The sequence below is a fragment of the Delftia sp. WSY_7 genome, assembly GCF_043104845.1.
GTDB classification, from domain to species: Bacteria; Pseudomonadota; Gammaproteobacteria; order Burkholderiales; family Burkholderiaceae_C; genus Comamonas; species Comamonas tsuruhatensis.
Window position 1 is genome coordinate 55,123 of record NZ_JBICLB010000047.1, and the last position, 55,541, is coordinate 110,663.

The window sequence follows — 55,541 nt, forward strand, 5'->3', positions numbered from 1 at the left end:
GCGCACGCCGCCTTCCACGCGCACCACCCAGTGCTCTTCCCCGCGGTCCAGCCGGCCTGCGCCGTCGTTGCGGTTGTTGGCCTCCAGCGCCTGGCGCAGCTGGTCCAGCGTCACGCCGCGCGCCCGCAGCCGGGCGGGGTCGGGGATCACCTCGTAGCCGCGCACCATGCCGCCCAGGGCATTCACGTCGGCCACCCCGGCCACGGTGCGCAGCGCAGGGCGAATCACCCAGTCCAGCACATGGCGGCGCTCGGCCAGAGACCATTGCTCACCGTCGATGGTGAACATGAACATCTCGCCCAGCGGCGTGGTGATGGGGGCAAGCCCCCCTTCGGCCGTGGCGGGCAGCTCGCGCTGCAGGCCGGCCAGCCGCTCGGACACCTGCTGGCGCGCCCAGTACACGTCCGTGCCTTCGCTGAAATCAACGGTCACGTCGCTGATGCCGTACTTGGACACCGAGCGAACCATGGTCTTGTGCGGCAGGCCCAGCAATTCCTGCTCGACAGGCGTGGAGACGCGCTGCTCCACCTCCTCGGGCGTCATGCCGGGCACCTTCAGGATCACCTTGACCTGGGTGGGCGAGATGTCGGGGAAGGCATCGATGGGCAGGTGCACATAGGCCCAGGCACCGGCCAGGGCCAGCGCGCAGGCGGCCATCAGCACCAGCGCGCGCTGGCGCAGCGAAAAATCGATGAGGCGCGCCAGCATCACTCACCCCCGCCCAGCAGGCCCTTGAGCGCGGCAATGCCCGTCACGGCAATGCGCGCCTTGGGCGGCAGCGTGCCGCGCACCACGGCCGTGGCCTCGTCGCTGGCCTCCACGGACAGCGGCATGAAGCGCGCCCCCTGCCCGGTGGCGACAAAGACGCCGGTGCGGTTGTTCCAATGCGCCAGCGCCGCAGCGGGTACGCGCAGGCGTGCACCGCCAGAGCCACCAGCAGATCCGCCGGAAGGCCCGGCGTCCGCACCGGCCAGGGCCAGCGACGCGGTCACGCTTTCGCCCACGCGCAGGTCGCCAGCGCGTTCCAGCGCAACGCGCACCCGCATGCCGGCCGATCCATCACCGACCGGGGCCATGCCAGCCACCTTGCCCTGCGCACCGCGCGCCGCCACCTGAACGCGGTCGCCCACGCCGGGCAGCGGCACCTCGCGGCCCAGCAGCAGGTCCAGTTCCAGCGCCTTGGGGTCGGCCACGCGCAGCAGCGGCGCCGAGGCCTCCACACGCGCGCCCGGCACCGCCAGCACCTCGGTCACCAAGCCTGCGCGGGGCGCCACCAGGTGCACCTCGTTGCCCACGAACTGCAGGCCGCTGGCGGCCAGTTCGGCGCGCCGCGCCTGGGCCATGGCCGCGGCCTCGGCGGCGCGGGCCTGCGTGGCCTGCCAGCGGCTGGCGGCGATGATGCCGTCCTCATGCAGCGCCTGGTCGCGCGCCAGGGCCTGGCGTGCCAGGCGCGACTGGGACTCGGCCTCCAGCAGCGCGCGCCGCGCCTCATACAGCTGCGGGCTGGTGAACACCGCCACCGGCTGGCCGGTGCGCACCGTCTGGCCCAGGGCCACGAGCACGCGCGGCACCGCGCCCGCATAGGGGGCGGCCACCACAGCCTGGGCATCGGGCCGCAGCACGACGCGGGCGTGGGCCGAGACCTCGATGCGCTGTGCCGCCTGAATGGGTTCGAAACGCACGCCCAGCGCCTGTGCCTGTTCGGCGGACAAGGCAACGGATGTGGGCGTGGATGCAGATCCGGATGTGGGTGCGGATGCGGATGCGGACGGGGGGTTGGCCGGGCTTGCGGGTGCGGCCTGGGCCTGGGTGGCCATGCCGACGGCTGGCAGCGCAAGTGCGCCGGCCAGCAGCCATGGGGAAAACATCATTCCTGACTCCGGGAAAAAAGACGAACGCCGTCCACGCGCAGGCGGTTCGCTGCGCGCGGGCGAAGAAGGACTGAGGCGGGCCTGTGGACCAGGCCGGGGAGGTCAGGAAGCCAGGGGCGGTGCCTGGGCGGGGGAAGGCCGTATCACGCGCCCGCGCCAGCGCGGACTCAGGCGCATGGGCTGCAGCGGCAGGGCGGGCCGGGGCGCAATGCAGCGCATGCGCGCGGCACGCAGGCCCAGGGTGAGCAAGACCAGGCCGACCACGGCCAGCAAAGGCATGGGCAGCAGGTCCAGCGGCTGTATGGCGTCCTGCACATCGACCTCGAAAGGCTCGACATGGTCTTCATCCACATCGGTGAAGGAGCCGTGGGCCACGAACAGGTGGAAATGCGAGTCGGCCACGCGCGACGGCGCCGCGTGGATGTGCAGGCCGGCCTGGTTCGGAGTGCCGAAATGGCTGTGCAGCAGCGGTATCAGCAGCTGCGCCACCATGATGAGCAGCAGCAAGGCGCTCCGCATGGATAGGCTCCGGATGGCATGCAACATGGCCGGGGATTGTAGTGCCGGTGCCTGCGCAATCGGTTCAATCCCGCAGTTCGGCAAGGGCACATTCACCTGTCACATACCAAAGCAAGCCCCCGCCATCGCGGCAGGCCCGCAAGCCGCACCAGGCCTCGGTTCAAGCTGGAGTGACGGATTTCATTGTATTTTTTCGGATATAACGAAGCCATTCATGGAGCACTTCGCCCCCTCGGAGCCCGCCGGAGTCCGCCGGGCTGTGCTGGAGAACCGACTTGACGCAAAAATACATCCCCCATCTGCTGGCCCTGGACCGCGAGCGTGACTGGGCGCGCGCAGCGCAGGCCTGCGGCATCTCCGACAACGCGCTGGCCCAGGCCATACGCTCGGCCGAGGCGGAGTTCGGCCACGCGCTGGTGCGCGCGGGCCGGCCCTTCCAGGGGTTCACGCCGGAGGGCGAACAGGTGCTGGCCTGGGCCCGGCAGTTCGTCCAGGCGGTGGATGCACTCAAGCACTGCTTTGCCGACACGCGCAAGCGGGCAGGCCTGGCGCCCCTGCTGGCGCGGCGCTCCGTCTCGCCCAGGCGGCTGGCCATGCCGGGCCCGGACAGCGGGGACATGGACCTGATGATCGAGGCGGCGCTATGCGCTCCGGACCACGGTGCCTTGCACCCCTGGCGGGTTCTGGAGTTTCCCGCCCACCAGCGCGAGGCCTTGGCCAGCCTGTTCGAGCAGGAAAAACTGCGCCGCGACCCGCTTGCCCCGGCGGACGATATCCGCCGTGCGCGCGAGCATGCAACGCGCGCTCCGGCGCTGATCGCCTTCATCATCTCGCCCCGGCCGCGCTCGCGCGTGCCGGTGCGTGAGCAATGGCTGGCTGCGGGTGCGGCCCTGGGCAACTTCCTCAATGCCGCCCACCATTTGGGCTTTGGTGCCATCGTGCTCAGTGGCGAGCGCTGTTTTGACCCGGCCCTGCATTCAGCGCTGGGTTTGCGCGAGGGCGAGTACCTGGCCGGCTTCATCAGCCTGGGCACCATCACCAGCCAGCCATCCCCGCGCGCAACGGTGTCGCCCTCTTGCATGCGCACGGCATGGCAGGCGGAGCAGGCAGCAGCGGTCACGGCACATGCCCTTCTCCAGCCAGACGGCAACCACGACAGCCACAGCAGCGATCTTTGAAGCCGCAGCCGGCGCTTGCAGGGTGGCGCACAAGTGGCGATCAGGTGGCGCGCAGGTGGCGCACTGACTGCGCGGGGCGGTTAGAGTTGCGGGGCTGCTGCGCCCTCTTGCCCCCTCTTGCGCCCTCTTTTCCATCACGGAACAAGCTTTCATGATCATCCGGCCCCGCCCCCACTGGCTGCGCATGCTCTTCGTGCTGCGCGGCTCGGTGCTGCCCGACATCCTGCCCCAGCTGATGGCCGCCACCCTGTTCGCCGTGCTGGTCACGGCGCTGCACGGCCAGCTGTTCGCCTGGAAGGTGCCGCTGAACTTCGTGCCGTTTTCGCTGATCGGGCTGACGCTGGCCATCTTCCTGGGCTTTCGCAACAGCACCAGCTATGCGCGCTATTGGGAGGCGCGCACGCTGTGGGGCACCCTGCTCAACGAGACACGCACCCTGGTGCGCCAGGCCCGGACCTTGACGGACGCGCCGCAGCACGCCCCGGCCCTGGCCATGGTTCTGGCGGCCTTCGTGCACGCGCTGCGCCACCAGTTGCGCGGCACTGATGCCGCGGCCGACATGCGCCGCCTGCTGCCCGCCGCCGACGGCGAGCGCCTGGCCACGGCGCGCTTCAAGCCTGCCGTGCTGCTGCTCATGGCCGGCGAATGGCTGCAGGCGCGCCGCCACGATGGCAGCCTGCAGCCGGTGCTGGTGCCCGCCATGGAGGCGCCGCTGTGCAAGCTGGGCGAGGCACTGGGCGGCTGCGAGCGCATTGCGGGCACGCCGATTCCCTTCACCTACGCGGTGATCATCCACCGCACCATCTACCTGTACTGCCTGCTGCTGCCCTTCGGCCTGGTGGATTCCATCGGCTTCATGACGCCGGTGATCGTGGCCTTCATCGCCTACACCTTCTTCGCGCTGGAGGCGCTGGGCGCCGAGCTGGAGGAGCCCTTCGGCACGGCACCCAACGACCTGGCGCTGGACGCCATGTCGCAGATGATCGAGGCCACGCTGCGCGAGCTGACCGGCGAGGTGCTGCCCCCTGCGCCGCAGCACAAGGACGTGCTGTTTCTGACCTGACCCTGCCTGCCGGCCCGGACAGCGCCAGCGGCACAATCTGCCACCCGCATCACAGAAAAAGGACAAGCGCCATGACGGAGACAAGCAAGGTCAAGGGGCCGGCCTCGTATTTCCCTTCCATAGAGAAGACCTACGGCCAGCCGATTGCGCACTGGATGGATCTGCTGCAGCAGCAGGACACCCGCAAGCACATGGAACTGGTGGGCTGGCTCAAGGCCCAGCACCAGATGGGGCACGGCCATGCGAATGCGCTGGTGGCCGTGTTTCTGGCACAGACCTGACCTGCACCCAGCAACCCTCAGCCGATGGCCGTGCCGAAAGCCTGGCGCACGGCGGCACCCGCTTCGTCAAACAGGCGGCGTGATGCCGGCGCCAGCCCCAGCATGTGCATGCAGGCGTGCACCATGCCGGGCAGGCGCACGGCCTGCACCGCCACACCGGCCTGCGCCAGCCGCTGCGCATAGGCTTCGGCCTCGTCGCGCAGCGGATCGTATTCGCAGCTGATCACCGTGGCTTGGGGCAGGCCTGCCAGGTGGTCCGCGCGCAGCGGAGAGACGAGTTCTTGCCGCCCCGATGCAGCATCGCCCAGGTACGCGCCATAGCAGTACTCCATGGCCGCACGCGTGAGGTAGTGGCCCTCGCCGAACTGCTGGAACGACGGCGAGTCCATTGCTGCGTCCAGTGCCGGGTACAGCAGCAGCTGGTGGGCGATGGCCGGTGCGCCCGCCGCTCCCCAGCCTTCTTGCTGCCGTGCCAGCAGGCAGGCAGCGGCCGCGAGGTTGCCGCCCGCGCTGTCTCCGGCCACGCCGATGCGCCTGTTGTCCAGGCCCAGCGCATCGGCCTGTTCAAAGGTCCAGGCAATGGCATCGCAGAAGTCATGCAGCGGCCCGGGAAAGCGGTGCTCGGGCGCCAACCGGTAGTCCACCGAGACCACGACGGCGCCCGTTGCCATGGCCAGTGCGCGGCAGGGGTTGTCGTAGACCTCCAGCGAACCCAGGCACCAGCCGCCGCCGTGGGCGAAGACCAGGGCGGGCTGGGGCGTGGGTGTGTCCGAGGCCAGCGGCCGGTAGATACGCACCCGCAGCGGCGCACCGTCGCGCGCGGGCAGCGTGAAGTCTTCGGTGCGGGCCATGGCCTCGGCCGGGCCGTGCAGGGCGCGCAGCCCGGCGTCGGTGGCCTCGCGCAGCGCCGCCAGCGTGGGCGGGGCCACGGCCTGGGTTGCCTGCGCCAGCTCGGCGAGATAGCGCGCAATGTCAGCGTCCAGGCCCATGGTCACAGCGTCCTTTGCAGGAAGGGCAGCAGCTCGGCGATGAAGGGCTCGGCAGCCTCCTCCATGATGAAGTGGCCGCAGCCCGGCACGATCACGCCCGACAGGTCATCGGCATGGCCGCGCAGCGTGGCCAGCGGCGCATCGGCCGTGGCGTGCTCGGCGCCAATGGCCAGCACGGGCATGGCCAGCGGGCGCAGCGCACGCTCGCGGTTCTGGCGGATGGTTTCGGGAATGGCGCGGTAGTAGGCAAAGCCGCCGCGCAGGCCACCGGGCGCCGCATAGGCATCGACATAGACGTCGACGGCCACGCGGTCGCGCCGCAGCGACCAGCGGTTGAACATGAATTCCAGGTAGGCACGCTCGCGCCCCGCGATCAGGGTCTCGGGCAGGTCGGCCAGCTGGTTGAACATGAAGTGCCACAGGAAGATGTTCTGCTCTGGCGGCGCAAAGATGCTGGGCTCGGGCGCCAGGCCGGGGATCACGGCCTCGGTCAGCGCCAGGGACTGCACGGCCTGCGGCTGGTCGCTGGCCAGCGCATAGGCCACCCACATGCCCACGTCGTGGCCGGCGACCTGGTAGCGCTCATGGCCCAGCGCCAGCATGGTGCGGTGCAGGGTCAGCGCAATGGAGCCCGTGTCGTAGCCGGTGTCGGGCCGGTCCGAAAAGCCCGTGCCCGGCGGATCGACGGCAATGGCCTGGAAGCCCTGCGCCGCCAGCGCCTGCATGACGTGGCGCCAGGCATACCAGGTCTGGGGCCAGCCCGGGATCAGCAGCACGGGCGCGCCCTGCCCGGCCGTGATGCAGTGGATGCGGCGGCCGTCGATGCGCACGTAGTCGTGCGAGAACTCGCAGGCCTGGTCTTCCTGCTTGCGCAGGGCGTTCGATGTGAAAGCGTTCATTGTCGGATTCTTTTTGAGGTTCTTTGGCTGCGGGCGTGCTCAGGCGATGCCGAGCATGGCGTTGATCTGGCGCTGGTCCACGGGGGCGCCGGCGAAGTCGTCAAAGATCTTGTCGGTGACGCGGATGATGTGGCGGTTGATGAAGTCCACGCCCTCACGCGCACCGTCTTCCTGGTCCTTGAGGCAGCACTCCCATTCCAGCGAGGCCCAGCCCTGGTAGTCGTACTGGGCGAACTTGGAGAAGATGGCCTTGAAGTCCACCTGCCCGTCGCCCAGCGAACGGAAGCGCCCTGCCCGCTCCAGCCACGAGGAATAGCCGCCGTAGATGCCCTGGCGCCCGCTGGGCAGGAACTCCGCATCCTTCACATGGAACATGCGGATGTGCTCGCGGTAGATGTCGATGTAGTCGAGGTAGTTGAGCTGCTGCAGCACGAAGTGGCTGGGATCGAACAGGATCTTGCAGCGCGCGTGCTGGCCCACCAGTTCATGGAAGCGCTCGAAGCTGGTGCCGTCGTGCAGGTCTTCGCTGGGGTGGATTTCGTAGCACAGGTTCACGCCCTGCTCGTCGCAGGCGTCGAGGATGGGGCGCCAGCGGCGCGCCAGCTCCTCGAAGGCGGTTTCGATCAGGCCGGCCGGGCGCTGCGGAAACGGGAAGAGATAGGGCCAGACGAACGAGCCCGAGAACGTGCCCATGTCGCTCAGCCCCATGCGGCGCGATGCACTGGCCGACAGCTTGAGCTGCTCCAGCGCCCAGGCGGTGCGTGCGGCCGGATTGCCGCGCAGCGCCTCGGGCGCAAAGCTGTCGCACATGGCGTCGTAGGCCGGATGCACGGCCACGAGCTGGCCAAAGATGTGCGTGGTCAGCTCGCTGGCCACCAGGCCGTGCGAGGCCAGCATGCCGTTGACGTCGTCGCAATAGGTCTGGCTGCTGGCGGCCGTGGCCACGTCGAACAGGCGCTGGTCCCAGGCGGGAATCTGCAGGCCCTTGAAGCCCACGCCGGCCGCCCAGCGTGCGATGTCTTCCAGGGAATTGAACGGCGCCTTGTTGTCGGCGAACTGCGCCAGATGAAGGCTGGGGCCCTTGATGGTCTGCATGTGATTTCCTTGAGTTGAGCTATTGTTTGTTGATCAACAAATAATAGTATCACGCTAACACGGCTGCTTTTGCGAAGCCGATGCAAGACAGCATCACGGCGCCGCTAAGATGCCGCCCTGACTGTTGACAAGGATGAGGAAGATGGCCGGAAGACCCAGGGAATTTGACCGAGACCAGGCGCTGGAGCGCGCCATGCTGGCGTTCTGGCGGCGCGGCTACGAGGGCACGTCCATGGCCGACCTGGTGCAGGCGCTGGGCATTGCGTCAGCGCGCATCTATGCGGCCTTCGGCAGCAAGCAGGACCTGTTCCGCGAGGCCGTGCAGCGCTACGAGGCCGGTGATGGCGGGTTTGCCGACCGCGCCATGGCCCAGGAGCGGCGCGTGCGCGACGCCCTGGCCCGCGTGCTGCGCGATGCCGTGGCCACCTATACCGACGATGCCCATCCGCTGGGCTGCATGGTGGTCACCGCCGCCACCAATTGCGCCGAGGAAAACGAGGCAGTCGCCGCCTGGCTGGCCGAACACCGCCGCCAGCGCACGCAGTCCCTGATCGACCGCCTTCAGCGCGCGCTGGATGAAGGCGAGCTGCGCGCCGGCACCGACGTGCAGGCGCTGGGGGATTTCTATGCCACGCAACTGCATGGCATCTCCGTGCAGGCCCGCGATGGCGTGCCGCGCCAGCGGCTGCTGGCTGCAGTGCAAACCGCCTTGCTGCTGCTGGACACGGCGCTGGAGCCGGCGCTGCAGCCCGCGGCCAAGGCGGGCTGAGCCGTCAGGCGCCGAGCTTTTGCAGTTTTTGCAGCTCGGCGCGCAACTGGATCACGCTGGGCGTGACGATGGGGATGAAGGCCGATTCACGCCAGCGGCGGGCAAAGCCATCGTCCGCATCCAGGCTGTAGGCACGGCCGCCGGCCGTCTGCAGCTCCAGCTGCATGGCCTGCTGCACGCAGTCGTGCAGGGCCAGGCGCAGCGCGAAAAGCCGCTCGGGCGCCTCCACGAAATCGCCGGCCTCTACACCGGCCTTGAGTGCGGCCACCGCCTGCTCCAGATGGCTGCGGGTATCGTCCAGCGGCTGCTGCAGCACATGCCCGCCCTGCCCCATGCGCGAGGCGGCCTGCGCACAGGCCGCGCGCGCCAGGCCGATGGACAGGCCGCATTGCATGCCCAGGAAGGCCGGCCGCACACGCGGCAGGAATCCGCCGGCGCGCTCGGCCAGCAGATCGTCTTCGGTGATGGCCACGTCCTTGAGTTGCAAGGCGGCGGTGTTGGTGCCGCGCAGGGCGATCAACTCCAGATCCGGCGAGCGCTCCAGGCCCGGCCGGTCGGACGGCAGGGCCACGATCATGGGCGGCGCGCCGTCGTCACGCGCCACGGCAATGGCGGCCAGAAAGCGCGGCCCGCGCAGGTTGGTGCACCAGGGCACGCTGCCGTTGAGCAGCCAGCCGCCCCCTTCCCGGGCCGTGGCGCGGATGTTGAGTGCCTCCAGCCCGCTGAGGAATTTCATGATGTTGGACAGCCCCGAGGCACCGGCCGCCTCGCCCGCCAGCAGCGCGGGCAGCCAGCGCTCGCGCAGGGCCGCATTGCCGGTGTTCGCCAGCATCTCGATCAGCACACGCTGGCCCCAGAAGGCAAAGGCGGCGGACATGGAGTGCGTGGCCACCTGGGCAATCGCCTCGATGGCATCGCCGGCGCTGCCGCCCTGCCCGCCCAAGGCATCCGCCAAGCCGTGGCCCAGCAGCCCGGCTTCGGCCAGGTAGGGCACGACGGCGGCCGTGGCCTCGCCGTTGCCGGCATCCAGGGCCTGGGCACGTGCATCCAGCCATTGGCGGTTGGCGTCGGTCAGCAGGGGGAAATTGGGCATGGGCTCAGGCATGGGGTCGGGCATGGGGCTTGTCATCTTGCGGGTCACCATAAAAAAAGGGACCGCTGTGGGCACAGCGGTCCCTTGCCATCCTAGCGCAGCGCACAGGCTGCGCAGATGACGCAGCGCAGGCTCAGTGCGCCGCCACCTTGCCGGGGCGTGTTTCCTCGCGCAGGGCCTTGACCTTGTCGCTCAGGCCGGGCCATGGCTGCAGGCCGTACTGGCTGCGCATGGTGTTCAGCAGCGTGGCGATCTGATCGTCGCTGAGGTTGTGGCGGAAGGCGGGCATGGTGCCCAGCTGCGGGCGCGCCGGTTGCGTGATGCCGTTGAGCACCACATGGATGGCGTTGGTCGGCGAGTCGCTGTACAGGTTGGTGTTCAGCGACAGCTGGGGACGCACCCCGAAGCTGCTGCCGGCCAGCACGCCGCTGGGGTCGGCGCGGTGGCAGGCCATGCAGGCACCCTGGTACAGGCGATAGCCCTGGGCGTCGACCGGCAGCTTGGCAACCTCGGTCTTTTCCTTCACCAGCGCCTGGGCGTCCCCTGCGCCAGCGGCGTCTGCCACGGGCTTGCGGTACGACATCAGGTAGGTGGCCATGGCGTTGATGTCCTCGGCCGACTGGTGGGACAGGCCTTCGATCACGGGCGCCATGGGGCCGGCGGCTACGCCGTGGCGCTGCGAGAAACCGGTCTGCATGTAGCGGACCAGGTCTTCTCGCGTCCAGGGCAGCGGAGCCACGGCCTTGTCGTTGAGCGCGGGCGCATCCCAGCCGTCGATGAAGGCGCCAGCCAGGTGGTCGGCACCCTTTTTCTCGGCGCCGAACTGGTTGCGCGGCGAGTGGCAGGCGGCGCAGTGGCCCAGGCCTTCGACCAGGTAGGCGCCGCGAATCCACTCGCCCGACTGGTTGGCGGGCGCGGGCTGCTCGCCCGGCTCCAGGTACAGCGCATTCCACAGGGCCAGGCCACGGCGCACGTTGAACGGGAAGTTCAGCGCGGTCTTGGGTGCCTCGTTGGAGACAGCCGGCTCGGTCATCAGGAAGGCGTACAGCGCCTTCATGTCCTCATCGGTCACGCGGGTGAATGCCGTGTACGGGAAGGCCGGGTACAGGTAGTTGCCCTCGCGGTCCACGCCATGGCGCATGGCGCGCTCGAAGGCCTCGTACGACCAGCGGCCGATGCCGGTTTCGGCATCGGGCGTGATGTTGGTCGAGTAGATGGTGCCGAAGGGACTGGGCATGGCCAGGCCGCCTGCGTTGCGCTGGCCGCCCGGTGCCGTGTGGCAGACCGCGCAGTCGCCCATGTGCGCCAGGCGGCGCCCCTGGTCGATCTGCTGCTGGCTGAATTCCTGCACCGGGATCTGCTGCAGGGGCGCGATCTCGCTGCGGCCCGTGGCCAGCCAGAAGGCGGCGCCGGCCACGGCGGCCAGGCCGACCACGCCGAGGGTGATTTTCTTGAGTGTGTGCATGTTCCGGTCCTCCGCTCTCAGTTCTGTGCCTTGTCGGCCGGGGCTGCATCGGCAGCCTTTGCCTTGAGTGCGGCCAGCACGCGTGCCGGGGTGAACGGCACTTCGCGCAGGCGCACGCCGGTGGCATCGAACACGGCGTTGGAGACAGCGGCGGCGCTGGGCACGGAGGCCGATTCGCCCGCGCCCATGGGGTCTTCGCCGGGGCGCTCGACCAGTTGCACGTCGATCTCGGGCAGTTCGTCAAAGCGCAGGATGGGGTAGCCACCCCAGTCCAGCGAGGTCACGCCCTTGCTGTCGAAGGTCACGTACTCCTTGAGCACGCGGCTGGTGGACTGGATGATGTTGCCGTGCACCTGGTGGCGCACGCCGGCCGGGTTGACCATCTCGCCGCAGTCATGGGCCACGAAGACCTTGTCCACCTTGATCACGCCGGTCTCGCGGTCCACGGTCACGTCGCAGATCCAGGTGGCCCAGGCCGCGCCGTAGCCAGGGAACTTGCTGTGGTAGTAGCGGGCGTAGGCAAAGCCGCGGCCCTTGACCAGGCGCTGGTCGGCCGGCGCGGGGTTGCGGTGGGCCGGGCCATCCTGCCAGCCGGCCTGCTTGTGCGCAGCGTGCGTCAGCGCCACGGCGCGCGGGTCCTTCAGGTAGCGCAGGCGGTAGGCCAGCGGGTCTTCACCGGCCAGGTAGGCGCATTCGTCGATCCAGCATTCATGGGCAAAGACGTTGGGCAGGGCCGAGACGCCGCGCATCCACGAAGCGCGCACGATGGGCGCCGCATCCTGCGAGACCACGCGCATCTTGGGGTACTCGTACTGCGGGATGGCCGTACGGTCACCCATCTGCAGCACCTTGGGCTTGTTGGGCACCTTGCCCGTCAGGATCAGGGCCAGGGCCGCCGCGTCGTTGGACGGGTAGCAGGTCTTGAGCTCGTAGCCCAGCACTGCATGGTTCTCGTCCAGGCCGCCGCGCACGCGGATCAATTGGCCCGTGCCCTTGGGCTCCCAGGCGGCTTCCTGCTCGCGCATCAGCTGCACGCGCACCGGGCGGCCCACGGCCTGCGACAGCAGCACGGCGTCGGATGCCACGTCGTCCGCGCAATTGCGGCCGTAGCAGCCCGAGGCTTCCAGGCGCGTCACATTGATCTGGTCGGCCGCCATGCCGGTCAGCGTGGCGATGTCCTTGCGCACGTCGTGCGGGTTCTGCGATCCGGTCCAGACCTGGATCTGGCTGGCGGACACCTCGGCCACGGCGCAGGACGGGCCGATGGAGGCATGCAGGTGGTAGGGCCAGACGTAGTCGGCCTCGATCACCTTCTTGGCGCCCGAGAAGGCCTCGTCAATGCCCGCGTCCTCGCGCAGCATGCGGTCGGTCTTCTCGTGCTTGACCAGGGTGTCGTGCATGGCGTTCAGCGACAGGTCGGGCACGCCGGCCCAGTCCTTCCACTTCACCTCCAGCTGGCGCATGGCGGCAATGGCCTGCTCTTCGCGCTCGGCCACGATGCCCACGAAATCGCCCTGCACCACTACCTTGACGATGCCCGGCAGATGCGCCACGGACTGTTCGTTCACCGAAATCAGGCTGCTGCCCAGCGGCGCCGACGCATCGGCACCGCCATAGGGCGGGCGCACCACGCGGCCGTGCAGCATGCCCGGCACGCGCACATCGTGCACATAGGCCAGCGCGCCCAGCACCTTGGCCGGAATGTCCACGCGCTGCACGGACTTGCCGATGTAGTTGAAACCGCCGGTGCGCAGCGGCACTTCCTTGTCCAGCGCAATGTTCAGGTCCTGGCCCTGGGCCAGTTCGCCGTAGCCGATGCGTCGCCCGCCCTTGGCCACCACCGCGCCCTTGGACGTGGTCAGTGCGGACACGGGCTGCTGCAGCTTCTCGGCAGCCAGGCCCAGCAGCAGCTGGCGCACCTGCGCGGCGGCCTTGCGCATGGGGATGGCGTCCACCTGGATGGTGTTGCTGGCAATGGTCGGGCCCTGGTTGGGCGTGCGGCCCGTGTGGCCCAGCACCATGGTGATGCGCTCGAACTCCACATCGAGCTCATCGGCCACCAGCTGCGCCAGCGAGGTACGGATGCCCGTGCCCAGGTCTACGTGGCCGTGGTAGGCCGTGACGCTGCCGTCCGCGCCAATGGCGATGAAGCTGCTCACCCGGTCGATGGGGGGAATGGGGAAGGCGCCGGCCACGGCGGGCGCCGTACCCGTGCTTTCAGCCACCAGGCCAGCGGCCGCCACCGAGCTGACCATGACCATGCCGCCCAGCTTGAGCAGGTTGCGGCGCGTCAGTTGAAGGGGGTTGGATGCACTCATGCTGCACCTCCCTGGGCGATCAGCACGCGGGCGCGTGCAGCCGCACGCATGATTTCCACATGCGTGCCGCAGCGGCACAGGTGGCCGGACAGGGCCTGGGTGACTTCCTCGTCGGTGGCCGTGGGCTTGTGGTCGAACAAGGCCACCAGGGCCATGACCATGCCGTTGGTGCAGTAGCCGCACTGGGCGGCCTGCTCGTCGATGAACGCCTGCTGCACGGGGTGCAGTGTGTGGACGGTCTTGCCATGCGTGTCAGCCGACGGCTTGCCGGCAGGCATTCCCGGCACGGCGGCCGGATGGGCAGCTTCCCAGTCACGCGCCACGCGGGCGTGCTCGGCCTGGGTCGCATCCTGGGACAGGCCTTCCAGCGTCGTGACCTTCATGCCCTGGACCACGCTCACGGGAACGGAGCAGGAGCGGGCCACCTTGCCGTCGATCAGCACGGCGCATGCGCCGCATTCGCCCAGGCCGCAGCCGAACTTGGGACCGTTGAGCTGCATGTCGTTGCGCAGCACATAAAGCAGCGGCGTCTCCGGGCTGACGCCCTGGATCTCGACCTCTTGTTGGTTGAGAGTGAATTTCATCGTATGCAAACCTTGTGGTTGACAACAGGTGCAAACCATAGGTGCGCACTGAAAAATCAGGCGTCAGGCACGCCGCAGCAGGGCCCGAAAAAGAAAGCCCACCGCCGGCGGGGTGGGCTATTTCACGTGGTTTTTAGAGGCAAGTCGGATGGCTGGCTGCCTGTTGTATGCAAACGATTCTATGCCTCGCACTTGCTCGCCGCTGCCAGCGTGCCGCCATCCCGGCACCCGCACAGACTGCAGATTTCCGTGGCTTTTTATGCACAAGACCAAACTCATCCATCGGAAATATCCACTAAAGCACAGCGCAGCAGGCTGATCAGTGAGCCTGCACCAAGAGCGAAAAGGAGTGCACCACCGCAGTGCACAGGAGGGCAGGACACGCTGCAGCAATTCCCGTCCGGATCTTTCAGCCATGCACGGCCGGGCATAGAGATCGCAGCCCGTCCAGGCGTTCAACGCGTCGGCTCGAAAATCACACCAACCCAGCAAAACACTCGGCTTTTACCTGCATCAAATTCCAGTGAGAACGCTTGAAATTCACGAATGCATCATGCGCAGCGCCTGCAAAACACCTGCTCGTCTGCAGGATCGGCACCACGCAAGGCTGCTGGCTGCCACCCCAAGCATCAGCGGGTGCCCGGTGTGATCTGGATCGTGCCAAGGCCCGAATCCATGGCCACACGCCGCCGGGGAGTCAGCCAATGCACCCACAGCCCCCAAAGCCACCCCAGCGCAAACACGCAGGCCAAGGCCAACATGCCCCAGCGCCCGGCAGACAGCGCGCTGTAAATCCAATACGGCATGCCCCCCAGGCCGAAGAGGCAGGCCCATCGCCGAAGCGCGGCGGAACGGGATTGGGACAGCCAGACGGCAAGGGCTGCGGGGAGTGCGAAGGCGATCTGATCGATGCTCATGACTGCATCATACTGTACAAATAAACAGCATTGCACAGAAAAATCCAGACGCTTGCACAAGGCACGTCGACGGGACGGCCACACCCTCTGATTTGTTCGCATCTCATCTGGCAAGCAGCGTACAGACTGGACTTGAAGGATTCCGAATCCGCACCGGAGTTTGGGTAAATCGCGGCCCTTGCATCGCTTAATACCAGCACCGCCGGCCAAGAACCCGGAGTCACGGCTTATCCAGTTCCGCCCAGCCCGAAAGCGAGGGTACACAGGATTTTGAAAACCCGCAGAACATACAGCGCCATACTGCGCAACGGCTCTTTACCCAAGGTTTACCTGGCAGTTTGAACGCATTCGGGACGGGCAATGGTGGTCATAGGGGGAAATAATCGAAAGCATGCAAACCGGTTCTTAAAAAACAGTTAATATTCGCGCTTCAATCCATGAAAGGCAAACTACCGTGAGCAACACATACAAAGAACTTCTGGCGCAGCGCGAAGCACTTGAGGCCCAGATCCAGACAGCACGCAAGCAAGAAGTCAGTGATGTGATCGCCAAGATTCGCGGTCTGGTTCAGGATTACGGCCTGACAGCCGACGACATTTTCACGGCACGCCGCGCCTCCTCCACCGTGGCCCCCAAGTTCCGCAATCCAGAGACAGGTGACACCTGGACCGGACGCGGCAAGCCGCCCGCCTGGATCAAGGACAAGGATCGCGCCCAGTTCGCCATCTGAAGCCCTGGATAAACGCCTCCATGAAAACAGCCTGCAGTCACTTGCAGGCTTTTTTCATTCTGGCCCCACCTGGAGCGTGCACCTGAATTGGCGTGCCTGGGCATTGCCCAGGCCTGGCCCCGTGCAATCGCGGCAAGCACGCGCACATGCCCTTAGACATGCACTGTGGATGGATGCCGTGGTTCAATCAGTCGGCCTGATCTGCATCTTAAAATTTCTCGCTGTAGAGACCGGCCCCCGACGTTCGGCCTTCCATGACAAAACAGATCTCCGCCCCGGACAGTGCCCCCACCGCACGCCGTCCTGACAAGCTACCGACCGCCTTTGGAACGACACCTGTCGCAGATGCACTCTTGCGGCCCCATCTGCCATTTTCAGGACAGCAGATTCTGTTCATCTCGTCATGCGACGATCAGCACACCCATCTGCTCCCTTTGCTCAAGGAGTGGGGTTTGGTGACCACGGCATGCCGCCATCCCACCGCGATTCGCCAGGATCGGCTACAGAAGTTCCACGTTGTCGTGCTGTGCGGGCCGAAGACTTCATGGAATGCCAAGGACGAAAACCGCCTGGTGGCAGGAGCGGCACGCATCATCGAATGTGAAGCCAGCCATCCCATGCAGCCCAGAGTGATCAATGCCCGCATCATCGCGGTATCCTGGCATTCACCGCAGGGGATTTTTGATGCGCTGACGATGGCGATCCATTCAACGCATGCCAACCTCGACAGCCTCCTGCCGACTGACCAAGCCGTCCATTTCGAGAAAATTGCGCCGCCCATCAGAAATGCCTTCCTGGAATCTGCGCGCTCTTCTCTGGCAACCATCAAATCCAGCCCAAACTGCAAAGATGTGCAAAGAGAGCTTCACAACCTGTCTGGCTCACTGAGATTCTTTGATCTGGTCGAGTTGTCAATACGGTGCGCCGACCTGGAAAGCCGCATGGGCCATGATGGGCTGGCATATCACAGACATTCGCTCTCGCTGCTGGAGCTCCAGCTTGAAGCAGTCATCCAGGACATACAGGCACTGAAGGTGGAATGAACATGCATCATTGAGATCTCGATGATGTCACCCACCCACATTCCAAGGCATATTTCATAAGGTCTATGTCTCGCTCTATGCCGAGCTTTTGCATGGCCTTGACTTTTTGCGTGCTGATGGTCTTCTTGCTCCTGTTGAGCTTGGCTGCAATTTCATCAATGCGCAGGCCAGCAGCGTACAACCGGACTACCTCGGACTCCTTGGGGCTCAGCTCGGCAGGCACTCTTCTCTCCCCCTGCACTCCGCCCAACCCGCCTGCACCACCTCTTTCCAGCCGCTCGGCGATGGCTGGCGAAAAATAAACTCCGCCAGTGAATGCCGCGTGGATCGCGGGAACAAGATGCAGCACCGGATCGGCCTTGCTGACAATACTGATGTTCGAGACACGACCCAGAGCCTGCAGTATTGCCGAGTTATCCAGCATGGTCAGGACCACCAGACCCAATTTTGGGAATCTTCTCGATATATATCCGAATAGATGCAGTCCATCTCCATATTGCCCGGTCGGCATGGAGTAATCGGATACAAGCACATCAAAACCTCCCTCTTCCAGCTTTTGAATCAGATCGGTTGAATTTGAAACACTCCCATTCAATGCAATTTCTGACTCACCAGACAATTCATGCCTGACACCTGATATTATCCCAGGATGATCGTCCGCCAACAATACGGATATTTTCAGGTATTTTTTATAGTCCATGGTGCGTAAATATGAATAACCTGACACCAGCCGGCTTTCAACCTTTCTCACAAATCTTTCAGAACGTCCATGAAATTCACGAGCTCCCCATCGACCGCTCGAAAATCTCGCGCATTGACAAGAGAAGAAATCCTATCAAGCGCCTGGACTATGTCATTGAACCCTGCCACTGCAAATGCCCCCTTCATGGCATGAATTTCCCTATGCACAGCCACGAGATCTCTTTTTTCCAAGGATTTCTTCAAGGAGATCAAGGATGCTTGTGTTGTTGAGACAAGAATGTCACGGTAGCCAGAAATCTTGCTTGTTCTTGCCGGCAATGCATCCACTTGGCAAACCCCGGACTTGCCGATATTTCTATCAATGAATTCCTTGATGCTTTTCAGGGAGGCTGGTTTGACGATGATGTCGGATATGCCGAATTTGGCACATTTATCCCTTTCATGCTTGCCTGCGTTTGCCGTTATTGCCCCCACTCTAATCCCGGGGTAATCCTTACGGATGTGCTGTGCAAGCACATAACCGTTCATGCCGGGCATCTGCAGGTCGGTTAGAACCAGGTCATAGGCCAGCTGTGCCAGCATGCTCAAGGCAGATTCCCCTCCTTCTGCAGAATCGGCCTCATACCCAATGATCCTCAGCTGATCCAGCAACAGCATTCTGTTAACAGGGTGGTCATCCACCACCAGAATCCTTGCCGAGAAATCCTCTCGTTCGTCCTCCGAAAGCAGGACATCGCCATCCTCCCAAGCGACAGCGGATGATGCGGGCTGCGCATGGTATGCGGGCAGCACCAGCTCGAAAATGCTGCCTTTTCCAAGGACACTTGAAAACCGGATCTCCCCTCCCATGAGGTGGGCCATCCGCTGGCACAGCGTCAGCCCAAGTCCGGTTCCTCCAAACTTCGTGGCGATTTCCGAGCCGGCCTGCTTGAACGCATCGAAGATGAACGCATGCTGCGAATGATGAATACCTATTCCAGTATCGGATACCTTGATGTTCAGCTCGCCGGATCTGTCGGATGCATATACCTCTATTTTTCCACTCTTGGTGAACTTCAAGGCATTGCTGAGTAGATTGTTGAGTATTTGCTTGATGCGCTCAGCATCGCCAAGATATCCAGACTTCAGCGAATCATCGATGGTCAGGGAAAATTCAATTTTTGCCTCTGTCACCAAGGGTTTATAGATGGATGCCACCTGCCTGATCACAGACTTGAGATCGAATCCGGCCATCTCGACACTCATCTGACCAGACTCAACCTTCGAGAAATCGAGGACATCATTCAACAGAGACAAAAGAGAATGTGAGGAATTCGAAATGATGTCCAGCCGTGTTTTCTGCTCCATGGACAGAATGCTTCTTCCCAGTATTTCCAGATTCCCCAGTATCGCATTGAGTGGAGTGCGTATCTCGTGGCTCATTACGGCGAGAAAAGATGATTTTTCATGGTTTGCCTCTTCCGCAGCCTTCTTTGCATCCTCCAGGCTTCTTTGGACCTGCTTGTGAGCCGTGATATCGGCAAACCCGCACAACAGCACGTTCCGACCTTGGTATTTTGCCTTCACCATGATCATGGACAGCTCTGCAATGGTTCCATCGTTGGAAATCACCACCTCGCTGGACACGGGCACATAGTCACTTTTCCCGCCACCAAGATATTTCTCCACATAAACTCTGTGAAAATAGCCGATCAATAGCTCTCCAGGGACCGGGCCACGCAGTACTGCACTCTCCTTGTATTTGAACATCATGCTGTTCTCCAACAGCATCTTTTTCTCCTTGAAATCAAGAAGACCCAGTCCGTAAGGAGCCATGGCAATGATGGTTCGACTCAGCTGCTCGGTATCGAAAACATTCTTTGCCTTTTCATAGATTGGAATAAATACCTTTTCGTAGAAATATATCAAAAAGCACCAGAACAAGACAATGAATATCAACGAAAGAATCAAATATACGAACGATTTTCCCTTTAGAAAAACCGCATCCTTCCACGAAAACACGTGGAGCAGAACCATATTTGTATTCGATATCCTCGAGTAGTAATGAAAAAAACCATCCTTGTATACGGCACCATACTTGAACAGAAGATAGCGACTCACCAGGTTGCCTTGGAATTTCGATGATTCAATATCAAAGAAATCCGCTTTGCTGTAGCCCTCTGGTTCAACACCCAGGGCAACGCTTCCCTGGGAGTCCATGATCAGAAAGGAACTTCTATCCTCACCTTGCTGCATCAGATTCTCAATATGCTGGGTAGGCATGTCACTCACCACGGTGAGAAATGGCTTACCCCTATGGAATGCAGAAACAACAACCTGGAACGACATTTCACCCGTCAGAATACTTTTGGTCGGGGGAAGCCAAATGGGGTGGCGCACTTGTCCGGAATGAAGTGGAACGCCTTTGTCTTTCGGCAGCCCGGCAATCTGTTGCTGAAGCTCCAAGAGCATCCGTTCCCGCTCAGGCTCATCTGGAATCTGAGGCAGGAGAGCACCGATGAACCCGCCATCCGGACTGAAGGCATATACAGATATGGCTCTTCCATCCTGAAGAAAACTCGAGTTTGCCAGGTATGCAAGCTCCTCCAGCATGTCCCTGTATCGCCTGCATGCAGGCTTGTCGCCCTTATCCTCGAGCAAAACCACCGGACTCACACCCGTGATCATAGCGCCCGGCCTGCCAACTCCCGCCGGTTGCGATATATGCGCTTGCCCCCAAAGCAATTCTGATGCGATTATTCCACGCATCATGATGACCTGCTTTGTTTCTATCTCCACCAGAATTCTAGTTCTCTTGTTCTGAAAAATTGACCTTCTTTCCTCCATGAAATCATTGAACTCGAACGATGCCGCAAATAACGCGACAATGATCACAAGGAAAGAAAAGATCAGCCCCCCACCAAAAAGCAGTCTCTTGTTATATCTAGCCAGAAGCAGAAGATCTTCCTTCTCTGCAATTTCTTTTTTATGGATTTCCATCTGGACGTCGATATACAGCCATTGCTCAGGCCAATGATCGCCTCATGTAGTCGATAAAATCTTTGCAGGAAAGTGCTCTGGAATACAAGAATCCCTGGGCGACATCGGCATCCATCCTCCTGATCATTCCCAGATCATCAACGTCCTCCACTCCCTCAACAACCACCTGTGCCCGAACATCTTTCGCAAGCGACACCGCTTTGCTCAGCACTCTCTTTGCATGGGCCTGGTTTCTTGCAGCATGCAGCAAAGCCTTGTCAATCTTGATCTGGTTGAAAGGAACGCTAAGCAGGCGCCCTATGGTTGAGCCGCCCACGCCAAAGTCATCCATTGCGCACTGAAAGCCACTCATTCGTAAATTCGCAATGACACCGCCCAGGGACTTGTCGAGATCATCCGCCCCATCTTCCGTCACCTCAAAACCGATATTTTCAGGGGAGACACCTGCATCCCTGATCACGCGCAATGCCGAATCCATCCACTCCCAGGATGCCGCCAGGGAGGCGGATACATTGATGCTGCAGATGAACTGCCCTGAAGGTGCTGCCGATTTGATGAAAGAGATGGACTGCAGGAGCATTTGGAGAGTGAGCTCATGCATCAATCCATGGTCTCCGATGGCCTTCATGAACGCAGCAGGTGGCAACAGTTCCGTGGCCGAAATAGGCCACCGGGCCAAGGCTTCCGCCCCGATGATCCTGCCCGAGCCTGCATGATGCAAGGGTTGAAAATGGGCAACGATTTCGCCGCTGTGCAAAGCGTTCGTCAACCTTGCTCTCGGGATCGGCAAGATCGTCCTGGGCTGGCCCTCCGTCTTGGTCCGCCCCAGGATACGCAGCAGGAAATCCCCGTTGACCGGCACCTCTCTTGCCATTCTGGAGCGAGATATTGCACAGACGATGTTGAGTGCCAGGCTCCGGGCATAGTCAGCGACCGCATGGAATATTCTTGGTTCGCAGCTGCTGACAAGGATGATGGGAACATCCACTTTCGACAGTGCCAGATCATTAAGCAACTTCATCAGCTTTTCGCCGATGAAATCCATATCCACAAAGGCCGCATCCGCATTGAATTTCTTCAGTTCCGCCAGAAGCTCATCCGTATTGCTGATCCATTGAATGCCGTGAAAAATTCCTTGCTGTTTGCAACATTGCTGTATCCAATATAGGGCCATCGGATCATTTGTGGCAACGAGCATTCTTTTGCCATGACCGGGACTATTTTCTGGCATCAATCCATCCCATCTCTATTCCATAGCGAATGAGGTCAATGTCCTTGCGGATGCCCAGTTTATTCATGACCGCCACCTTGTGCGTACTGACCGTCTTGATGCTGCGATAGAGTTTTTTCGCTATTTCAGACACTGTCATTCCAGAAATGAAAAGCAGCAGAACTTCCTCTTCACGCTTTGACAGTTCTATCGATGTTCGTACCGCCCCGAGCCATTCGCCGCCAAGCAGTTTGCTTGCGCTCGGCGAAATGAATTGACCATCTGTGTATGCCGCATAGATCGCCGGCACCAGGCTCCCCAAAGAATCTGTTTTATGGACTATCCTATAGATCCCCTGATTGGCAAGCGACTTGATGATCCCAATATTCTCAATCATTGTCAGCATCACGATCTTGACGCCGGGAAATCGTCGCCGGATGACATTCAGCATGACTAGGCCGTCGCCATAGGTTCCGCCGGGCATTGAATAATCAGTCACCAGCACATCGCATTCGTTCTGCCTGAGAAAATTGATGATTTCCGTGGAGTTTTTCGCTCGACCCACAATCTCTATCTCATTTTTTTCCTCCAAAACACTTTCTATGCCTGCCAGAACTGCCGGATGGTCATCGGCAATCAGTATCCGCAAGACGAAATTTTTCATGACTCAAAAAATTAGCAAGAAGAACATTCCTATTCTAGGCAGTGGCGCACTAGGATTTAATTGGATTAATCTGATTTTTCCACTTCAAAATCTAAGATTTGTCTGATTTTTTGGCCCAATTGCTGCGAATTCGGGCGTCAGTCCTAGGGAGCACTCCTAGAATTCAACAGATAGTTGAATCGGTGGTTGAATGCGTTGCACGCCAAGCATCCGGACCAGACGGGAGTCTGTGGATGAGATGCACGCGCCCGGGCAGGAGCCCGCGACCGATGCCGGGGTGGGGCTGAAGCGACCTCACCCCATGGCCGAGCGCGTGAAGAGACCGCCAAATCCCGGCACAATCCGTGGATGCGAATCCTTCACACCATGCTGCGCGTTGGCAATTTCCAGCGTTCCATCGATTTCTACACACAGGTTCTTGGCATGCAGCTGCTGCGAACCTCAGAGAACCCCGAGTACAAGTACTCGCTGGCCTTCCTGGGCTTCGAGGGCGGCAACCCTGGCCAGGCCGAGATCGAGCTGACCTACAACTGGGGTACGGAGTCCTACGACATGGGCACGGCCTACGGCCATATCGCCATTGGCGTGCCTGATGCCTATGCCGCCTGCGAGAAGATCAAGGCGTCCGGCGGCAACGTGACGCGCGAGGCCGGCCCCGTCAAGGGCGGCACCACGGTGATTGCCTTTGTGACGGATCCGGACGGCTACAAGATAGAACTCATACAGGAGAACTCACGCGCCCATGCCGGCGTGCAGCCAGCTGGCGGCGAGAAGTTCGATCCCCTGCGCAATTCCTGATCCACGCAGCCCCAAAAACAAAGGCCCGGAGCGTTCATCGCTCCGGGCCTTTGTTTTTAGCTGCGGCTGCTGCCAGCCGCGCTGCTGATCCGGTTCAATCCACCAGGATCACTTCCACCCGGCGGGCCTGGGCATTGCTGCCATCGGCCTGCAGTTGTTCGGGCTTCTTGAGTTCGACCTTTTCCTCGGCCACGCCCAGTGCCGACAGGGCAGCCTGGACTGCCAGGGCGCGCTTCTTGGCCAGTTCGGCGTTGAGTTCGGCGCTGCCGGTGGCGTCGTGGTATCCAGAGATCACGGCGCGCTTGCCGCCCTGCACACCAGCCACCACATCGGCCAGCGCTTCATTGGCGCCAGCCGCCAGCTCGGCCTTGGCCGATGCGAAGTAGAACTTGACCACGCCGTTTTCGACAACGACACGCGCCACGTCTTCCTCCAGGACCACAGGCGCCATCGCCGGCACAGGTGTGGCGCCGGTTGTCGTCTTTGCAGGACCATGCGCAATGCCGCGCTGGTAGACCACGACACCCACGACCGTGGAGACGACGAGCGCAATCAGCGCAAACAAAAAGCCCAGGGCAAAACGTTGTTGGCTGTCGTCGTCGGATTGACTGAAGGACATGAAGCACTCTCCGTGAATGAACTGTTGAAGGAAACCAGAAAGACTGCGAAAAACCGGCCGATTGTAGAGGGCCGCCGCCAACGGCCCTGCGCACCGCCCAAGCCCCGTGATGCCACCCGGCACGAACTGTGGCGCCGCAGAGACAAAAGACCGGCCGTGCAAGTGCAACGCAGGCGCTTGTGCACCGTTTGGGCCGACAGGCGTTAAAACGTCATTGTTCCTTCACGCCACAGCGCCCATGTCCGCCCTGCCAGAATTCTCATTTGCCCGCCGAGAGTCCCAGCCCATGCTGGACGAGGCGCTGCACCGATGGGGCGGAAGCGATGACCTCTGGATCTTTGGCTACGGCTCGCTGATCTGGCGGCCGGATTTCGATTTCTGCGAACGCCGCACGGCCCGTGTCTTTGGCTGGCACCGGGCATTGAAGATGTGGAGCACCATCAACCGCGGCACGCCCCAGAATCCTGGATTGGTCTTTGGCATGCTGTCCGGCGGCAGCTGCCAGGGCATGGTGTTCCGCATTCCCCGGCACCACGGCCATGACGTCATGAGAAAGCTGTGGCAGCGCGAGATGGCCAATGCCGTCTATGACCCCCGCTGGCTGCCCTGCCGCACCGGCCAGGGCACGGTGCAGGCGCTGGCGTTCACGCTGTCCCGTCAAAGCCCCAATCACACGGGCGAGCTGGCGCCCGAAGACTATCGCCGCATCTTCAGCGAGGCCAAGGGCATCTATGGCAGCACGCATGACTATGCGCGCGCAACCTTCGATGAGCTCAAGCGCCTCGGCATCCGGGACCGTGCCTTGCAGCGCCTGCTCAGCTACGCGGGCCAGCCTGAAGCGGGTGCGCAAGCCGCGCGCTGACGCTTTGATGCGATTGATACGCTGATGCGCGCAGGCGCATAACGCTGCCCTCTCCGACATATCCACCGTATTGCACGCTGCAAGATGGCGGCTGCGCGCAATGCGCCTCACAACTTTTCCAGCACGGATATCAACCAGGAGATTGCCACCATGCGTTTGAACGCTTCCCCCTCCACCCCGTCCACCGCCGTGAAGCTGCTGATGGCAGCCGGCATGGTGCTGGCCCTTGGGGCCTGCGGCAGCCAGTCCAAGCCTCCTGCCGCAGCCGCGGCGTCCACCCCGGCAGCCGTCACCGCAGCCCCTGCCGCCCGCAACGTGGCCATGGCCCAGCTGCAGCCCACGCAAGGCAGCAAGGTCAGCGGCAGCCTGCAGTTCACTGCCCAGGCCGATGGCAGCGTGCGCGTTCAGGGCTCGGTTCAGGGGCTGGCGCCCAACAGCGAGCATGGCTTTCATGTCCATGAGAAAGGCGATTGCTCCAGCCCTGATGGCCTGAGCGCGGGCGGCCATTTCAACCCCACCGGCCACGCCCATGGCCGCTTCGATTCCGCTGTCCACCACGCAGGGGATCTGCCCAGCCTGCGGTCCGACGCGCAAGGCATGGCCAGCATAGATTTCGTTTCGCGCGGCCTGGCACTGGATCAGAGTCCCAACAGCGTGGTGGGCCGCGGCCTGATCGTGCACAAGGACCCTGACGACTACACCACGCAGCCTACCGGCAATTCGGGGGCGCGCCTGGCCTGTGCGGTGATCACGCGCGGATGATGTGCTCGGCCGGGTCTGCGTTCAGCGCAGGCAGTCGCGCAGCCACGCCGCGCACCGCTCGGCGCGCGCGCCCGGCCATTGGACGCTGACCGTGGTATCGCCACGGCGCAGCTCGACATGAATGGTGTCGGCAGCGCCCGCGCTGCCCTCACCGCTCAAGCTGCCGATTAGCCGTCCCCACCAGCCACGGCCCCGCAGGTCTTGGGCCGTGGAGGAGAGCTCCGAAGCTGGCGCTGGTTCTGGCGAATTCCGGGCTTGCGCCACCGTTTCCCCGGCTGGCTCGGAGGCCGGCGCGGGCGCGACAGGTGCAGGCGCCTGCACGGTCGCCTTGCCCGCAGCGGGCTCCCCTCCCCCGCCTTCGAGCCGCGCGGCCAGATTGTTACCGAACTCCTCCCATATTCGGTCGGCCTTGGTCTTCATCACGCTCAGGCCGAATGCGCCCAGACGGCCCAGCAGGTCCACGTCGATCTTGATGCGCAGGTCGGTGCCTCCATCCGGCGTGGCGCTCAGGAAGATTTCACTGCGCTGCTTGAGCGAGCTGGCCACCGAGGTGTCTTCTCCCGTCCCTTCCACGCGCAGATACTCGGGAGCGCGTTGCTCGACGATGCGTGTGCGCAGCTTGAATCTGGCGCTGATGAAGGAGATCTTCTGGTGCATCACCGCCACGTATTCGGTGGGGCTGACCACTTCGATGGACTGCATGCCCGGCACGGCACCTCCCATGACCTGGGGATCGAGCAACAAGGCCCACACCCGCTCTCGCGAGGCCGAAACAGTCAGGGTTTTCTCAATTTCCATGCATTTTCTCCGCGGCCACAAGGACCGATTCCACGATCTGGGTGTAGCCCGTGCAACGGCACAGGTTGCCGTTGAGGCCATGGCGAACTTCGTCCGCGCCGGGAAGGGGGTTGCGCCCCAGCAGATCGCAGGCGGCCATGATGAAGCCTGGTGTGCAGTAGCCGCACTGCAGGCCGCCGCATTGCATGAAGCTTTGCTGCAGCGGGTGCAGCCGTTGTGACGGGTCTGCGCCCGCACCCCCAGCAATACGGTCGGCCAGGCCTTCGATGGTGGTGAGCGCGCGGCCCTGGACCTGCACGGCCAGCAGCAGGCAGGACTTCACCACTTCGCCATCCAACAGCACCGAGCAGGCGCCGCACACGCCCGTCTCGCAGCCGCGCTTGGTGCCCGTCAGGTGCAGGTCATCACGCAGAAAATCCGACAGCAGCCGGCGCGCAGGCACGTCCACGCTGCAGGGCTCGCCGTTGACGGTGCATTCGATGCGATGTCGGCTCATGCCAGCTCTCCTTGTTCCAGTGCCAGGTCCAGGCCAAACAGTTCGGCCACGGTGCGCCGCACGTTGACGCGCACCATTTCTCGGCGGAAATCCGCCGAGCCGCGCAGGTCCGAAACCGGTGTGATGTCGGCCGCGACGATGTCACCCGCCTCGGCCGCCAAGGCCCAGGTGAGGGCACGGCCTTCAAGAAAGCCCTCGGCGCGCCGCTGGCGCACGGGTATGGGGGTAGAGGCGCCCACGACGAGACGCGCGTCGCGGCAGATGCCCCCGGCGGTGTGCGCCACCAGGGCCACGCTGGCCAGCGGCCGGTGTTCGGCCGCTGTGCGCAGAAAGCGCGTGTACACACCGCTGCGCCGGTCGTCTCCTTGCCCCATGGGCGGCACGCGGATCTCGCTGACGATCTCGTCGCCTTCCAGCGCCGTGGCGTAGTAGTCGACCAGGAAGTCCTCGATGTCCAACAGGCGCTCGCCTCTTGCGCTGGCCAGCACGATCTGGGCGCCCAATGCCATCAGGCAGCCGGGCGGGTCGGTGGAGGGGTCGGCATAGCAGAGATTGCCGCCCACCGTGCCCTGATTGCGCACCTGCGGGTTGGCCATGCGCTGCGCCATGCCGGCCAGGACAGGATAGTGATGCGACACCAGCGGCGAGGCCGCCAGTTCGGCATGGCGCACCAGGGCGCCGATACGCAGGCCACGCACCGGGTCGAAGTCCAGGTCGCGCAACGCATCGATGCCAGCCAGCGAGACCAGGTGCGTGGGCGCGAGCATGCGCTGGCGCATGCCCAGCATCAAGGCCGTGCCGCCGGCGATCACGCGGCAGTCCTCGCCCAGTTCGGCCAGCAACCGGCTGGCCTCCGCCACCGAGGTGGGCTCCAGGAAGTCGAAGTCATGCATGACGGCCCTCCTCGGCGCGTGCGCGCAGCGCCGCCAGGATTTTTTCGGGCGTGATCGGCAGATCGCATATGCGCACGCCGATGGCGTCGTACACGGCGTTGGCGATGGCAGGCGCTCCCGGCAGGATGGCGGTTTCGCTGGCCCCTTTGGCGCCATAGGGGCCGTTGGGGTCGTTGGACTCGACAAAGCCGCCGCGCAGCAAGGGCACGGCGTCGGCCGTTGGCATGGTGTAGTCGGCGAAGTTGCCGTTGGCCAGGCGCCCGCCTTCCAGGTGCAGTTGCTCGTAAAGGGCCCAGCCCATGGCCTGGACGGTGGCCCCGTTGGTCTGCCCATGGATGGCGACGGGGTTCAGCGCCTTGCCGCAGTCGTCGGCCACATAGCTGTCAAGCACCCGGACCTGGCCGGTTTCCGTATCGACCTCGACCTCCACTGCCTGGGCCGCGAAGGAATAGGCCGGCGCGATGTTGCCGTGCAGCTGGGCGTCGTGCATCTGCGTCTGGGCATCCCAGGTGTGGCTGACCTGTATGCCCTCGCCGCCATGGCGCCAGATGTGCTGGCGAGCGAGCTCGGCCATGCCTGCCGCACGGTCGGTGCCGCGCACGCGCACCTGACCATCGGCCAGCTCCAGGTCGTCGACCTGCGCCTCCAGCACGACGGCGGCCAGGGCCAGCAGCTTGCTGCGGGCCGCCTGCGCGGCACCTATGGCGGCATTGCCTGCAGCCATGGTCACGCGCGAGGCCAGCGAGCCTATGGCGAAGGGCGTGCTGTCCGTGTCGGGTGCGGCCACGCGGACCTGCGACAACGGCAGCGTGAGTTCATGGGCGACGATCTGGCTGAGCATGGTGGCCGCGCCCTGGCCCATGTCGCACTCGCCACTGAGCACAAGCACCTGGCCATCCTCATGGATGCGCACCACCACGGTGGAGCCGTCCCAGTTGCCCATGGTGCGGTTGCCGCTGACATGCATGGCCGCGGCCATGCCCACGCCCCTGCGGCGGGCGCCAAGGGCCTGGCGGGGGCGGGCGCGCTTGCCGCGCCAGTCGATGGCATCGGTGGCCTGGTCTATGCACTCCTTGAGGCCGGCGCTGCCGATCTTCCAGCCATGCACTGTCACGTCGCCGGCTTGCACTGCATTGAGCTTGTGGACTTCGGCCGGATCCAGCCCCAGCTGCTCGGCCATGATGTGGATGTGGCTGTTGAGCGCGAACAGCATCTGCGTACCGCCAAAGCCGCGGAACGCGCCGTGCGGCGGGTTGTTGGTATAGACCAGGGTGGCGTGCGATCGGACGTTGCCCTGCCTGTGCATGTTGTCGCTGCGCATGGCACTGACGTGCATGACCTCGGCCGACAGACCCGCATAGGCACCGCACTCGGCAACGATGTGCACCTGCTTGGCGAGGATGCGGCCATCACGCGCCATGCCCAGCTTGAGCGTGATGCGCTCGGGGACGCTGGAGCAGCAGGCCAGGAAGTCCTCCAGCCGGTTGTTGACCAGGCGCACGGGCCGCCCGGTGCGCAGGGCCAGCAGGCCCGCCACGAGCTGGTTGTCGTCCTCGACGATCTTGCCGCCAAAGCCGCCGCCCGTGGTGGCCTGCACCACGCGGATGGCGGACACCGGCAGCTCCAGCGCCGCCGCCAGCCGGGCACGCGCCAGGAAAACCGACTGCGTGGAGGTCTGTACCAACAGGCGGCCATCGGCGTCGATGGAGGCCAGGGTTGCCATGGGTTCCAGGTAGCCCGGGTACTGCGCATGCGTGGTGTACGTGGCTTCATGAACCAGATCAGCTGCGGCGAATCCGGCATCGGCATCGCCGCGCTCGAAGCGGATCTCGTGGGCGATGTTGCCCCGGCCCGGATGAATGCCGGGCGCTTCTTCATCCAGGGCTTCCTCGGGCGACAGGATGGCGGGCAGTTCTTCGTACTCGACCTCGATCAGGTCCAGCGCATCGCGGGCGATCTCTTCTGTGGCGGCAGCCACGGCTGCCACCTCTTCCCCCGCAAAGCGCACCAGGCCGTCGGCCAGGATGCGCCGCTCCTTGTGGCTCACGCCCCAGGGCGTGCGCGGTGCATCTGCCCCGGTCAGCACGGCTTTCACACCGGGCAGCGCACGCGCTGCAGCAATGTCGATGCGCACGATGCGCGCATGCGGATAGGGGCTGCGCAACAGCTTGGCATGCAGCATGCCCGGCAGCTTGAGGTCGCCCGCGTACTGGGCACGACCTAGTACCTTGGACAGCGCCGTGACCTGGGCCGTCTCGCGGCCCAGCGTGGAATTCGAGGTATTCATGTCATTCAGCGGTGATGCCGAGTTCGCGGATCACCTTGCCCAGGCGCTCGTAGTCGGCAGCGTTGACATCGGCCAGCACCTGCGGCGACCCGCCCACGGGCGCGGCACCGAAGGTGGCCATCTTTGCCGCCACCTCCGGCATCCTGAGGATCTCGTTGAGATGGGTGTTCAAGGTCTGCACCACGGCGGCCGGCGTGCCCTTGGGCGCGAAGAAGCCATTCCAGGCACCCGCGGCGATGTCCCTGTAGCCCAGTTCCGCCAGCGAAGGCACATCGGGCAGCAGGGGCGAACGCTTCGGGTCGGTCACGGCCAGCGCGCGCAGCTTGCCCGCCTGGATGTACTGGGCCACCGGCCCCAGCGTGACGTAGGCCAGTCCTACATGGCCCGCTGCCACATCGTTGACGGCCGGTGCCACGCCGCGATAGGGCACATGCTGAATGCTCACTCCGGCAGCGCGGTTCAGCCACTCGGCACCTATGTGCATGGGCGAGCCTGCGCCGGGACTGGCGTAGCTGAGCGTCTTGCCGGCCTTGGCCGCAGCCACCATGTCGGCCACGCTTTTGAATCCCGTGGAGGGATGGGCCACGAGCAGCACGGCCTGGCTGGCGGTCTGCACCACGGGGGTGAAACCTTTCAAGGGGTCATAGGTCGCGGCAGTAGGGAGCCTCATCACCATGGGGGCGATGGTGAAGGGGTTGGGCGTGAACAGTAGCGTGTAGCCATCGGGCACGGCCCGCGCAACCAGGTTGTTGCCCACGGTGCCGCCCGCCCCGGGCCGGTTGTCCACCACCACGGGCTGGCGCAGACGCACCGTGAGCTTTTCGGCGAACAGGCGCGCCATGGCGTCCGTGTCACCACCTGCGGGATAGGCGACCACCACGGTGATCGGCCTGGCGGGGTAGTCCTGTGCAAATGCCGGACCACAGACAGCGGTGGCAAAAGCCAATGCTGCAATGGTCAGGCCTTGCCGACGATGGGGGGTCATCACTGGCTCCTTTGAAAGCGCGGACATGCATCGGTCAGATACGGGCATGGCAGCTGGGGCTGGCTATGGGATGAATTCATACGATTCATCCATGAAACATTGATCCTCAAAAGAATCAATGACAATTTTCTCCAGTAAGTTGATGAATCAACTTACCGAAAACACCGATTGACCTCTATTGATTTCTATACAGAAATTCCACAAGACAAACATCAGGCAGCCTGTGAAACAATTGATGGGAACATGCCCATCCCACCTTCTCCTCTCCCTGTGCCCAGCACGCCCGCAGGCAATCCCTGGTCCCACCTTGACGAGGCAGGCAGCAGCCTGACCGTCGATGCCTTTCTGACCACGCTGATGAGCCAGGTGGGCAATGCGCTGCGGCGCACCATCACCGTGCCCTATGCCGATACGGCGGGCTTGACGGTTTCGGAGTGGCGGCTGTTGGCCCTTGTCGCGCATGCAGGCGAGTTGCCGTTCAGCGCGCTGGTGGTGCAATCCACTTCGGACAAGGCCCTGGTGAGCCGGGCGCTGCGGCTGCTCGAGGAACGCGGCCTGGTGGCCCTGCTGGCGCAAGGCTCCACTCCACGCAAGAAGATCCTGTGCTCCATCACGCCTGCGGGCCGGCAGTTGCATGACGAGGTGATGCCCGTGGCCCGACAACACCAGGCCGCTGCTCTGCTGGCGCTGACGCAGGAGGAACGGGAGGTGATGTATCGGGCCTTGCTCAAACTGCGCGGTTATTGCCAAGGCAGCCAAGCCGACCCAGCGACCGAAGGCGGCCCCGCTACGGCAGACGGCGAAGCCTGAATTCAGCCCACTTCAGGCCGGTTCTGCAGCAACACCTCAGCGCGCGCCAGATCGTCCAGCGTATCGATGTCGGTGAGCACACCAGCATCGTCCACATCGACCTGAACCACATGTCCGGCTTCGCGCAGCGCCTTCAGCACAGGCGCCCCGCCCTTCTCTCCGCTCAACGCCATGAGCGCCGCGCCGCATGCGGCGCCGAAACCCACGGGATGTCCACGCTCGCCTTGATGGACAGGCTGGGCGGCTCGGGCCCCCGCATGCAATGCATCGGCCACTTTTAGCAAGGTCTGTGGACTCACCAGCGGCAGGTCGGCCGGCAAGACCAGCCAGCCTGGCGCATCGGCTGTGGCACGCACGGCCGCAGACAGCGAATCGCCCATTCCGGGGTGGCCCGCATCTTCCAGATGCCAGGGCAGGCCGCTGGCGCGGACGGCGGCCAGTGTGTGTTCCAGCACGGTGCTGCCGCCCAGCGGCGCGGCGAGCTTGTGCATGGTGCCGCCCGACGCGCGGAAACGCTCGCCACGGCCCGAGGCGAGGATGATCACGCAGGGGCGGCCTTTGAAGTCTCTGAGCATGCGCAACTCTAGCGCAGCAAATGGGAGGTCGGGCGCAGGCACAATGCAGGCCATGAGCAGCATTTCCACCTCGATCGCCGATCTGCGCAAAAGCTACGAGCGCGCGGAACTCAGCGAATCGGCCTCCCTGGCCGATCCGCTGCAGCAGTTTGACCAATGGCTGCAGGAAGCCCTGAGCGCCCAGGTGCCCGAGCCCAATGCCATGACGCTGGCCACCGTGGGCGGCGACCTGCGGCCCAGCACACGCATCGTGCTCATCAAGGGCTATGACGAGCGCGGCCTGGTCTGGTACACGAACTACGACAGCCGCAAGGGCCAGCAACTGGCGGGCAACCCCTTTGCCGCGCTGCAGTTCCACTGGGTGGAGCTTGAGCGCGTGGTGCGCATCGAGGGCCGCGTGGAAAAGGTCAGCGAGGCCGAAAGCGACGCCTACTTCAACAGCCGTCCGCTGGACTCTCGCATTGGCGCCTGGGCCAGCCCGCAAAGCCAGGTCATCAGCGGGCGCAGCGTACTGGTGGCCAATGCGGCCAAGTACGGCGCGCAGTTCCTGCTGAACCCGCCACGCCCGCCACATTGGGGTGGATTTAGGCTGGTACCCGAGCGCTGGGAATTCTGGCAAGGCCGCAAGAGCCGGCTGCACGACCGCCTTTGCTACCAGCTTGAAGCTGGAACCTGGCTGCGCCAGCGCCTGGCGCCCTGATCCCCTCGATTGCTGGCGCTGCTGAAACCCATCAGCCCGGCAGGCGCTGGGCCAGCCACAGCATCAGCGGCACGGTAAGCAAGGCCAGCGCAGTGGACACCGCGATGCTGGCGGACACCTCCTCCTGCATCACGCCATAGCGCTGCGTGAACAGGAACACGTTGGCCCCCACGGGCAATGCAGCCGCCGTGAACATCACGACCACCGGCAGGCCGCCCAGACCGAAGGCCCAGGCCAGCGCAAGCAGCAGCAGCGGATGCACCAGGTTCTTGACCAGCGCGATGCCAGCAGCCTCTCGCAAGTTCTGACCCACCCTGGTGTAGGCCAGTGTCACGCCGACCAACAGCAGCGCCATGGGGCCCAGCGCCTGGCCCAGGACCTGCAGGGACCGGTCCACCACTTCGGGCAGCACCAGCCCAGTCTGAGCGAACAGCAAGCCAGCGAGTATGGGCAGCGGCACAGGATGCACGATGCCGTTGCGCACGGCCTGCAGCACCGTGCGCCACATGGGGCGCGGTGCGCTTTGGCCGCAGCGCTGGCGTTCGTGGGCCTCGGCCAGCTCGAACACGATGGTGGCTGCGGTCAGCAGGATCAGCGCATGCAGCGAGACCAGGGTGAACAACGTGACAAGCCCTTCCTCCCCGTAGACCAGCCCCACCAGCGGCACGCCGATCATGACGGTGTTGCTGAACATATTGGCCAGCCCCCGCGCGGCCGAGCGCGTGGAAAAACCGCCCAGCACCATGGACACCACGAAGATCAGCGCAGTCGCCAGGAAATACAGGGCCACGGGCTGAAAGTCCAGCTCCTGTACCCGCACCGCACCCATGGTGCGAAACAGCAGCGCTGGCGTAAGCACCAGAAACACAAGGTTGGACAAATCCTTGATGGCTGTGGCACGCACCCAGGCCAGCCGGGCGGCAAGAAAGCCCGCGCCTATGCAAAGAATGACAGGGATGAGGGAGGCAAAGACGGGAGAGTTCACTGAAGCAGGACCGGGAAGCTGCGCCTGCGCAGGCTTGCGGCGCGCGCAGATTATGCGCCGCAGACCCGGCCCTGCCTCGTTCAGGCATCGTCCCGGGCCTCGAAGGCCCGGCCAGCCTCCACGGACGTGCCAAGGCTCAGATTCATGCCGAACAGCCCCCTTTTCTGGCGACTTGTCGCCACTGACATTCATCAGCCGATAACAAGGTTGCCACTCAACTTCATGTAAGTTACATTGAACATCCCTATTGGTTGATTCGTTTTGCTCTAGACGCCCATGACTTCATCACCATCCCAGGCACCCGCTGCCGGCAAGCCGCCGTCCACTGTCCCCGACGGACTGGCCCTGTTCCGGCATTGGCTGGAAACCGAGGGCGCCAAGGGCTGGGATGCCCTGGACACGGCGCCCGACAGCGGCTACGAAAAGGTATGGCGTGCCTGGCTGCGCAGCCTGGGCGATGCGGGCATGCCAGCCAGAGAAAGTTCCCCCTCCCCCACCACGCCGAAAGGCAAAGTCAATGCAAAGGCCCGCGCCTGGCAACAGGCCACCGCCGTGGATGTCCAGAATTTCCTGCGCCCGCGCGAAGGCCAGTTGTCGGGCCACCAGCCCGGCCGCCGCATCAGCGAGGTCACGCGCAGGCGCTACTGGCGCCTGCTGGAACGCATCTACGACCATGCGCTGGACCACGGCTGGGTCAGCGCCAATCCCGCCGCAGGGCTGGCGCCGCAGGAGCGCCCCCCTGCCGAAGACGGCCAGGGCCATTGCCTTCCCGCTCCGCTGTGGAATGCCCTGCCCCGCCACATTCCGGTGGCCGACGGCTTTCAGTCGGCGCGCGACCGCGCCATCTTGCTGCTGCTGTACGAACTGGCGCTGGCGCCCGAGGAGGTGCGCGGCCTGTGCTGGCGCGATGTGCAATGCGCCATCCCAGGCGATGGCCTTCCCTGTCAATTGCATATCGATGGCGCACGCGCCGCGCAGCAGCGCACGCTGGATCTGTCGGAAACGGTGGTGAAGGCGCTGCAGGACTGGAAAGGCTTCAGCGCCGGCCAGCGCGGGCCGCAGGCCGTTCAACCCGGTGCCACGGTCTTTTATTCGCGCGAGGGGCAGCCGCTGTCGGTGCGCGTGCTGTTCCATGTGGCCTCGCAGCTGATACAGCGTGCCCATGCGGCCCAGCCCGCTTCTGCCCAGAAGGCGCCGCTGCACCGGGTCGGGCCGCAGGTGCTGCGCAACACGGCCATCGTGCAGTGGTTGCGCGCGGGCCGTGCCGAGACCGAAGTGGTGCAGTGGATAGGCGTCGACAGCACACGCGCCCTGCGCCATCTGCAGCATTACCTGTAGCAGACGGCGCGGGAGCGCAGCGCGGGCAACCCGCCTTAGAACGACACCTTGACGCCCACGGTGATATTGCGCCCCATCAGCGGCGCAGCGTTCTTGATGAACGATGTGTGGGCGAAGGCAAGGCGGTTGGTCAGGTTGTTGCCCTTGATGAAGAACTGCCAGGGCGTGCCACCCGAGGTGCGCAGCGTGTAGCTGGCCGAGAGGTTGAGCATGCCGTAGCCGTCCGTCTCGGTCTCGTAGGCGGTGACGCGGTTCTGGCGCAGCACCTGCACCCACTCGGCCTGGGCATCCCAGCCCTTGTAGAAGGTGTCCACGCGCAGGCCTACGCGCGCCGCGGGAATGCGCGGCAAGGCGGAGCCGTCTTCCAGCCGCGCACGCACGGCGTCACCGAACAGGGTCACGCCCCACTGGCGCGACAGCTTCTGGCGCACCTGGCCCTCCACGCCGGTGAAGCGTGCGTCGGCCTGGGTGTATTGCAGCAGTTGCAGGCCGTCATGCTCGTCCAGCGTGGCGCCATAGATATAGCCCTTGACGCGATGGTGGAAGGCATTGACGCTGAACGTGGTGTCGCCCGAGGTCTTGCGCAGGCCTATGTCCAGTGCCTGGGAGCGTTCACGCTTGAGGTCGGGATTGCCGCGCTCATAGGTGGATGTGGCCATGTGCAGGCCATTGGCATACAGCTCCTCGGCCGTGGGCAGGCGGTTGCCCTGCGTCAGCGAGGCCGACAGGCTGTAGCCCGGGGTGAACTTCCACACCGAGCCCAGCGAGAACGATGTGCCGCTGTGGCTGCGAGAGATGGCGCTTTGCTGAGCATCCACGGTCTGGCGCTCATGGCGCAGCGCAGCCTGCCAGCGCCAGTCCTGCCAGCGGTATTCCTCCAGCAGGTAGATGCTGTTGCGGCGGGTTTCGGTGGGCTGCACATAGGCCTCCTCCCCCTCGGCGCTGAACTTGCGCTGCACGGTCTGCAGGCCGATGACGCCGCGCCAGCCGGCGATGGGCTCCAGCTCGGCCTCCACGCGCAGGTCATGGGCGCGGTTCTTGAAGGTGGTCGAGACCTGGCCGTCCTCGATCTCGTCATGGCGGTAGTCGGTCCAGCCGCCGCGCACGCGCAACGCCGCAATGCCTGCCGTCGGATTGCGCCATTCGCCGCGCAGATCCCAGCGCTCGCTGTTGAGGTCGACCACCGGCACGCTGCCATGGTCGTGATCGTGTTCTTCGTCGCCATGGTCATGTCCGTCCTCGTCGCCGTGGTCATGGCCGCCGCAGTGCAGATGGTCGCCATGGGTGTGGCAGCCCTCGAAGCTGTGGTTGTGGCCCGGCAGGCCATAGCGCGCGGTCTGGCGCGTGTAGGCCAGGCCCAGGTAGCCTTGCGTGCCGATCCAGGACAGGCCCAGGCTGCCCGTGTCCGTGCGGTTGAAGCTGCCGCCCACGCGCCCCTGGGACTGGCCGTTGGGCGCCCATCCGCTGCCCACGCGGTAGTCGCCGGCATCGCGCGCCATGCCCTCGGCGTGGATGGCCAGCTGGCCCGCGCCGCCCGTCAGCGAGAACGCGCCGGCCGTCTCGCCCGCGCCCGTGCTGCCGCGCAGCTGGGCCGAGCCCGTGATGCCGTTCTTGGGAATGGACGTGGGGATCTTGTCGTCCAGGATGTTGACCACGCCGCCCATGGCACCGCCGCCGCCGTAGATCAGCGCCGAAGGGCCGCGCAGCACTTCGATCTGCGTGGCCAGCATGGGCTCGCTGGCCACGGCATGGTCGGGGCTGATGGTGGAGGCGTCATGCAGCTCCGAGCCATCGCTGAGGATCTGCACGCGCGGGCCGTCCATGCCGCGGATGATGGGGCGGCTTGCGCCCGCACCGAAATGGCTGGCGTGGATGCCGGGCTCGCCGTCCAGCGTCTCGCCCAGCGTGGCGGCCTGGCGCAGCGTCAGCACATCGCCTTCCAGCACCGAGGCTGGCGTGGACATATCGGCCGAGGTCAGGCCCAGGCCGCTGGCCTTGACCGTCACCTCATTGAGCACAGGCGTGTCGCTGCGCGGGGCATCCGCCTGGGCGCCGGTGGCAGTTCCGGGCGCGGCGGAGACTCCAGCCTCCGCAGGCTCTGCTGCCATGGCCAGCCCTGCCATCGCGGGGCCGAGCACGCCCGCCAGCAGCAGTTGCTGCAGCAGCGGGCGCAGCTTCATCCTCTCCCCCTGCACCTTGGCGTCCTGGTGGTATTGCTTTGTTGTCACTCTCATCACTGGTCTTCCCGGCAGCGGCCGGCCACGGCCCCGGGGACGTGGGAATGCGGGCGCTGCAAAAAATGGCGTCGGAAACGGACAACCGGGGTGCGACATGCAGGCGCACGCAGCCATCCGATCGGATATGCATTCAGGATCTGTCCAACCTGGGCACAGCGCCTCTTGCGTGCAATGCAGGAAGGCGCGCGCAAACAGCTTCAATGGGCGGGCGCATGCAGCGCCGCCGCCCAAGGTTCAAGCCGCCAGGCGGGCAGTGATGGGATGCGGGGGACCACGCGCATCGAAGAAAGCCGCCAGCACGCGGCCATCGCGCACGATGGGCGGCTGGGCGGGCTCGGCCTGTTCGCCCCAGAAAGGCGGCAGCGCCACGGCGGGCGGTGGCCCCGCCATGCCTTCGTGCAACTGGTCCAGCAGTTGGCAGTCCGCCGGGCCGTGGCCCGAGAACAGCGCATGCACCCAGTCGACGGGTGCAGCGCAGGAGGTGGCCACCACCTCGACCGGGCCATGGGCCGTGGCCGAGGCCAGGCCGCCAGCATGCACCACACGGTGCATCTGGCCCAGCAACGGCGCCAGTGCGATGGACCAGACCAGCAACCAGGCCAAAAGCCAACCCCGATTCGGCACGGCACCGCGCAACGCAAGCCGTGAGGCGGGCGCAGGCGAGTGGCGACTCGGGAGTTTGAAGGGCATGGATGAATCAGGAACGGGTCAGGCAGCGCAGAGTGTATGCGCCAATTGGCAGGGCAGGTTCCAGCATCCCGTCACAAAGACGGGCGACTGCTCACAGCAGTGCACGGCGGGCAATGCCGCGCTCAATGCGCATGGCGCATGCCGCAGAACTTGCCCAGCGCCAGGCCCTTGCAGTCGGCCTGCAGCTGCTTGTGGCATTGCGCATGGTCACGCCCTGCCGCCAGACACTGTGCGGCGGCCTCGTGGGCCTTGGCCATCGAGCGGTGGCGCTCCATGTCGGCACGGGCATGGGCATCCAGTTGCACCGGGCCACCCTGTGCCTTGGCGTCCGCCGGGGTCTTGGCATGGTCATGGTCATGGTCTTGGCCGTGATCGTGCGCCTGGGCCGCAGCGGCCAGAAAGACAGCGGCCAGGATCAGGGAAACGGAACGGAAGGGGGAAAAAGTCATGCGAGATCCTGAAGGGCTATGCAAGAGAAAAAGGGAAAGGCGGCCACCTCACACGGACGGATCATTCCGGGAGTGCCCGGTGCCGCTGCAGACCTGGCACCGCCCCGTCACCGACACATCGATGGCCTGGCCCTGCAGGCCGCTGGCTGCCAGCGCCTGCCGCAATTGCAGCAAGGCGGCCTGCAGTTGCCCACCGCCCCCGCCTGCCTCGCCGCCCAGACGAAAGGCGCTGTGGCAATCCGCACACTCGAAGTGCGCAGCGGCGTCGCCTTCGCAGGCCGCGCCCTGAAGGGGCCTGCCGTACCGGGCCACGCGTGCCGCATCCACGCTGCGGCGCAACACGCCGGCTGCGGCCAGCCGGTCCAGCAGACGGTAGACGGTGACGCGGTTGACCTGCACGCCCTGGGCATGCAGGGCGGCTTCCACATCCGCCTCGCTCAACAGCGCATCGGCACGCGCCTCCCACAGCGCCAGCACGGCCCGCGTGGCGCGGGTCGAACGCATGCCGCAAGGCAAGAGCAATGGGGAGGGAGTCGGCGATGACATGGGCAATGCAAGAGCGGGCTGCAGAGCGCGACAGGACACCGTTATCGCAACCGAGTTGCATTATGCCCGCAAATCACAACCGCTTACACAGCCCGCCCACCTGGGCTCATTGCTTGACCCAGCGCGCAAAGGCACCCCGGAATTTCTGCACCTTGGGCCCCACCACGAAGGCGCAGTAGCCCTGGCTGGGATGGTTCAGGAAGTAGTCCTGGTGATAGTCCTCTGCGGGCCAGTAGCTGGCCAGGGGCTGGACCTCGGTCACGATGGGAGCGTCATACGCGCCCGCCTGGGCCAGCTCGGAGATCAGCGTACGTGCGACCTCCGCCTGATGGTCATTCGTGGTGTAGATCGCGCTGCGGTACTGCGTGCCCACGTCGTTGCCCTGGCGGTTGAGCGTGGTCGGATCGTGCGTGCCGAAGAACACGGTCAACAGGTCGCGCAGCGGAATCACGGCAGGGTCGAACTGCACGCGGATGACCTCGGCATGGCCGGTCTGCCCGGTGCAGATGTCTTCGTAGCTGGGATCGTCCAGATCGCCGTTGGCGTAGCCGCTTTGCACGTCGCTCACGCCGCGCACGCGGTCGAAAACGGCTTCGGTACACCAGAAACAGCCGCCGCCCAGATAAATGGTTTCAGTCGTCATATGCGCCTTTTCTGTGAGAAATCGAAAAAATGACCACACGCAATGCATGCAGGCCGTTGTGCCTACAGGTTAGCCCATGCACAAGCCAGGTGACGACGAACGGTTCTGCGGTTACGATAACTAACCCATCAGTCATTAATTTTCCGTGACCGACTCCCCCGCCTCTTCACCCGCCCCCGCCGAGCCTTCCGGAAAGCGCAGCCGCCGCAAGCACGAGCGTCCGGGCGAGCTGCTGGAAGCCGCGCTCGACCTCTTCGTGGAAAAGGGCTACGCCGCCACCCGCGTCGAAGAGGTCGCCGCCCGGGCCGGGGTTTCCAAGGGCACGCTGTTCCTCTATTTCGCGAGCAAGCAGGAGCTTTTCAAGGCCGTGGTGCGCCACAGCATCGCGGGCCGCTTCGGCGAGTGGAGCGAGGAACTCGACAACTACTGCGCACCGTCCACCGATCTGCTGCGCTACTGCTTCAAGTCCTGGTGGGAGCGCATCGGCAGCACCAAGGCGTCGGGCATCACCAAGCTCATGCTCAGCGAGGCGGGCAATTTTCCCGAGCTGTCGCAGTTCTATCACCAGGAGGTGGTTCTTCCAGGCCATGAACTGATCCGGCGCATCCTGCAGCGCGGCGTGGAGCGCGGCGAGTTCCGGCCCATGGATCTGGACCTGTCCGTGCACTGCGTGGTCGCCCCGATGATGTTCCTGATGATCTGGAAGCATTCGCTGGGCGGCTGCCTGCCCCATGGCGACTTCGATCCCGAGCGGTTTCTGGAATCCCAGATCGACTACCTGCTGCATGGCATGTGCCAGCCCCTTGCAGCCACCACACCACCCTCCTCCCCGCCCACACCATGAAGCGTCGCACCGGCTGGCTGATCGGCCTGGCCTTACTGATCGCCATCGGCGCCAGCGCATGGCGCGCCGCATCCACCCGGCACAGCAAGCAAGCCGCCATTGCCGCGGCCAACCAGCCGCGCGAGATGCCGGTGCGCGTGGGCCCGCAGGAGGTGGTGCAGCTGCAGCCGCGCCAGTTGCAATTGACCGTGCCTGTCAGCGGCGTGGTGCAGGCCGTGCGCAGCGCCGTGGTCAAGGCCTATGTGGCCGGCGAGCTGCGCGGCCTGCAGGTGCGCGAGGGCGACAGCGTGCGCAAGGGCCAGGAACTGGCCCGCGTGGACGCCACCGAGGTCGAGGCCCGCTGGCGCCAGGCCCGCCAGCAGGCCGACGCGGCCCAGGCGCAGCTGCAGCTGGCCCAGCGCCAGCACGACAACAACCAGGCCCTGGTCACCCAGGGCTTCATCTCGACCACGGCACTGGCCACGTCCCAATCCAATCTTGACGCCGCCCGCGCCAACCTGGCCGCCGCCCAGGCCGCCGCCGATGTGGCACGCAAGAGCGTGACCGACAGCGTGCTGCGCAGCCCCATGGACGGGCAGGTCGCCCAGCGTCTGGTGCAGGACGGCGAGCGCGTGGGCGTGGAAACACGGGTGCTGGAGATCGTCGATCCCTCCGAGCTCGAGGTGGTGGCCCAGCTCGCGCCCGCCGATTCGGTGCGTGTGCAGGTCGGCCAGCAGGCCCTGTTGCAGGTCCAGGGCGCGGGCGACGATGTGGCCGCCGTGCCCGCGCGCGTGGTTCGCATCAACCCCAGCGCCCAGGCAGGTTCGCGCAGCGTGGCCGTCTATCTGCGTGTGCAGGCTGCACCGGTCAACGCAGGCGCCGCCGGCAGATCCATCCCCATCGTGCGCCCGGGCCTGTACCTGCAGGGCAGCATTGTCACGGGGCAGACCGAACAGCTGGCCGTGCCCCTGACCGCCGTGCGCACCGACCAGCCCCAGCCCTATGTGCAGCTGCTGCAGCCGGCGGGCGAGTCCGAAGCGGACAAGAGCCTGCTGCGCGTGCAGCACCGCCCGGTCACGCTGGGCAGCCAGAGCGCGCAGGATGGGGCCACCTGGATTGCCGTGTCCACCGGCCTGCAGGCCGGTGACAGGGTGCTGGCCGGCAGTGTGGGCGGCCTGCGCGCAGGCACGGCGGTGCAGATGCAGCAAATGCAGCAGGCCCCGCAGCCCCAGGCTGCGCCAGCCCCCGGAGCCCGCTGACCATGTGGTTCACGCGCGTCAGCCTGGCCAACCCTGTGTTCGCCACCATGCTCATGCTGGCCCTCATGGTGCTGGGTGTGTTTTCCTACCAGCGACTCAAGGTGGACCAGTTCCCGAATGTGGACTTCCCCGTGGTCGTGGTCACGGTGGACTATCCGGGCGCCTCGCCCGAGATCGTGGAGTCCGAGGTCACCAAGAAGATCGAGGAAGGCGTCAACTCCATTGCCGGTATCAACGCGCTGACCTCGCGCAGCTATGAGAGCACCAGCGTCGTCATCATCGAATTCCAGTTGCATGTCGATGGCCGCCGCGCTGCCGAAGACGTGCGCGAGAAGGTGGCCTCGGTGCGCCCCACCCTGCGCGACGAGGTCAAGGAGCCGCGCGTGCTGCGCTTCGATCCGGCCAGCTCGCCCATCTGGTCCGTGGCCGTGCTGCCCCAGGCCGATGCCGGCGCCAAGGCGCCCGATGCCGTCGCGCTGACCAGCTGGGCCGACCAGGTCCTCAAGAAGCGGCTGGAGAATGTGCGCGGCGTGGGCGCCGTCAACCTGGTGGGCGCCACGCCGCGCGAGATCAACATCTACCTGCAGCCCGAGGCGCTGGAAGCCTATGCCATCACGCCCGACCAGATCGTGAACGCCGTGCGCAGCGAGAACCAGGACCTGCCGCTGGGCGCCATCCGCTCGCGCGAGCAGGAGCGCGTGGTGCAGATCGACGCACGCATGAAGCGCCCGCAGGACTTCGAGCGCATCATCGTCGCCCAGCGCGGCGGCGCTCCCGTGCGGCTGGGCCAGCTGGCGCGCGTGCAGGACGGCGCGGGCGAACTGGAAACCGTAGCCCTGTACAACAGCAGCCGCACCCTGCTGCTGTCCGTGCAAAAGGCCCAGGACGAGAACACCATCGAAGTCGTGGACGGCCTGAACGCCACGCTGCGCGAGATCGCCGCCGAAGTGCCGGCCGGCGTGCGGCTGGAGCCGATTGCCGACAGCGCCCGCCCCATCCGCGTGGCCGTCAACAACGTGCGCCAGACGCTGATCGAGGGCGCGGCACTGACGGTGCTCATCGTCTTCCTGTTCCTGAACTCCTGGCGCTCCACGGTGATCACGGGGCTGACGCTGCCGATTGCGCTGATCGGCACCTTTTTGTTCATGTACTGGTTCGGCTTCTCCATCAACATGATCACGCTGATGGCGCTGTCGCTGTGCGTGGGCCTGCTGATCGACGACGCCATCGTGGTGCGCGAGAACATCGTGCGCCATGTGCAGATGGGCAAGGACGCGCATGCGGCCGCGCTCGACGGCACGCAGGAGATCGGCCTGGCCGTGCTGGCCACCACGTTGTCCATCGTGGCGGTGTTCCTGCCCATCGGCTTCATGGGCGGCATCATCGGCAAGTTCTTCCACGAATTCGGCATCACCATCGTGGCGGCCGTGATGATCTCCATGTTCGTGAGCTTCACGCTGGACCCCATGCTGTCCAGCGTCTGGCACGACCCGACCATCCACGCCCATGGCGAGCAGCGCGGCCGCAGCCTCTACGACCGCACGCTGGGCCGGGTCACGGCCTGGTTCGAGCGCGCCACCGACTCGCTGTCCCACTTCTACCAGGACGTGCTGGGCTGGGCGCTGCGCCACAAGATCGCCACGCTGGCGGCGGCGCTGGCCATCTTCATGGCCAGCATCTTCCTGGTGCCGCTGCTGGGCACGGAATTCGTGCCCAAGGCCGATTTCTCGGAAACCACGGTGAGCTTCAACACGCCCGTGGGCTCATCCATCGAGGCCACCGAGGCCAAGGCACGCCAGGTCGATGCCATCATCCGCGCCCTGCCCGAGGTCCGCTACACGCTGGCCACCATCAACACCGGCACGGCCCAGGGCAAGATATACGCCAGCATCTACATCCGCCTGCTGGACCGCCATTTGCGCCAGCGCAGCGGTGACGAACTGTCGGGCGTGCTGCGCGAGCAGTTGCAAAGCGTGCCCGGCATCACCGTCACCCATGTGGGCCAGCGCGAGCCCGTGGGCGGGCAAAAACAGGTCGAATTCTCGCTGCAGGGCCCGGACCTGGGCGAACTGGAGCGCCTGAACCGCGTGGTGATGGAACGCCTGCGCGGCATTCCCGGACTGGTGGACCTGGACAGCAGCCTCAAACCCGACAAGCCCGTGATCGACATCACCGTGCGGCGCGATGCGGCCGCCGACCTGGGCCTGTCGGTAGGCTCCATGGCAGCGGCGCTGCGCACCTGGGTGGCCGGCCAGACCGTGGGCAACTGGCGCGCCAGCGACGACCAGACCTATGACGTCAAGGTGCGCCTGGCGCCCGAGTCGCGCAGCACGCCCCAGGACCTGGAGCGCCTGCCCTTCGCCCTGCCCTCCACCTCGGGCGACGGCGGCATGCGCATCGTGCGGCTGAACCAGGTGGCCACCGTCACGCCCGGCACCGGCCCCAGCCAGATCAACCGCCGCGACATGACGCGCGAGGTCGCCTTCAGCGGCAACGTCTACCTGCGCTCCAGCGGCGAGGTCTCGGCCGACATCCGCAAGGCCTTGGCCGACATCGCCCTGCCGCCCGGCTACCGCACGCAGTTCAGCGGCGCCACCAAGAGCATGAACGAGTCCTTCGGCTATGCCGTGTCCGCCCTGGCGCTGGCCATCATCTTCATCTACATGATCCTGGCCAGCCAGTTCAAGAGCTTCCTGCAGCCGCTGGCGCTGATGACCTCGCTGCCGCTGACGCTGATCGGCGTGGTGCTGGCGCTGATGATGTTCGGCTCGGCCCTGTCCATGTTCTCCATCATCGGCGTGGTCATGCTCATGGGACTGGTCACCAAGAACGCCATCTTGCTGGTGGACTTCGCCATCCGTGCGCGCGGGCCGCACAGTGACCCGGACACCGGCCAGATCCGCGACGGCCTGCCGCGCGAGCAGGCCCTGCTGCTGGCAGCGCGCGTGCGGCTGCGCCCCATCCTGATGACCACGCTGGCCATGATCTTCGGCATGGTGCCCCTGGCCTTCGCGCTCAGCGAGGGCTCCGAGCAGCGTGCGCCCATGGGCCAGTCGGTGATCGGCGGCGTGGTGACTTCCTCCCTGCTGACCCTGGTGGTCGTGCCCGTGGTCTATTGCTACCTCGACGACTTCTCCCAGTGGCTGCGGCGTCTGTGGAACGGCAACCGGCACGACGCGGCCCCCGGCCAAGGCGCCGCCAGCGCCCCCACCCTGCCGCGAGACTCGTAGAATCAAAGGTTTGTCCTGACAAGTCTTTCTCCGGAGATACCCCATGAGCCTGCCCCTGAACAGCCTGCCCGAACACCACAGCGCCCAAGCGCACGCGCGCTACAACATGATCGAGCAACAGATCCGCCCCTGGAACGTGCTTGATGAAGAAGTGCTGGCGCTGCTGGGCAAGGTGCACCGCGAGAATTTCGTGCCGCCCGAGCATGCCGGCCTGGCCTTCATGGACCTGGAAATCCCCCTGGTCGCCCCGGCCGAGGAAGCCGCCGCCAAGGGCTGGTGCATGCTGGCCCCGCGCATCGAGGCGCGCATGCTGCAGGACCTGAAGATCAAGCCCACCGACCGCGTGCTGGAAATCGGCGCCGGCTCGGGCTACATGGCCGCCCTGCTGGCCGCCCAGGCCAAGGAAGTCGTGACGCTGGAAATCGTGCCCGAGCTGGCCGAGATGGCCCGCGAAAACCTGCTGGGCGCCGGCATCACCAATGCCGAGGTCAAGCTGGCCGATGGCGCCACGGCAGCGGCTGCCCTGGGCCAGTTCGACGCCATCGTGCTCAGCGGCTCGGTCGCCCAGGTGCCGCAGGCCCTGCTGGCCCAGCTCAACGACGGCGGCCGCCTGGCGGCCATCGTCGGCCAGCTGCCCATGATGCGTTTCACGCTGGTGCGCAAGAACGGCCACCAGTTCGAGACGAGCCAGCCCTGGGACGTGGTGACCGCCCGCCTGGCCAATTTCGAAGAGCCTTCGCGCTTCACGTTCTGAAACCCGCTGCAGCGGCCGATGCCCGCAGGACCATGGCCGCTGCCGCAACCCCATTCCATTCCGCAAGGATCTTTCCGATGCTTCCCCAAGTGCCTCCCGCGCAACTCAACGATTGGCTGACCCAGCACTCCAGCGGCTCCGATGCCCTGCCCCTGGTGCTGGACGTGCGCGAGCCCTGGGAAGTGGCCCAGGCCAGCGTACGCCCCGAGGGCTTCGAGCTGCGCTGCATCCCCATGGGCGAGATTCCCTCGCGCCTGCAGGAACTCGATCCGGATCACCCCACAGCCTGCCTGTGCCATCACGGCGCACGCAGCATGCATGTCGCTGCCTTCCTGATGAACAACGGCTTCGAGACCGTGGCCAATATCAGCGGAGGCATCGATGCCTGGTCGCGCGAGCGCGACCCAGGCGTGCCGCGCTACTGAGCGGCAAGACGCAAAAGAAGCCCGGGACACGGCCAACCCGCCGTCCCCGGTGCTTCGTGACGACTGTGTTTTGATTCGAGGACCTCTATGCCCCTGCTTCGGCCCCTTGCCCCTGTCGCTTACGCCCCGCCCCGCCCACACGCCTGGCCCCTTCGCCAGATTGCCTTGCTGCTGTGTGCCTGCGGCATGGGGACCGCTCTGGCCCAGTCCACCGTCCCTGCCGCCCCGGCCTCGGGCTTGCCCGCCGTGACAGCCTCATCGGCCACGGGCCAGAGCCTGTCGGAGTTGGTCGCCAAGGCACGCGGCTACGACGCCCAGTGGCAGGCCCAGCAGGCCGACGCCCAGGCCGCCGCCAGCCGCGCCGAGCAGGCGCGCTCGGGCCTGCTGCCCAGCGTGGGTCTGCAGGCCGGCGCCAACACCTCGCATGTGGAAGTCAGCGTGCTGCCGGGAAGCTTTCGCTCGCCCCAGCAGAACCTGCAGCTCAGCGCCCAGCAGCCGCTGTACCGCCCGGCCGACAAGATCGCCTATGACCAGGGCCAGCGCGGCGTGGACGTGGCGCGCGCCCAGTTGGACAGCGGCGAGCAGAACCTGCTGGTTCGCGTGGCCCAGGCCTACTTCGATGTCCTCGGCGCCCAGGACAGCCTGGCCGTGGTCAAGGCACAGAAGGCCGCCATTGCACAGCAGCTGGAATTCGCCAAGCGCAACTTCGAGGTCGGCACGGCCACCATCACCGACTCGCGCGAAGCCCAGGCGCGCTTCGACCTGGCCGGCGCGCAGGAAATCGCCGCCGAGAACGACCTGCGCGTCAAGCGCCTGGTGCTGGATCAGATCGTCGGCGCCGTGGGCACCGTGCCCCGCCCGCTGGCCCAGCCGCTGCAGTTGCCGGCCCTGATGCCCGCCGATGCCCAGGCCTGGGTGGACACCGCACTGCAAGGCCAGCCCCAGCTGCGCCAGGCCCGCCTGGCGCTGGACATCGCCCAGCTGGAAACGAAGAAAGCCGAGGCCGGCCACAAGCCCACCGTGGACCTGCAGGCCGGCTACGTGGTCAACCGCTATCCCAATGGCTCGGTCACGCCGCAGATCGGCACCAGCTACCGCACCAATGCCGCCAGCGTGGGCGTGGTCATGAACCTGCCCCTGTTCGCCGGCTTTGCCGTGCAAAACCGCATCAAGGAGACCCTGGCGCTGGAAGACAAGGCGCGCGCACAGCTGGACGACGCCCAGCGCAACGTGGAGCAGAGCACGCGCACGGCCTTCTTCGGCGTGCAGTCGGGCCAGGCCCAGGTCAAGGCGCTGGAGGCCGCGCTGGCGTCCAGCCAAAGCGCGCTGGACGCCAACAAGCTCGGCTACGAGGTCGGCGTGCGCATCAACATCGACGTGCTCAACGCGCAAAGCCAGCTCTACCAGACCCAGCGCGACCTGGCCCTGGCGCGCTACCAGGTGCTGCTGGGCCAGCTCAAGCTGCGCCAGGCCGCCGGCACGCTCAGCGACGACGACCTGCGCGCCATCGATGCGCTGTCGCTCCGCGCGCCAGCCCCTTGAATCCCTGAAGCGCCCGCACGGCCGGCAGTGCCCCGGGCTGATGCCCGGCCGCCGCGGGCCGCGCGCCTGGCGCCGCAGCCCTGTGCTCTGGCAAAGCCGAGGCACGCAAACCCGCCACGACCAGCATCCAGGCAGCCAGCGCGCACAGCGCCGCCAGACGGCTCAGCAAGGAACAGCGGGAGAGTCTTGGCATGCGCGCCTTGCCTTCGTGGGAGTTGTCGAGCGGGCCACTGTGGCAAACCAGCCTGAAGACCTGCCCCGGCTTTCCTGAAGGGATGCTGAAGCGCATCGTCCCCGCCTTGACCGATACTCGCGGCAGCCCTCCCGCAGGCGCCGGTCCGCGGCATGGGAGCGGCACAGGAAACACACGATGAGACTGCTGCTGGTGGAGGACGATCTGGATCTGGGCAATGGCGTGCGCATCGCATTGGGCGATCACGCCATGGACGTGGTCTGGGTGCGCCGCCTGTCCGATGCGCTGCGTACGCTGGAGCAGCAAAGCTTCGAGATGGTGCTGCTGGACCTGGGCCTGCCCGATGGCGACGGCATCAGCCTGCTCACGCGCCTGCGCCGCGAATGGCGCCGCCTGCCCGTGCTGATCCTGAGCGCACGCGACAGCCTGCACGACCGGCTGCACGGCCTGGACAGCGGCGCCGATGACTATCTGGTCAAGCCCTTTGCCCTGGCCGAACTGGTGTCACGCGTGCGCGCCCTGGCACGCCGCAGCTATGGGCAGGGCGACGGCACGCTGCATCTGCGCGGCCTGTCGCTGCACGAGCCCACGCGCCGTGTCAGCGTTGCAGGCCAGAACGTCGAGCTGTCCCGCTGCGAATTCGACCTGCTGGCCCTGCTGCTGCGGCGCATGGACCGCGTGGTCACGCGCAGCGGCATCGAGGAGGAAGTCATCCCGGGCGGCAGCGCCAACGGCAGCAATGCGCTGGAGGTCCATGTCTCCAACCTGCGCCGCAAGATCGGGCCGGGCTTCATACGCACGGTGCGCGGCATTGGCTATGTCATCGACTCGCAGCCGATGGCACCCCTGTCCTGACCATGACATCGCACACCCTTCAGGGGCACCAGGCCAGCCCGAGATGGCGCCGCTGGCTGCGGCCCACACTGGGCCGGCGGATGCTGCTGGCCCAGATGGGCGTGCTCACCGCGATCTGGACCGCGTTGCTGGTGGCAGCCATCTACATGGCCCACTTCCACAATGAATTGCTGGTCAGCAAGCCTGTCTACGAACTTGTCATGGCAGTGGCCGAGGACCTGGCCGACCTTCCGGACCGCCAGCAGCACAGCCTGGCCGCGCTGGACACGGCCCTGCGCCATGAATACAGCGATGGAGACGACGACATCCGCTTCACGCCCACGCTGCTGGTCTGGCAGCGCGGCCAGCTCCTGTACCGCTCGCCCACGCCGGCACCCACCCTGCGCAACCGCGTGCTGGACACGGTCGAGGACATAGATTTCGAAGGGCAGACCTGGCGCATGAGCACGCTGCGCTCGGCCTCGGGCCAGACCGAAGTCACGCTGATGCTGCCGTCCTTCAAGGAGCTGCTGATCACCCTCAACACCCGCAGCTATTACCTGCTGCCGCTGCTGATCAGCCTGCCCTTCCTGGCCTTTCCGGCCTGGTGGTCGGTGCGCGCGGCGCTGCGCCCGCTGCGCCGCGTGGGCGACGAGCTGGCCACACGCGGCCCCGACGACCTCAGCGCGCTCACCTATGCGCCGCCACACGCCGAGCTGCGGCCGCTGGTGCAGGACATCAACGCCCTGCTGGCCCGCGTGCGCTCCAGCAGCGAGCGCGAGCGCAACCTCATCGCCGATGCAGCCCACGAACTGCGCACGCCGCTGGCCGCCATGCACGTCAACGTCGAGGCCCTGCTGCGCCTTGGCAGCGAACCGCGCCAGCAGGAACTCATGGACAGCCTGCTGCGCAGCAACCAGCGCGCCAGCCGCATGGTGGCCCAGCTGCTGCAACTCATGCGCAGCGAGACCGAAGCGCCCGGCATGGCCATGCAGCCGCTGCGCCTGGACCTGCTGCTGGAAGACCGGCTCGCCGCACTCGACGCCCTGGCCTGCCGCCGCCCGGTGGAACTGGCCCTGGAAGCCAGCGAGCCACTGAGCGTGATGGGCGAACGCGAAGGCCTGGTCTCGCTGATCGACAACCTCGTGGACAACGCCATCAAATACAGCCCAGCGCACGCCACCATCAGCGTGCGCCTGCAGCGCCAGGGCGACCAGGCCGTGCTCCAGGTGCGCGACCGTGGCCCGGGCATTGCCGAGGCCTGGCGCCAGCGTGTCTTCGACCGCTTCTTCCGCGTACCCGACCAGAGCCAAAGCGGCAGCGGCCTGGGCCTGGCCATCGCCAGGACCGTGACCGAGCGGCACGGCGGCAGCATCGAGCTGCTCAGTGCGGAGGATGGAGGGCTGCTGGCGAGTGTCAGCCTGCCCGTGCTGCAGGAAGGATCGGGCCCTTGATGCATGCATGGGCCCAGGATTGCAGAGCCAACAGTCCAGGAACTAGACTGGGCCTGTAACCCGTGAGCGAAGGAGTGCAATCATGAAATCCTGGCCTGTACAAGATGCCCAAGACCACTTCAACGAGCTTCTCGAAGCCTGCCTGACCGATGGCCCGCAAGTGTTGACCCGGCGTGGCGCAGACACTGCCGTGCTCGTTCCGATGCAAGAGTGGCGCCGCCTGCATCCCGCTGCCGAACCTGCTTCGCTCAAGGAACTGCTGCTCTCGGAAGCGGGCCGCGCAGACCTGCTGATCCCGCCGCGCGGCCAGGCGCACCGCAGGCCCATCGAGCCCGCCAACTGAGTGCGCCAGAAATGTATTTGCTGGACACCAACTTCATTTCAGAGCTGCGGCGCCCCAGGCCCCACGGAGCCGTCCTGGCCTGGCTTCAAGCCCTGCCTGAGCCGGAACTCCATCTGTCCGCGGTCAGCCTGGGCGAAATCCAGGCGGGCATCGAGCTGACCCGGCAACAGGATGCTGAGAAGGCCCGGGAAATCGAACGCTGGGCAGATCTGGTCTCCGCCTCCTACAACGTGCTGCCGATGGATGCCGAGAGCTTTCGGATCTGGGCCCGGCTGATGCACGGGCGCTCCGATGCGCTGTATGAGGACGCAATGATTGCAGCCACGGCCATCCGCCACAGGCTGGTCGTGGCCACACGCAACATTCGAGACTTCGCGGATTTTGGTGTGGCGCTTGTCAACCCCTTTGAGTCGCCCTTTCGCTGAACGGGCACAAGCCCCTTTGCTGCGTAGTCTTGCCTGCCCGCCCCCTGGCACAGGACGATCAGGCGAGCGGCTGCACCAGCCCGGCCACCGCCTGCGCCGTGGCCCGTGCGGCCCCACGGTGCTGGTCCAGAAAGCCGCGCGCCTGGGCCACGGCATGGGCGTGGGACTGGCGGTCCCCAGCCAGGTCCACGGCCAGGCGCAGCCCGTGCTCCATGTCGGGCGCCCGCAGCGCGGCGCCGGCTTCGCAGGCCAGGTCCGAGGCTTCGCTGAAGTTGAAGGTATGCGGCCCCAGCACCACGGGGCAGTCGCAGGCCAGGGCCTCGATGAGGTTCTGTCCACCCAGCGGCGCAAAGCTGCCGCCCATGAGCGTGGCATCGGCCAGGCCGTAGTACAGGGCCATCTCGCCCAGCGAATCACCCAGCCAGATGTCAATGTCATCCGCCGCAGCCCCGCAGGGCGGGCCACCCACCCACTGGCTGCGGCGCGAGACATGCAGGCCGCCGCCAGCCAGCAGCGCCGCCACTTCGTCAAAGCGCTGCGGATGGCGCGGCACGACCAGCCATTGCACGGCCCGGCCCACAGGCCCCAGCGTGCGCAGGGCGGACAGCAGCATGGCCTCCTCGCCCTCGCGGCTGCTGGCCAACAGCACCACAGGGCGGGACAGGCCGGACTTCCATTGCCGGGCGCGCTCCAGCAGCGCAGCGTCCGGACGCGCATCGAATTTCAGGTTGCCGAGCACGCCGCGCACGGGCGCACCCAGCAGGCGCAGGCGCTGCGCATCGTCCTCGGTCTGCGCCCAGGCGGCGGCCAGGGCGGCATAGGTGGGCCGCGCCAGCGGCGCCACGCGCAGCGCCTGGCCCAGTGATTTGTCGCTGAGCCGTGCGTTGGCCAACGCCAGCGGCACGCCTTCTTCGCGGCAGATGGCGACCAAGTTGGGCCACACTTCGGTCTCCATGAGCACGCCGACCGCGGGCCTGAATTGCTGCACGAAGCGGCGCACGGCCGCTAGGGTATCCCAGGGCTGCCAGACCTGCAGGTCGCCGGACTGCAGCAGCCGGCGGCCTTCTGTGCGGCCTGTGGCCGTGCCATGGGTCAGCAGCAGGCGCATGCCAGGCAGGCGCTCGCGCAGCGCGGTCAGCAAGATAGCGGCAGCGCGCGTCTCACCCAGCGATACGGCATGAATCCAGATCCACAGGCCGCGTCCGTCCTGCCCCAGCGTGGCCGGCTGGTAGCGACCAAAGCGCTCGGGAATGTGCTCGGCATAGACGGGCTCGGCCTCGGCGCGGCGCAGCAGCTTGCGTCGCAGCAGCGGCTGCGCCGCCCAGGTCACAGCGCTGTACAGCGCGCGCGCCCAGGACGTGGGAGAGCGTGAAGTCATCGCCTGGCGCGCAAATCAGTGCGCGGCGCCGCCAACCTGCGCTCCGGGCTTGACGCGCTCCAGCAGCGCCAGCATCTGCGCCTCGATGCGCGACAGCGCCTCCTGGGTCTGGCCCTCGAAGCGCAGAACCAGCACGGGCGTGGTGTTGCTGGCGCGGATCAGACCGAAGCCGTCGGCCCAGTCCACGCGCAGGCCGTCGATGGTGCTGACCTGGGCCGGTGCGGCAAAGGTCTCGGCGGCCAGGGCCTGCAGTTCGGAGGCCAGGCGATGGGGCTCGCCCTCGGTGCAGGCCACATTCAGTTCAGGGGTGGAAAAGCTGGTGGGCAGCGCGTTGAGCAAGGCGCTGGGGTCGGCCTCGCGGCTGACGATCTCCAGCAGGCGGCAGCCCGCGTAGGTGCCGTCATCGAAGCCGTACCAGCGTTCCTTGAAGAAGATGTGGCCGCTCATCTCGCCGCCCAGCGGCGCGTCCAGCTCCTTCATGCGGGCCTTGACCAGGGAGTGCCCGGTCTTGAACATCACGGGCTCGCCCCCGGCCTCGCGGATGGCGGGCGCCAGGCGCTGCGTGCATTTGACGTCGTAGACGATGCTGCCGCCCGGCACGCGCGAGAGCACGTCCTTGGCGAACAGCATCATCTGGCGGTCGGGGAAGATGTTTTGGCCGTCCTTGGTGACGATGCCCAGGCGGTCGCCGTCACCGTCGAAGGCCAGGCCCAACTCGGCGTCCGAGGTGCGCAGCGCCTCGATCACGTCGCGCAGGTTCTCGGGCTTGCTGGGATCGGGATGGTGGTTGGGGAATTCACCGTCCACTTCGGAGAACAGTTCGATCACCTCGCAGCCCAGGGCGCGGAAGATGCCGGGCGCCGAGGCCCCGGCCACGCCGTTGCCGCAGTCCACCACGATCTTGATGGGGCGCGCCAGCTTCACATCACCCACGATGCGCGCCTGGTAGTCGGCCTGCACATCGGCGCGGCGCACGCTGCCGGTGCCCGTGATCGTCCAGTCATCGCTTTCGACGCGGCGGCGCAGGGCCTGGATTTCCTCGCCGTAGATGGCGCGGCCGGCCAGCACCATCTTGAAACCGTTGTAGTCCTTGGGATTGTGGCTGCCCGTGACCTGGATGCCCGAGCGTGCCAGCGTGCTGGCTGCGTAGTACAGCATGGGCGTGGTGGCCAGGCCGATGTCGATCACCTCGATGCCGACCTCGGTCAGCCCGGCGATCAGCGCCGCGGACAGCGAGGGTCCCGACAGGCGGCCATCGCGTCCCACGGCCACCACGGTCTCGCCGACCGCCAGGGCCGCCATGCCGAAGGCGCGGCCCACGCCGAGCGCGACCTCCTCGTTGAGCGTGGACGGCACGATGCCGCGGATGTCATAGGCTTTGAAGATGGAAGATGCGACCTGCACGTCGAAAACGCTTTCTCGTCGGTTGAAAACAGGGCGCCGCAGCCTGGGGACCTGGCCCGGCTGCGGCCCAAGGCGCGATTGTAGGCGCGGCAGGCAGGGGCGCCGGCGCACATCACCCCGGCTCCAAGCGGTTGCGGCGCGTGCCCTGCCTCACAGCTGCTGCTGCACCTGGGCCAGCGCGGCCGGATCTTCCATGGTGCTGAGGTCGCCCGGGTCGCGCCCCTCGGCCACGGCCTGCATGGCACGGCGCAGCAGCTTGCCGCTGCGCGTCTTGGGCAACGCACTGACGAAGACCACGCGAGAGGGCCGGGCCACGGCGCCCAGGCGCGCATCGACCAGCTTCATCACGTCGGCCTCCAGCGCCGCGCGCTCGGCCTCGCCTTCCAGCGCCGTGCGCGGCACGGCAAAGGCCAGCGCCACCTGGCCCTTGAGCGCATCGGCCACACCGACCACGGCGACTTCGGCCACCTGGGGGTGGGCGGAGATGCATTCCTCGATCTCGCGCGTGCCCAGGCGATGGCCGGCCACGTTGATCACGTCGTCGGTACGGCCCAGGATGAAGAAGTAGCCATCCTCGTCGCGTATGCCCCAGTCGAAGGTGCTGTAGACCATGCGGCCCGGAATGCTCTTCCAGTAGGTGTTGACGAAGCGCTGGTCGTCACGCCAGACGGTCTGCATGCAGCCCGGTGGCAGAGGTCCCTCGATGGCCAGCACGCCCTTTTGCCCGGCGCCGCGCAACTCCTCGCCCGTGGCCTCGTCGATCAGCTTGACGTCATAGCCATAGACGGCCTTGCCCGGGCTGCCGAAGCGCGTGGTCTGCTGCTCCACGCCGTTACACAGCGTGAGGATGGGCCAGCCGGTCTCGGTCTGCCAGTAGTTATCGATGATGGGCTTGCCCAGGGCCTGGCTGATCCACTGCGCCGTGGGCTCGTCCAGCGGCTCGCCGGCCAGCCACAGCGCCTTGAGGCTGGAGATATCGTGGCGGTGCAGGTACTCGGCATCGTGCTTCTTGAGCACGCGGATGGCCGTAGGCGCCGAGAACATGTGGGTGACCCGGTACTTCTCCACGATGCTCCACCAGATGCCCGCGTCGGGGCGTATGGGCAGGCCCTCGTAGAGCACGGTGGCCATGCCCGCGATCAGGGGCCCATAGATGATGTAGCTGTGCCCCACGACCCAGCCGATGTCGCTGGTGCAGAAAAAGGTCTGGCCCGCCTCGGCCCCGAAGATCAGCGGCATGCTGGCGGCCAGCGCCACCGTGTAGCCGCCCGTGTCGCGCTGCACGCCCTTGGGGCGCCCCGTGGTGCCGCTGGTGTAGAGCGTGTAGCTGGGGTCGGTGGATTCCACCCAGGTGCAGGCGACCTGGACGTCGGCGTGCAGCGCACGCAGGCTGGTCCAGTCGTGGTCGCGGCCGGCGCGCATGGGCGCAGGCGCCAGGCCACGGTCCACGATGAGCACGGCCGCTGGCTTGTGGCTGGCCAGTTGCAGGGCCTCGTCCAGCAAAGGCTTGTAGGCCACGACGCGCCCGCCGCGCGAGCCCGCGTCGGCACTGATGATGACCTTGGGCTCGGCATCGTCGATGCGCGAGGCCAGCGCCGCCGACGCAAAGCCGCCGAACACCACCGAATGGATGGC

At 65.6% G+C, this 55,541-nt stretch carries 53 protein-coding genes (2 of these 53 only partly in view); 22 read left to right on the top strand and 31 right to left on the bottom strand.

The window, feature by feature from the left end; genetic code table 11:
* The 3 genes from ACF8ME_RS24560 to ACF8ME_RS24570 form a co-directional block, all read right to left on the bottom strand.
* Window positions 1–708, bottom strand: the start of a protein-coding gene (locus ACF8ME_RS24560; RefSeq protein WP_392418571.1) for an efflux RND transporter permease subunit. It extends 2,409 nt beyond the left edge of the window; the window shows 708 of its 3,117 coding nt (coding positions 1–708); the start codon lies at window positions 706–708; its stop codon lies off the left edge, out of view.
* Complete coding sequence (locus ACF8ME_RS24565; RefSeq protein WP_047327315.1) at window positions 708–1,871, bottom strand: efflux RND transporter periplasmic adaptor subunit; 1,164 nt, start codon at window positions 1,869–1,871, stop codon at window positions 708–710. The genes ACF8ME_RS24560 and ACF8ME_RS24565 overlap by 1 nt, the downstream gene beginning before the upstream one ends.
* A 102-nt stretch (window positions 1,872–1,973) precedes the next feature.
* A complete protein-coding gene (locus ACF8ME_RS24570; protein WP_012205745.1) occupies window positions 1,974–2,390 on the bottom strand; it encodes a hypothetical protein in 417 nt (138 codons plus the stop codon).
* Window positions 2,391–2,665: 275 nt separating this feature from the next.
* Here ACF8ME_RS24570 and ACF8ME_RS24575 point away from each other — a divergent pair, with 275 nt between their 5' ends.
* The 3 genes from ACF8ME_RS24575 (at window position 2,666) to ACF8ME_RS24585 (ending at window position 4,912) form a co-directional block, all read left to right on the top strand.
* A complete protein-coding gene (locus ACF8ME_RS24575; protein WP_392418573.1) occupies window positions 2,666–3,568 on the top strand; it encodes a nitroreductase family protein in 903 nt (300 codons plus the stop codon).
* Window positions 3,569–3,719: 151 nt separating this feature from the next.
* The gene (locus tag ACF8ME_RS24580; protein ID WP_392418575.1) at window positions 3,720–4,631 is read left to right on the top strand and encodes a bestrophin family protein; all 912 of its coding nucleotides are present in this window, start codon (window positions 3,720–3,722) and stop codon (window positions 4,629–4,631) included.
* A 71-nt stretch (window positions 4,632–4,702) separates the two neighbouring features.
* The gene (locus tag ACF8ME_RS24585) at window positions 4,703–4,912 is read left to right on the top strand and encodes a DUF4287 domain-containing protein (RefSeq protein WP_088164651.1); all 210 of its coding nucleotides are present in this window, start codon (window positions 4,703–4,705) and stop codon (window positions 4,910–4,912) included.
* 17 nt (window positions 4,913–4,929) lie between these two features.
* Here the strand turns inward: ACF8ME_RS24585 and ACF8ME_RS24590 are convergent, their stop codons facing one another.
* The 3 genes from ACF8ME_RS24590 to ACF8ME_RS24600 are packed head-to-tail and all read right to left on the bottom strand — an operon-like array spanning window position 4,930 to window position 7,895.
* Entirely contained in the window at window positions 4,930–5,901 is a 972-nt protein-coding gene (locus ACF8ME_RS24590) for an alpha/beta hydrolase (RefSeq protein ID WP_392418578.1), read from the bottom strand.
* 2 nt (window positions 5,902–5,903) lie between these two features.
* On the bottom strand, window positions 5,904–6,800 hold the full coding sequence (locus ACF8ME_RS24595; RefSeq protein WP_012205750.1) for an alpha/beta fold hydrolase: 897 nt from the start codon (window positions 6,798–6,800) through the stop codon (window positions 5,904–5,906).
* 39 nt (window positions 6,801–6,839) lie between these two features.
* Window positions 6,840–7,895, bottom strand: a complete 1,056-nt coding sequence (locus ACF8ME_RS24600) for a sugar phosphate isomerase/epimerase (protein ID WP_013802287.1) — start codon at window positions 7,893–7,895, stop codon at window positions 6,840–6,842.
* A 142-nt stretch (window positions 7,896–8,037) separates the two neighbouring features.
* Here ACF8ME_RS24600 and ACF8ME_RS24605 point away from each other — a divergent pair, with 142 nt between their 5' ends.
* The gene (locus ACF8ME_RS24605; RefSeq protein WP_392418580.1) at window positions 8,038–8,664 is read left to right on the top strand and encodes a TetR/AcrR family transcriptional regulator; all 627 of its coding nucleotides are present in this window, start codon (window positions 8,038–8,040) and stop codon (window positions 8,662–8,664) included.
* Between the two features lie 4 nt (window positions 8,665–8,668).
* On the opposite strand, the gene ACF8ME_RS24610 is transcribed toward ACF8ME_RS24605, so the two are convergent.
* From ACF8ME_RS24610 to ACF8ME_RS24630, 5 genes are all read right to left on the bottom strand, one after another.
* A complete protein-coding gene (locus tag ACF8ME_RS24610; RefSeq protein WP_374725856.1) occupies window positions 8,669–9,781 on the bottom strand; it encodes an acyl-CoA dehydrogenase family protein in 1,113 nt (370 codons plus the stop codon).
* Between the two features lie 109 nt (window positions 9,782–9,890).
* Window positions 9,891–11,222: a cytochrome c gene (locus ACF8ME_RS24615; protein WP_154834237.1), complete on the bottom strand. Its 1,332-nt coding sequence runs from the start codon at window positions 11,220–11,222 to the stop codon at window positions 9,891–9,893.
* Window positions 11,223–11,239: 17 nt separating this feature from the next.
* On the bottom strand, window positions 11,240–13,540 hold the full coding sequence (locus ACF8ME_RS24620) for a molybdopterin cofactor-binding domain-containing protein (protein ID WP_012205755.1): 2,301 nt from the start codon (window positions 13,538–13,540) through the stop codon (window positions 11,240–11,242).
* Window positions 13,537–14,124, bottom strand: coding sequence for a (2Fe-2S)-binding protein (locus ACF8ME_RS24625; RefSeq protein ID WP_016447058.1), 588 nt, complete (start codon window positions 14,122–14,124; stop codon window positions 13,537–13,539). Before ACF8ME_RS24625 ends, ACF8ME_RS24620 begins: the two co-directional genes overlap by 4 nt.
* 629 nt (window positions 14,125–14,753) lie before the next feature.
* A complete protein-coding gene (locus ACF8ME_RS24630; RefSeq protein WP_016447059.1) occupies window positions 14,754–15,041 on the bottom strand; it encodes a hypothetical protein in 288 nt (95 codons plus the stop codon).
* Between the two features lie 454 nt (window positions 15,042–15,495).
* On the opposite strand from ACF8ME_RS24630, the gene ACF8ME_RS24635 reads away from it, so the two are divergent.
* A complete protein-coding gene (locus ACF8ME_RS24635; RefSeq protein ID WP_016447060.1) occupies window positions 15,496–15,771 on the top strand; it encodes an H-NS family nucleoid-associated regulatory protein in 276 nt (91 codons plus the stop codon).
* A 254-nt stretch (window positions 15,772–16,025) separates the two neighbouring features.
* Window positions 16,026–16,814: an Hpt domain-containing protein gene (locus ACF8ME_RS24640; protein WP_392418583.1), complete on the top strand. Its 789-nt coding sequence runs from the start codon at window positions 16,026–16,028 to the stop codon at window positions 16,812–16,814.
* 7 nt (window positions 16,815–16,821) lie between these two features.
* Here ACF8ME_RS24640 and ACF8ME_RS24645 read toward each other — a convergent pair whose 3' ends face one another.
* The 4 genes from ACF8ME_RS24645 to ACF8ME_RS24660 are packed head-to-tail and all read right to left on the bottom strand — an operon-like array spanning window position 16,822 to window position 22,369.
* Window positions 16,822–17,514: a response regulator gene (locus ACF8ME_RS24645; protein WP_016451730.1), complete on the bottom strand. Its 693-nt coding sequence runs from the start codon at window positions 17,512–17,514 to the stop codon at window positions 16,822–16,824.
* Between the two features lie 47 nt (window positions 17,515–17,561).
* Complete coding sequence (locus tag ACF8ME_RS24650) at window positions 17,562–20,495, bottom strand: hybrid sensor histidine kinase/response regulator (RefSeq protein ID WP_267178523.1); 2,934 nt, start codon at window positions 20,493–20,495, stop codon at window positions 17,562–17,564.
* A gap of 25 nt (window positions 20,496–20,520) precedes the next feature.
* Window positions 20,521–21,693, bottom strand: coding sequence for an EAL domain-containing protein (locus ACF8ME_RS24655; RefSeq protein WP_392418584.1), 1,173 nt, complete (start codon window positions 21,691–21,693; stop codon window positions 20,521–20,523).
* A 19-nt stretch (window positions 21,694–21,712) separates the two neighbouring features.
* Entirely contained in the window at window positions 21,713–22,369 is a 657-nt protein-coding gene (locus tag ACF8ME_RS24660; RefSeq protein WP_016447065.1) for a response regulator transcription factor, read from the bottom strand.
* Between the two features lie 348 nt (window positions 22,370–22,717).
* On the opposite strand from ACF8ME_RS24660, the gene gloA reads away from it, so the two are divergent.
* Window positions 22,718–23,167 carry a lactoylglutathione lyase gene (gloA, locus tag ACF8ME_RS24665; protein WP_026062330.1) on the top strand — a complete coding sequence of 150 codons (450 nt, stop codon included), beginning with the start codon at window positions 22,718–22,720 and terminating at the stop codon, window positions 23,165–23,167.
* Window positions 23,168–23,261: 94 nt separating this feature from the next.
* Here the strand turns inward: gloA and ACF8ME_RS24670 are convergent, their stop codons facing one another.
* Complete coding sequence (locus tag ACF8ME_RS24670) at window positions 23,262–23,786, bottom strand: OmpA family protein (protein ID WP_016447067.1); 525 nt, start codon at window positions 23,784–23,786, stop codon at window positions 23,262–23,264.
* Between the two features lie 238 nt (window positions 23,787–24,024).
* Between ACF8ME_RS24670 and ACF8ME_RS24675 the strand changes: the two genes are divergently transcribed.
* Window positions 24,025–24,648 carry a gamma-glutamylcyclotransferase gene (locus tag ACF8ME_RS24675; RefSeq protein WP_047473238.1) on the top strand — a complete coding sequence of 208 codons (624 nt, stop codon included), beginning with the start codon at window positions 24,025–24,027 and terminating at the stop codon, window positions 24,646–24,648.
* 150 nt (window positions 24,649–24,798) lie between these two features.
* A complete protein-coding gene (locus ACF8ME_RS24680; protein WP_244388145.1) occupies window positions 24,799–25,410 on the top strand; it encodes a superoxide dismutase family protein in 612 nt (203 codons plus the stop codon).
* Between the two features lie 21 nt (window positions 25,411–25,431).
* Here ACF8ME_RS24680 and ACF8ME_RS24685 read toward each other — a convergent pair whose 3' ends face one another.
* Genes ACF8ME_RS24685 through ACF8ME_RS24705 form a run of 5 tightly spaced genes read right to left on the bottom strand, consistent with a single transcriptional unit; the run spans window position 25,432 to window position 30,869 of the window.
* Window positions 25,432–26,208 (bottom strand): CoxG family protein, encoded by a 777-nt coding sequence (locus tag ACF8ME_RS24685; RefSeq protein ID WP_392418587.1) that lies wholly within the window; start codon window positions 26,206–26,208, stop codon window positions 25,432–25,434.
* Window positions 26,198–26,704 (bottom strand): (2Fe-2S)-binding protein, encoded by a 507-nt coding sequence (locus ACF8ME_RS24690; protein ID WP_016447071.1) that lies wholly within the window; start codon window positions 26,702–26,704, stop codon window positions 26,198–26,200. The genes ACF8ME_RS24685 and ACF8ME_RS24690 overlap by 11 nt, the downstream gene beginning before the upstream one ends.
* Window positions 26,701–27,597 (bottom strand): FAD binding domain-containing protein, encoded by an 897-nt coding sequence (locus tag ACF8ME_RS24695; RefSeq protein ID WP_392418589.1) that lies wholly within the window; start codon window positions 27,595–27,597, stop codon window positions 26,701–26,703. Before ACF8ME_RS24695 ends, ACF8ME_RS24690 begins: the two co-directional genes overlap by 4 nt.
* Window positions 27,590–29,884 (bottom strand): xanthine dehydrogenase family protein molybdopterin-binding subunit, encoded by a 2,295-nt coding sequence (locus ACF8ME_RS24700; RefSeq protein ID WP_392418591.1) that lies wholly within the window; start codon window positions 29,882–29,884, stop codon window positions 27,590–27,592. The genes ACF8ME_RS24695 and ACF8ME_RS24700 overlap by 8 nt, the downstream gene beginning before the upstream one ends.
* Before the next feature lies 1 nt (window position 29,885).
* On the bottom strand, window positions 29,886–30,869 hold the full coding sequence (locus ACF8ME_RS24705) for a Bug family tripartite tricarboxylate transporter substrate binding protein (protein WP_392418593.1): 984 nt from the start codon (window positions 30,867–30,869) through the stop codon (window positions 29,886–29,888).
* Between the two features lie 243 nt (window positions 30,870–31,112).
* Between ACF8ME_RS24705 and ACF8ME_RS24710 the strand changes: the two genes are divergently transcribed.
* Window positions 31,113–31,679, top strand: a complete 567-nt coding sequence (locus tag ACF8ME_RS24710; protein WP_209669084.1) for a MarR family transcriptional regulator — start codon at window positions 31,113–31,115, stop codon at window positions 31,677–31,679.
* 2 nt (window positions 31,680–31,681) lie between these two features.
* On the opposite strand, the gene ACF8ME_RS24715 is transcribed toward ACF8ME_RS24710, so the two are convergent.
* The gene (locus ACF8ME_RS24715) at window positions 31,682–32,254 is read right to left on the bottom strand and encodes an NTP transferase domain-containing protein (RefSeq protein WP_063325992.1); all 573 of its coding nucleotides are present in this window, start codon (window positions 32,252–32,254) and stop codon (window positions 31,682–31,684) included.
* 52 nt (window positions 32,255–32,306) lie between these two features.
* Between ACF8ME_RS24715 and pdxH the strand changes: the two genes are divergently transcribed.
* Window positions 32,307–32,954, top strand: a complete 648-nt coding sequence (pdxH, locus tag ACF8ME_RS24720) for a pyridoxamine 5'-phosphate oxidase (RefSeq protein WP_017405177.1) — start codon at window positions 32,307–32,309, stop codon at window positions 32,952–32,954.
* Between the two features lie 31 nt (window positions 32,955–32,985).
* Here the strand turns inward: pdxH and ACF8ME_RS24725 are convergent, their stop codons facing one another.
* Complete coding sequence (locus ACF8ME_RS24725) at window positions 32,986–33,939, bottom strand: AEC family transporter (protein ID WP_047327331.1); 954 nt, start codon at window positions 33,937–33,939, stop codon at window positions 32,986–32,988.
* Window positions 33,940–34,215: 276 nt separating this feature from the next.
* Between ACF8ME_RS24725 and ACF8ME_RS24730 the strand changes: the two genes are divergently transcribed.
* Window positions 34,216–35,277 carry a site-specific integrase gene (locus tag ACF8ME_RS24730; protein WP_392418596.1) on the top strand — a complete coding sequence of 354 codons (1,062 nt, stop codon included), beginning with the start codon at window positions 34,216–34,218 and terminating at the stop codon, window positions 35,275–35,277.
* A gap of 35 nt (window positions 35,278–35,312) precedes the next feature.
* Here the strand turns inward: ACF8ME_RS24730 and ACF8ME_RS24735 are convergent, their stop codons facing one another.
* The 5 genes from ACF8ME_RS24735 to msrA all read right to left on the bottom strand — a co-directional run bounded on the left by ACF8ME_RS24735 (window position 35,313) and on the right by msrA (window position 39,842).
* Window positions 35,313–37,511: a TonB-dependent receptor domain-containing protein gene (locus ACF8ME_RS24735; protein ID WP_392418598.1), complete on the bottom strand. Its 2,199-nt coding sequence runs from the start codon at window positions 37,509–37,511 to the stop codon at window positions 35,313–35,315.
* Window positions 37,512–37,748: 237 nt separating this feature from the next.
* A complete protein-coding gene (locus tag ACF8ME_RS24740; RefSeq protein ID WP_223275282.1) occupies window positions 37,749–38,117 on the bottom strand; it encodes a hypothetical protein in 369 nt (122 codons plus the stop codon).
* A gap of 209 nt (window positions 38,118–38,326) precedes the next feature.
* Entirely contained in the window at window positions 38,327–38,653 is a 327-nt protein-coding gene (locus ACF8ME_RS24745) for a hypothetical protein (protein WP_392418600.1), read from the bottom strand.
* Window positions 38,654–38,701: 48 nt separating this feature from the next.
* The gene (locus ACF8ME_RS24750; protein ID WP_343740194.1) at window positions 38,702–39,157 is read right to left on the bottom strand and encodes a transcriptional repressor; all 456 of its coding nucleotides are present in this window, start codon (window positions 39,155–39,157) and stop codon (window positions 38,702–38,704) included.
* Between the two features lie 148 nt (window positions 39,158–39,305).
* The gene (msrA, locus tag ACF8ME_RS24755) at window positions 39,306–39,842 is read right to left on the bottom strand and encodes a peptide-methionine (S)-S-oxide reductase MsrA (RefSeq protein ID WP_016447084.1); all 537 of its coding nucleotides are present in this window, start codon (window positions 39,840–39,842) and stop codon (window positions 39,306–39,308) included.
* A 145-nt stretch (window positions 39,843–39,987) separates the two neighbouring features.
* Between msrA and ACF8ME_RS24760 the strand changes: the two genes are divergently transcribed.
* The 10 genes from ACF8ME_RS24760 (at window position 39,988) to ACF8ME_RS24805 (ending at window position 51,124) form a co-directional block, all read left to right on the top strand.
* Complete coding sequence (locus tag ACF8ME_RS24760) at window positions 39,988–40,686, top strand: TetR/AcrR family transcriptional regulator (RefSeq protein WP_016447085.1); 699 nt, start codon at window positions 39,988–39,990, stop codon at window positions 40,684–40,686.
* On the top strand, window positions 40,683–41,924 hold the full coding sequence (locus ACF8ME_RS24765; protein ID WP_392418602.1) for an efflux RND transporter periplasmic adaptor subunit: 1,242 nt from the start codon (window positions 40,683–40,685) through the stop codon (window positions 41,922–41,924). Before ACF8ME_RS24760 ends, ACF8ME_RS24765 begins: the two co-directional genes overlap by 4 nt.
* Window positions 41,925–41,926: 2 nt before the next feature.
* Window positions 41,927–45,154: an efflux RND transporter permease subunit gene (locus ACF8ME_RS24770; RefSeq protein WP_209669074.1), complete on the top strand. Its 3,228-nt coding sequence runs from the start codon at window positions 41,927–41,929 to the stop codon at window positions 45,152–45,154.
* Window positions 45,155–45,197: 43 nt separating this feature from the next.
* Window positions 45,198–45,908 carry a protein-L-isoaspartate O-methyltransferase gene (locus ACF8ME_RS24775; protein ID WP_016447088.1) on the top strand — a complete coding sequence of 237 codons (711 nt, stop codon included), beginning with the start codon at window positions 45,198–45,200 and terminating at the stop codon, window positions 45,906–45,908.
* Window positions 45,909–45,985: 77 nt separating this feature from the next.
* Window positions 45,986–46,333: a rhodanese-like domain-containing protein gene (locus ACF8ME_RS24780; RefSeq protein ID WP_016447089.1), complete on the top strand. Its 348-nt coding sequence runs from the start codon at window positions 45,986–45,988 to the stop codon at window positions 46,331–46,333.
* A gap of 87 nt (window positions 46,334–46,420) precedes the next feature.
* Window positions 46,421–47,875 (top strand): TolC family outer membrane protein, encoded by a 1,455-nt coding sequence (locus ACF8ME_RS24785; RefSeq protein WP_392418605.1) that lies wholly within the window; start codon window positions 46,421–46,423, stop codon window positions 47,873–47,875.
* A gap of 370 nt (window positions 47,876–48,245) precedes the next feature.
* Window positions 48,246–48,923 carry a response regulator gene (locus tag ACF8ME_RS24790; protein WP_013802240.1) on the top strand — a complete coding sequence of 226 codons (678 nt, stop codon included), beginning with the start codon at window positions 48,246–48,248 and terminating at the stop codon, window positions 48,921–48,923.
* 2 nt (window positions 48,924–48,925) lie between these two features.
* Window positions 48,926–50,356 carry a cell wall metabolism sensor histidine kinase WalK gene (locus ACF8ME_RS24795; RefSeq protein WP_046239232.1) on the top strand — a complete coding sequence of 477 codons (1,431 nt, stop codon included), beginning with the start codon at window positions 48,926–48,928 and terminating at the stop codon, window positions 50,354–50,356.
* A gap of 82 nt (window positions 50,357–50,438) precedes the next feature.
* Window positions 50,439–50,699, top strand: a complete 261-nt coding sequence (locus tag ACF8ME_RS24800; RefSeq protein ID WP_016451713.1) for a type II toxin-antitoxin system Phd/YefM family antitoxin — start codon at window positions 50,439–50,441, stop codon at window positions 50,697–50,699.
* Between the two features lie 11 nt (window positions 50,700–50,710).
* A complete protein-coding gene (locus ACF8ME_RS24805) occupies window positions 50,711–51,124 on the top strand; it encodes a type II toxin-antitoxin system VapC family toxin (RefSeq protein ID WP_392418607.1) in 414 nt (137 codons plus the stop codon).
* Window positions 51,125–51,182: 58 nt separating this feature from the next.
* On the opposite strand, the gene ACF8ME_RS24810 is transcribed toward ACF8ME_RS24805, so the two are convergent.
* The 3 genes from ACF8ME_RS24810 to ACF8ME_RS24820 all read right to left on the bottom strand — a co-directional run.
* Entirely contained in the window at window positions 51,183–52,502 is a 1,320-nt protein-coding gene (locus tag ACF8ME_RS24810) for a 3-deoxy-D-manno-octulosonic acid transferase (RefSeq protein WP_392418608.1), read from the bottom strand.
* A 15-nt stretch (window positions 52,503–52,517) separates the two neighbouring features.
* The gene (locus tag ACF8ME_RS24815) at window positions 52,518–53,906 is read right to left on the bottom strand and encodes a phosphomannomutase/phosphoglucomutase (RefSeq protein WP_392418609.1); all 1,389 of its coding nucleotides are present in this window, start codon (window positions 53,904–53,906) and stop codon (window positions 52,518–52,520) included.
* A 150-nt stretch (window positions 53,907–54,056) separates the two neighbouring features.
* A protein-coding gene (locus ACF8ME_RS24820; protein ID WP_392418611.1) for a propionate--CoA ligase crosses the window boundary here: on the bottom strand, window positions 54,057–55,541 show its 3' portion. Its footprint extends 402 nt past the window's final position; 1,485 of the gene's 1,887 nt are visible here — the last part of the coding sequence; its start codon lies off the right edge, out of view; the stop codon is at window positions 54,057–54,059.

Bases quoted from the DNA above. Each gene is read 5' to 3' on its own strand.
- ACF8ME_RS24565 (WP_047327315.1), bottom strand. From the start codon at position 1,871: ATGATGTTTTCCCCATGGCTGCTGGCCGGCGCACTTGCGCTGCCAGCC.
- ACF8ME_RS24570 (WP_012205745.1), bottom strand. From the start codon at position 2,390: ATGCGGAGCGCCTTGCTGCTGCTCATCATGGTGGCGCAGCTGCTGATA.
- ACF8ME_RS24580 (WP_392418575.1), top strand. From the start codon at position 3,720: ATGATCATCCGGCCCCGCCCCCACTGGCTGCGCATGCTCTTCGTGCTG.
- ACF8ME_RS24585 (WP_088164651.1), top strand. From the start codon at position 4,703: ATGACGGAGACAAGCAAGGTCAAGGGGCCGGCCTCGTATTTCCCTTCC.
- ACF8ME_RS24590 (WP_392418578.1), bottom strand. From the start codon at position 5,901: ATGGGCCTGGACGCTGACATTGCGCGCTATCTCGCCGAGCTGGCGCAG.
- ACF8ME_RS24595 (WP_012205750.1), bottom strand. From the start codon at position 6,800: ATGAACGCTTTCACATCGAACGCCCTGCGCAAGCAGGAAGACCAGGCC.
- ACF8ME_RS24600 (WP_013802287.1), bottom strand. From the start codon at position 7,895: ATGCAGACCATCAAGGGCCCCAGCCTTCATCTGGCGCAGTTCGCCGAC.
- ACF8ME_RS24605 (WP_392418580.1), top strand. From the start codon at position 8,038: ATGGCCGGAAGACCCAGGGAATTTGACCGAGACCAGGCGCTGGAGCGC.
- ACF8ME_RS24610 (WP_374725856.1), bottom strand. From the start codon at position 9,781: ATGCCCGACCCCATGCCTGAGCCCATGCCCAATTTCCCCCTGCTGACC.
- ACF8ME_RS24615 (WP_154834237.1), bottom strand. From the start codon at position 11,222: ATGCACACACTCAAGAAAATCACCCTCGGCGTGGTCGGCCTGGCCGCC.
- ACF8ME_RS24620 (WP_012205755.1), bottom strand. From the start codon at position 13,540: ATGAGTGCATCCAACCCCCTTCAACTGACGCGCCGCAACCTGCTCAAG.
- ACF8ME_RS24625 (WP_016447058.1), bottom strand. From the start codon at position 14,124: ATGAAATTCACTCTCAACCAACAAGAGGTCGAGATCCAGGGCGTCAGC.
- ACF8ME_RS24630 (WP_016447059.1), bottom strand. From the start codon at position 15,041: ATGAGCATCGATCAGATCGCCTTCGCACTCCCCGCAGCCCTTGCCGTC.
- ACF8ME_RS24640 (WP_392418583.1), top strand. From the start codon at position 16,026: ATGACAAAACAGATCTCCGCCCCGGACAGTGCCCCCACCGCACGCCGT.
- ACF8ME_RS24645 (WP_016451730.1), bottom strand. From the start codon at position 17,514: ATGGACTATAAAAAATACCTGAAAATATCCGTATTGTTGGCGGACGAT.
- ACF8ME_RS24650 (WP_267178523.1), bottom strand. From the start codon at position 20,495: ATGGAAATCCATAAAAAAGAAATTGCAGAGAAGGAAGATCTTCTGCTT.
- ACF8ME_RS24655 (WP_392418584.1), bottom strand. From the start codon at position 21,693: ATGCTCGTTGCCACAAATGATCCGATGGCCCTATATTGGATACAGCAA.
- ACF8ME_RS24660 (WP_016447065.1), bottom strand. From the start codon at position 22,369: ATGAAAAATTTCGTCTTGCGGATACTGATTGCCGATGACCATCCGGCA.
- gloA (WP_026062330.1), top strand. From the start codon at position 22,718: ATGCGAATCCTTCACACCATGCTGCGCGTTGGCAATTTCCAGCGTTCC.
- ACF8ME_RS24670 (WP_016447067.1), bottom strand. From the start codon at position 23,786: ATGTCCTTCAGTCAATCCGACGACGACAGCCAACAACGTTTTGCCCTG.
- ACF8ME_RS24675 (WP_047473238.1), top strand. From the start codon at position 24,025: ATGTCCGCCCTGCCAGAATTCTCATTTGCCCGCCGAGAGTCCCAGCCC.
- ACF8ME_RS24680 (WP_244388145.1), top strand. From the start codon at position 24,799: ATGCGTTTGAACGCTTCCCCCTCCACCCCGTCCACCGCCGTGAAGCTG.
- ACF8ME_RS24685 (WP_392418587.1), bottom strand. From the start codon at position 26,208: ATGGAAATTGAGAAAACCCTGACTGTTTCGGCCTCGCGAGAGCGGGTG.
- ACF8ME_RS24690 (WP_016447071.1), bottom strand. From the start codon at position 26,704: ATGAGCCGACATCGCATCGAATGCACCGTCAACGGCGAGCCCTGCAGC.
- ACF8ME_RS24695 (WP_392418589.1), bottom strand. From the start codon at position 27,597: ATGCATGACTTCGACTTCCTGGAGCCCACCTCGGTGGCGGAGGCCAGC.
- ACF8ME_RS24700 (WP_392418591.1), bottom strand. From the start codon at position 29,884: ATGAATACCTCGAATTCCACGCTGGGCCGCGAGACGGCCCAGGTCACG.
- ACF8ME_RS24705 (WP_392418593.1), bottom strand. From the start codon at position 30,869: ATGACCCCCCATCGTCGGCAAGGCCTGACCATTGCAGCATTGGCTTTT.
- ACF8ME_RS24710 (WP_209669084.1), top strand. From the start codon at position 31,113: ATGCCCATCCCACCTTCTCCTCTCCCTGTGCCCAGCACGCCCGCAGGC.
- ACF8ME_RS24715 (WP_063325992.1), bottom strand. From the start codon at position 32,254: ATGCTCAGAGACTTCAAAGGCCGCCCCTGCGTGATCATCCTCGCCTCG.
- pdxH (WP_017405177.1), top strand. From the start codon at position 32,307: ATGAGCAGCATTTCCACCTCGATCGCCGATCTGCGCAAAAGCTACGAG.
- ACF8ME_RS24730 (WP_392418596.1), top strand. From the start codon at position 34,216: ATGACTTCATCACCATCCCAGGCACCCGCTGCCGGCAAGCCGCCGTCC.
- ACF8ME_RS24735 (WP_392418598.1), bottom strand. From the start codon at position 37,511: ATGAGAGTGACAACAAAGCAATACCACCAGGACGCCAAGGTGCAGGGG.
- ACF8ME_RS24745 (WP_392418600.1), bottom strand. From the start codon at position 38,653: ATGACTTTTTCCCCCTTCCGTTCCGTTTCCCTGATCCTGGCCGCTGTC.
- ACF8ME_RS24750 (WP_343740194.1), bottom strand. From the start codon at position 39,157: ATGCGTTCGACCCGCGCCACGCGGGCCGTGCTGGCGCTGTGGGAGGCG.
- msrA (WP_016447084.1), bottom strand. From the start codon at position 39,842: ATGACGACTGAAACCATTTATCTGGGCGGCGGCTGTTTCTGGTGTACC.
- ACF8ME_RS24765 (WP_392418602.1), top strand. From the start codon at position 40,683: ATGAAGCGTCGCACCGGCTGGCTGATCGGCCTGGCCTTACTGATCGCC.
- ACF8ME_RS24770 (WP_209669074.1), top strand. From the start codon at position 41,927: ATGTGGTTCACGCGCGTCAGCCTGGCCAACCCTGTGTTCGCCACCATG.
- ACF8ME_RS24775 (WP_016447088.1), top strand. From the start codon at position 45,198: ATGAGCCTGCCCCTGAACAGCCTGCCCGAACACCACAGCGCCCAAGCG.
- ACF8ME_RS24780 (WP_016447089.1), top strand. From the start codon at position 45,986: ATGCTTCCCCAAGTGCCTCCCGCGCAACTCAACGATTGGCTGACCCAG.
- ACF8ME_RS24785 (WP_392418605.1), top strand. From the start codon at position 46,421: ATGCCCCTGCTTCGGCCCCTTGCCCCTGTCGCTTACGCCCCGCCCCGC.
- ACF8ME_RS24790 (WP_013802240.1), top strand. From the start codon at position 48,246: ATGAGACTGCTGCTGGTGGAGGACGATCTGGATCTGGGCAATGGCGTG.
- ACF8ME_RS24795 (WP_046239232.1), top strand. From the start codon at position 48,926: ATGACATCGCACACCCTTCAGGGGCACCAGGCCAGCCCGAGATGGCGC.
- ACF8ME_RS24800 (WP_016451713.1), top strand. From the start codon at position 50,439: ATGAAATCCTGGCCTGTACAAGATGCCCAAGACCACTTCAACGAGCTT.
- ACF8ME_RS24805 (WP_392418607.1), top strand. From the start codon at position 50,711: ATGTATTTGCTGGACACCAACTTCATTTCAGAGCTGCGGCGCCCCAGG.
- ACF8ME_RS24810 (WP_392418608.1), bottom strand. From the start codon at position 52,502: ATGACTTCACGCTCTCCCACGTCCTGGGCGCGCGCGCTGTACAGCGCT.